Source organism: Herbaspirillum frisingense GSF30 (assembly GCF_000300975.2).
Lineage (GTDB): Bacteria > Pseudomonadota > Gammaproteobacteria > Burkholderiales > Burkholderiaceae_D > Herbaspirillum > Herbaspirillum frisingense.
Genome location: NZ_AEEC02000010.1, coordinates 1 through 57032, shown reverse-complemented (window position 1 = coordinate 57032; position 57032 = coordinate 1). Strand labels below are relative to the sequence as shown.

Annotated in this window: 51 protein-coding genes, 2 tRNA genes and 1 pseudogene (1 of these 54 running past the window's edge); 33 read left to right on the top strand and 21 right to left on the bottom strand. The window is 64.4% G+C overall.

The window, feature by feature from the left end; genetic code table 11:
• The 8 genes in view from HFRIS_RS09160 to HFRIS_RS09125 are tightly spaced (at most 44 nt apart) and all read right to left on the bottom strand, a layout consistent with a single transcriptional unit that may run on beyond the window.
• Window positions 1-495: the 5' portion of an MSMEG_0569 family flavin-dependent oxidoreductase gene (locus HFRIS_RS09160; RefSeq protein ID WP_006463023.1), read on the bottom strand. 807 nt of this gene lie to the left of the window's left edge; only the first 495 of its 1302 coding nucleotides appear in the window; its start codon is at window positions 493-495; its stop codon lies off the left edge, out of view.
• Window positions 496-534: 39 nt separating this feature from the next.
• Window positions 535-822, bottom strand: a complete 288-nt coding sequence (locus HFRIS_RS09155) for an MSMEG_0570 family nitrogen starvation response protein (RefSeq protein ID WP_006463022.1) — start codon at window positions 820-822, stop codon at window positions 535-537.
• On the bottom strand, window positions 815-1990 hold the full coding sequence (locus HFRIS_RS09150; protein WP_244436280.1) for an MSMEG_0565 family glycosyltransferase: 1176 nt from the start codon (window positions 1988-1990) through the stop codon (window positions 815-817). Before HFRIS_RS09150 ends, HFRIS_RS09155 begins: the two co-directional genes overlap by 8 nt.
• A 44-nt stretch (window positions 1991-2034) precedes the next feature.
• Window positions 2035-3048 carry a sll0787 family AIR synthase-like protein gene (locus HFRIS_RS09145; RefSeq protein ID WP_006463020.1) on the bottom strand — a complete coding sequence of 338 codons (1014 nt, stop codon included), beginning with the start codon at window positions 3046-3048 and terminating at the stop codon, window positions 2035-2037.
• Window positions 3045-3617, bottom strand: coding sequence for an MSMEG_0567/Sll0786 family nitrogen starvation N-acetyltransferase (locus tag HFRIS_RS09140; protein WP_006463019.1), 573 nt, complete (start codon window positions 3615-3617; stop codon window positions 3045-3047). The genes HFRIS_RS09145 and HFRIS_RS09140 overlap by 4 nt, the downstream gene beginning before the upstream one ends.
• Before the next feature lie 2 nt (window positions 3618-3619).
• The gene (locus tag HFRIS_RS09135) at window positions 3620-4702 is read right to left on the bottom strand and encodes an MSMEG_0568 family radical SAM protein (RefSeq protein ID WP_006463018.1); all 1083 of its coding nucleotides are present in this window, start codon (window positions 4700-4702) and stop codon (window positions 3620-3622) included.
• On the bottom strand, window positions 4659-5741 hold the full coding sequence (locus tag HFRIS_RS09130) for a Nit6803 family nitrilase (protein ID WP_006463017.1): 1083 nt from the start codon (window positions 5739-5741) through the stop codon (window positions 4659-4661). Before HFRIS_RS09130 ends, HFRIS_RS09135 begins: the two co-directional genes overlap by 44 nt.
• 15 nt (window positions 5742-5756) lie before the next feature.
• Window positions 5757-6239, bottom strand: coding sequence for an MSMEG_0572/Sll0783 family nitrogen starvation response protein (locus HFRIS_RS09125; protein WP_006463016.1), 483 nt, complete (start codon window positions 6237-6239; stop codon window positions 5757-5759).
• 476 nt (window positions 6240-6715) lie between these two features.
• Here HFRIS_RS09125 and HFRIS_RS09120 point away from each other — a divergent pair, with 476 nt between their 5' ends.
• Window positions 6716-8110 carry an aminotransferase-like domain-containing protein gene (locus tag HFRIS_RS09120; RefSeq protein WP_006463015.1) on the top strand — a complete coding sequence of 465 codons (1395 nt, stop codon included), beginning with the start codon at window positions 6716-6718 and terminating at the stop codon, window positions 8108-8110.
• Here HFRIS_RS09120 and HFRIS_RS09115 read toward each other — a convergent pair.
• Window positions 8073-10850: an AAA domain-containing protein gene (locus HFRIS_RS09115; protein WP_006463014.1), complete on the bottom strand. Its 2778-nt coding sequence runs from the start codon at window positions 10848-10850 to the stop codon at window positions 8073-8075. The genes HFRIS_RS09120 and HFRIS_RS09115 overlap by 38 nt on opposite strands.
• A 333-nt stretch (window positions 10851-11183) precedes the next feature.
• Here HFRIS_RS09115 and HFRIS_RS09110 point away from each other — a divergent pair, with 333 nt between their 5' ends.
• Complete coding sequence (locus HFRIS_RS09110; protein ID WP_039875100.1) at window positions 11184-11924, top strand: SDR family NAD(P)-dependent oxidoreductase; 741 nt, start codon at window positions 11184-11186, stop codon at window positions 11922-11924.
• 96 nt (window positions 11925-12020) lie between these two features.
• A complete protein-coding gene (locus HFRIS_RS09105) occupies window positions 12021-12521 on the top strand; it encodes a cupin domain-containing protein (RefSeq protein WP_006463012.1) in 501 nt (166 codons plus the stop codon).
• Between the two features lie 51 nt (window positions 12522-12572).
• Here HFRIS_RS09105 and HFRIS_RS24750 read toward each other — a convergent pair whose 3' ends face one another.
• Complete coding sequence (locus HFRIS_RS24750) at window positions 12573-13133, bottom strand: RBBP9/YdeN family alpha/beta hydrolase (protein WP_152486675.1); 561 nt, start codon at window positions 13131-13133, stop codon at window positions 12573-12575.
• A 108-nt stretch (window positions 13134-13241) separates the two neighbouring features.
• Here HFRIS_RS24750 and HFRIS_RS09100 point away from each other — a divergent pair, with 108 nt between their 5' ends.
• The 3 genes from HFRIS_RS09100 (at window position 13242) to HFRIS_RS09090 (ending at window position 14768) form a co-directional block, all read left to right on the top strand.
• Complete coding sequence (locus HFRIS_RS09100; RefSeq protein WP_006463010.1) at window positions 13242-13712, top strand: Lrp/AsnC family transcriptional regulator; 471 nt, start codon at window positions 13242-13244, stop codon at window positions 13710-13712.
• A 155-nt stretch (window positions 13713-13867) separates the two neighbouring features.
• Window positions 13868-14374 carry a glyoxalase superfamily protein gene (locus HFRIS_RS09095; protein WP_338033731.1) on the top strand — a complete coding sequence of 169 codons (507 nt, stop codon included), beginning with the start codon at window positions 13868-13870 and terminating at the stop codon, window positions 14372-14374.
• Between the two features lie 46 nt (window positions 14375-14420).
• Window positions 14421-14768, top strand: coding sequence for a hypothetical protein (locus HFRIS_RS09090; protein WP_152486671.1), 348 nt, complete (start codon window positions 14421-14423; stop codon window positions 14766-14768).
• 308 nt (window positions 14769-15076) lie between these two features.
• Here the strand turns inward: HFRIS_RS09090 and HFRIS_RS24530 are convergent, their stop codons facing one another.
• Window positions 15077-16516, bottom strand: coding sequence for a sensor domain-containing diguanylate cyclase (locus HFRIS_RS24530; protein WP_006463007.1), 1440 nt, complete (start codon window positions 16514-16516; stop codon window positions 15077-15079).
• 363 nt (window positions 16517-16879) lie between these two features.
• Between HFRIS_RS24530 and HFRIS_RS09080 the strand changes: the two genes are divergently transcribed.
• The 4 genes from HFRIS_RS09080 (at window position 16880) to HFRIS_RS09065 (ending at window position 19383) form a co-directional block, all read left to right on the top strand.
• Window positions 16880-17116 carry a hypothetical protein gene (locus HFRIS_RS09080; protein ID WP_152486670.1) on the top strand — a complete coding sequence of 79 codons (237 nt, stop codon included), beginning with the start codon at window positions 16880-16882 and terminating at the stop codon, window positions 17114-17116.
• Between the two features lie 245 nt (window positions 17117-17361).
• Window positions 17362-17985, top strand: coding sequence for a DUF5666 domain-containing protein (locus HFRIS_RS09075; protein WP_006463005.1), 624 nt, complete (start codon window positions 17362-17364; stop codon window positions 17983-17985).
• A 10-nt stretch (window positions 17986-17995) separates the two neighbouring features.
• Window positions 17996-18610, top strand: a complete 615-nt coding sequence (locus tag HFRIS_RS09070; protein WP_039875096.1) for a cytochrome b/b6 domain-containing protein — start codon at window positions 17996-17998, stop codon at window positions 18608-18610.
• Complete coding sequence (locus HFRIS_RS09065) at window positions 18607-19383, top strand: molybdopterin-dependent oxidoreductase (protein ID WP_006463003.1); 777 nt, start codon at window positions 18607-18609, stop codon at window positions 19381-19383. Before HFRIS_RS09070 ends, HFRIS_RS09065 begins: the two co-directional genes overlap by 4 nt.
• A gap of 120 nt (window positions 19384-19503) precedes the next feature.
• Here the strand turns inward: HFRIS_RS09065 and HFRIS_RS09060 are convergent, their stop codons facing one another.
• From HFRIS_RS09060 to HFRIS_RS09045, 4 genes and pseudogenes are all read right to left on the bottom strand, one after another.
• Window positions 19504-21081: a TolC family protein gene (locus HFRIS_RS09060; RefSeq protein WP_244436279.1), complete on the bottom strand. Its 1578-nt coding sequence runs from the start codon at window positions 21079-21081 to the stop codon at window positions 19504-19506.
• A 37-nt stretch (window positions 21082-21118) separates the two neighbouring features.
• Window positions 21119-22461: pseudogene (locus HFRIS_RS09055) on the bottom strand (HlyD family type I secretion periplasmic adaptor subunit).
• A complete protein-coding gene (locus HFRIS_RS09050) occupies window positions 22458-24659 on the bottom strand; it encodes a type I secretion system permease/ATPase (protein WP_006462999.1) in 2202 nt (733 codons plus the stop codon). The pseudogene HFRIS_RS09055 and the gene HFRIS_RS09050 overlap by 4 nt, the downstream one beginning before the upstream one ends.
• Before the next feature lie 150 nt (window positions 24660-24809).
• Window positions 24810-27722: a calcium-binding protein gene (locus tag HFRIS_RS09045; RefSeq protein ID WP_006462998.1), complete on the bottom strand. Its 2913-nt coding sequence runs from the start codon at window positions 27720-27722 to the stop codon at window positions 24810-24812.
• A 56-nt stretch (window positions 27723-27778) separates the two neighbouring features.
• Between HFRIS_RS09045 and HFRIS_RS09040 the strand changes: the two genes are divergently transcribed.
• Entirely contained in the window at window positions 27779-28309 is a 531-nt protein-coding gene (locus tag HFRIS_RS09040; protein WP_039875094.1) for a hypothetical protein, read from the top strand.
• Between the two features lie 674 nt (window positions 28310-28983).
• Here HFRIS_RS09040 and HFRIS_RS09035 read toward each other — a convergent pair.
• Window positions 28984-30105 (bottom strand): porin, encoded by a 1122-nt coding sequence (locus HFRIS_RS09035; RefSeq protein ID WP_006462996.1) that lies wholly within the window; start codon window positions 30103-30105, stop codon window positions 28984-28986.
• 283 nt (window positions 30106-30388) lie between these two features.
• Here HFRIS_RS09035 and HFRIS_RS09030 point away from each other — a divergent pair, with 283 nt between their 5' ends.
• The 5 genes from HFRIS_RS09030 (at window position 30389) to HFRIS_RS09010 (ending at window position 34917) form a co-directional block, all read left to right on the top strand.
• Complete coding sequence (locus HFRIS_RS09030; protein WP_006462995.1) at window positions 30389-31522, top strand: MlaE family ABC transporter permease; 1134 nt, start codon at window positions 30389-30391, stop codon at window positions 31520-31522.
• Window positions 31516-32352, top strand: coding sequence for an ABC transporter ATP-binding protein (locus HFRIS_RS09025; RefSeq protein ID WP_006462994.1), 837 nt, complete (start codon window positions 31516-31518; stop codon window positions 32350-32352). Before HFRIS_RS09030 ends, HFRIS_RS09025 begins: the two co-directional genes overlap by 7 nt.
• A complete protein-coding gene (locus HFRIS_RS09020; protein WP_006462993.1) occupies window positions 32352-33269 on the top strand; it encodes an MlaD family protein in 918 nt (305 codons plus the stop codon). Before HFRIS_RS09025 ends, HFRIS_RS09020 begins: the two co-directional genes overlap by 1 nt.
• The gene (locus HFRIS_RS09015) at window positions 33266-33877 is read left to right on the top strand and encodes an ABC-type transport auxiliary lipoprotein family protein (protein WP_006462992.1); all 612 of its coding nucleotides are present in this window, start codon (window positions 33266-33268) and stop codon (window positions 33875-33877) included. Before HFRIS_RS09020 ends, HFRIS_RS09015 begins: the two co-directional genes overlap by 4 nt.
• Before the next feature lie 122 nt (window positions 33878-33999).
• A complete protein-coding gene (locus HFRIS_RS09010; RefSeq protein WP_039875092.1) occupies window positions 34000-34917 on the top strand; it encodes a LysR family transcriptional regulator in 918 nt (305 codons plus the stop codon).
• 51 nt (window positions 34918-34968) lie between these two features.
• Here HFRIS_RS09010 and HFRIS_RS09005 read toward each other — a convergent pair whose 3' ends face one another.
• From HFRIS_RS09005 to HFRIS_RS08995, 3 genes are all read right to left on the bottom strand, one after another.
• Window positions 34969-35709, bottom strand: a complete 741-nt coding sequence (locus tag HFRIS_RS09005) for an LrgB family protein (RefSeq protein ID WP_006462990.1) — start codon at window positions 35707-35709, stop codon at window positions 34969-34971.
• Window positions 35709-36116, bottom strand: coding sequence for a CidA/LrgA family protein (locus HFRIS_RS09000; protein WP_006462989.1), 408 nt, complete (start codon window positions 36114-36116; stop codon window positions 35709-35711). The genes HFRIS_RS09005 and HFRIS_RS09000 overlap by 1 nt, the downstream gene beginning before the upstream one ends.
• 156 nt (window positions 36117-36272) lie before the next feature.
• Window positions 36273-37052 (bottom strand): sulfite exporter TauE/SafE family protein, encoded by a 780-nt coding sequence (locus HFRIS_RS08995; protein WP_006462988.1) that lies wholly within the window; start codon window positions 37050-37052, stop codon window positions 36273-36275.
• A gap of 439 nt (window positions 37053-37491) precedes the next feature.
• Between HFRIS_RS08995 and tauA the strand changes: the two genes are divergently transcribed.
• From tauA to pdxR, 4 genes are all read left to right on the top strand, one after another.
• Entirely contained in the window at window positions 37492-38532 is a 1041-nt protein-coding gene (tauA, locus tag HFRIS_RS08990; RefSeq protein ID WP_006462987.1) for a taurine ABC transporter substrate-binding protein, read from the top strand.
• Window positions 38533-38580: 48 nt separating this feature from the next.
• Window positions 38581-39366: a taurine ABC transporter ATP-binding protein gene (locus tag HFRIS_RS08985; protein ID WP_006462986.1), complete on the top strand. Its 786-nt coding sequence runs from the start codon at window positions 38581-38583 to the stop codon at window positions 39364-39366.
• Window positions 39366-40277, top strand: coding sequence for an ABC transporter permease subunit (locus HFRIS_RS08980; RefSeq protein ID WP_006462985.1), 912 nt, complete (start codon window positions 39366-39368; stop codon window positions 40275-40277). The genes HFRIS_RS08985 and HFRIS_RS08980 overlap by 1 nt, the downstream gene beginning before the upstream one ends.
• Window positions 40278-40345: 68 nt before the next feature.
• Window positions 40346-41857 (top strand): MocR-like pyridoxine biosynthesis transcription factor PdxR, encoded by a 1512-nt coding sequence (gene pdxR / locus HFRIS_RS08975; protein ID WP_006462984.1) that lies wholly within the window; start codon window positions 40346-40348, stop codon window positions 41855-41857.
• Window positions 41858-41936: 79 nt separating this feature from the next.
• Here the strand turns inward: pdxR and HFRIS_RS08970 are convergent, their stop codons facing one another.
• Together HFRIS_RS08970 and HFRIS_RS08965 are read right to left on the bottom strand one after the other, a co-directional pair.
• Window positions 41937-43367: an NAD(P)/FAD-dependent oxidoreductase gene (locus HFRIS_RS08970; RefSeq protein WP_006462983.1), complete on the bottom strand. Its 1431-nt coding sequence runs from the start codon at window positions 43365-43367 to the stop codon at window positions 41937-41939.
• 49 nt (window positions 43368-43416) lie between these two features.
• The gene (locus tag HFRIS_RS08965) at window positions 43417-43830 is read right to left on the bottom strand and encodes a nuclear transport factor 2 family protein (RefSeq protein WP_006462982.1); all 414 of its coding nucleotides are present in this window, start codon (window positions 43828-43830) and stop codon (window positions 43417-43419) included.
• A 235-nt stretch (window positions 43831-44065) separates the two neighbouring features.
• Here HFRIS_RS08965 and HFRIS_RS08960 point away from each other — a divergent pair, with 235 nt between their 5' ends.
• From HFRIS_RS08960 to HFRIS_RS08900, 13 genes are all read left to right on the top strand, one after another.
• Window positions 44066-44632, top strand: coding sequence for a kinase inhibitor (locus HFRIS_RS08960; RefSeq protein WP_006462981.1), 567 nt, complete (start codon window positions 44066-44068; stop codon window positions 44630-44632).
• 32 nt (window positions 44633-44664) lie between these two features.
• On the top strand, window positions 44665-45486 hold the full coding sequence (locus HFRIS_RS08955; protein WP_006462980.1) for a helix-turn-helix transcriptional regulator: 822 nt from the start codon (window positions 44665-44667) through the stop codon (window positions 45484-45486).
• Between the two features lie 136 nt (window positions 45487-45622).
• Window positions 45623-45955, top strand: coding sequence for a hypothetical protein (locus HFRIS_RS08950; RefSeq protein WP_006462979.1), 333 nt, complete (start codon window positions 45623-45625; stop codon window positions 45953-45955).
• A gap of 216 nt (window positions 45956-46171) precedes the next feature.
• Entirely contained in the window at window positions 46172-46552 is a 381-nt protein-coding gene (locus tag HFRIS_RS08945; RefSeq protein WP_006462978.1) for a hypothetical protein, read from the top strand.
• Between the two features lie 259 nt (window positions 46553-46811).
• Window positions 46812-47303 carry an MgtC/SapB family protein gene (locus HFRIS_RS08940; protein ID WP_006462977.1) on the top strand — a complete coding sequence of 164 codons (492 nt, stop codon included), beginning with the start codon at window positions 46812-46814 and terminating at the stop codon, window positions 47301-47303.
• Window positions 47304-47315: 12 nt separating this feature from the next.
• Window positions 47316-47633: a YnfA family protein gene (locus HFRIS_RS08935; RefSeq protein ID WP_006462976.1), complete on the top strand. Its 318-nt coding sequence runs from the start codon at window positions 47316-47318 to the stop codon at window positions 47631-47633.
• A 375-nt stretch (window positions 47634-48008) separates the two neighbouring features.
• Window positions 48009-49316: an MFS transporter gene (locus HFRIS_RS08930; RefSeq protein ID WP_006462975.1), complete on the top strand. Its 1308-nt coding sequence runs from the start codon at window positions 48009-48011 to the stop codon at window positions 49314-49316.
• 11 nt (window positions 49317-49327) lie between these two features.
• On the top strand, window positions 49328-51901 hold the full coding sequence (nirB, locus tag HFRIS_RS08925; protein WP_006462974.1) for a nitrite reductase large subunit NirB: 2574 nt from the start codon (window positions 49328-49330) through the stop codon (window positions 51899-51901).
• Window positions 51902-52110: 209 nt separating this feature from the next.
• A complete protein-coding gene (gene nirD / locus HFRIS_RS08920) occupies window positions 52111-52473 on the top strand; it encodes a nitrite reductase small subunit NirD (RefSeq protein WP_006462973.1) in 363 nt (120 codons plus the stop codon).
• A 1-nt stretch (window position 52474) separates the two neighbouring features.
• On the top strand, window positions 52475-53716 hold the full coding sequence (locus HFRIS_RS08915) for an NAD(P)/FAD-dependent oxidoreductase (RefSeq protein ID WP_006462972.1): 1242 nt from the start codon (window positions 52475-52477) through the stop codon (window positions 53714-53716).
• 16 nt (window positions 53717-53732) lie between these two features.
• Window positions 53733-56513, top strand: a complete 2781-nt coding sequence (locus tag HFRIS_RS08910; protein WP_006462971.1) for a nitrate reductase — start codon at window positions 53733-53735, stop codon at window positions 56511-56513.
• 67 nt (window positions 56514-56580) lie between these two features.
• A tRNA-Pro gene (locus tag HFRIS_RS08905) sits at window positions 56581-56657 on the top strand.
• Window positions 56658-56770: 113 nt separating this feature from the next.
• Window positions 56771-56847 (top strand) — tRNA-Arg (locus tag HFRIS_RS08900).
• Window positions 56848-57032: the final 185 nt, after the last annotated feature.

Below are 57032 nucleotides of genomic sequence, written 5' to 3'. Positions count from 1 at the left end.
ATTGAGATACTGGCTGGAGTGGATCTGCACGATATCGGCCGGCAGGCGCTCGGCCGCACGCGGCACCACCGGGATGTGATAGCCACCCACCGCCACCACCACCTGATCGGCCGAATAGGCGCCATCGCTGGCGGTGATGCGCCACAGCCCGTCCTCGCGCCACAGCTTGTTCACGCTCACGCCTTCACGCACCGGCGGCTGGAAGCTGGCGACGAAGCCATCCAGGTACTCGACGATCTCATCCTTCTTCATGAAGCCGAAGGGATCGTTGCCGCGATACGGATAGCCCGGCAGGTTGCATTGCCAGTTGGGCGTGACCAGGCAGAAGGTATCCCAGCGCTCGTTGCGCCAGGCGTGGCCGACCTGGTGCTTTTCCAGCACCAGATGATCGACTCCGGCCTGCTTGAGGTACCAGCTGATGGACAGCCCGGCCTGGCCGCCGCCGATGATGATGACACTGTGATGGCGCACTGCGCCTTGGCTTGCAATGGACATGATGTTCCTCGTGGGATGTTGTCGGGTTGGATGAGCAGATCAGGGCAGGAAGGCTTCGACCACCACCTCGGCGTCGGCCTGGCCCTCGAAACGGGCGGCGGTCTCTTCGATGCGGCGCAGCTGGTCCATGGCCGATGAGCAGGCGAAGCCGTATTTCTCGCGCACGCGCTCGCTGCCGATGTTGAGGGCAGTGGCGCTACGCTCGACGAAATCGGCCAGCCGATAACGGCTACCGGCTTGCAGGTGTTCCTTGACCACCAGCGAGGGCGAATAGCAGTCGCTGACGGTGTCGTCCGGCCAGCGGACGCGAAAGTGCATTTCAGGCATGGTGTTCCTCTTGGGGTGTTGCAGATGGGGCGCGCTGGCCCAGGTAATCGTGGTAAAGCTCAAGATGGCGTCGCGCCGAGCGCGACCAGGAAAATCCCGCACAGATCGCCTGGCCGGCGGCCACCATCGCGGCGCGGCCGGCCGGGTCGAGCGCATGCGCAATGCCGGCGGCAATCGAGGCAGGGTCATGGGGATCGACCCAGGCGCAGCAACCACCGTCCAGATATTCGGTAAAAGGGGCGATGCGCGAGACCACTGCCGGCACGCCGCTGGCCATGGCTTCCAGCACCACCAGGCCGAAGCCTTCCTTGAGGGAGGGAAACACCAGTGCATCGGCACAGCGAAACAGGGCCGGCATGTCGGCGTCCGGCACCTGGCCGAGGATGCGCAGCGCGCCCGGCGGCAGATCGGCAGCCTGCAGTTCATCCTGGAAACTGCGCTGGTAGTCGGCGTGGTCCAGCACGCTGGCGCCACCGGCAATCACCAGTTGCGCCTGCGGATAGACGCGCCGCAGCCGCAGGAAGGCACGCAGGATGCCCAAGGTATTCTTGCGTGGTTCCACCCCGCCCACCGCCAGCAGCACCGGTGCGCCATCCAGCCCCAGTTCCTGGCGCAGCAGTGGGTCGCGCTGGGCTGCCTGCACCGCAGGTGTTGCGGTGTAGCGCTGCAGGTCGACGCCATTGGAGACCAGCTCGGCCCGCACGCCGTGCTCGCGGGCCAGGATGTCCTGCCAGGTGCGGCTCACGCACAGCAGACGGTCAGCGGCGCGATAGCCGCGTTCCTGCCAGGCGTGCAGCCGCAGGTCGTCGAACTGGTCCAGGTGATGCACGGTGCGCACATAGCCCGGGATCACGCCACGGGCGACCAGCGTGGCCAGGGCGTTGGCACTGATCGAATCCTGGGCGTGGTAGAGATCGAAGCGGTCCATGCCGGGCTGTTCGAAGCAGCGCAGATAGTCGTCGATACGCTGGCGCACCATGTCCACCACGTCGGCGCAGTGCACCGACCCCGGCACGGGATGAAAACCACAGGCAGCTTCGCGGAACAGACCGCGTCCACGGGCATCGGGCGCGAACAGCGTGGTCTCCTGTCCCAGGGCCTGCAGGCTCTCGGCCAGTTGCAGGGCATGCACCACGCCGCCCCGGGGGTTGACCGAGTGGGTCAGCATGGCGATCCGCAGAGGCCGCATCAGGGCCGAGACTGGTCGCGTCATCACATACCACCCTGCCCGGCACGCACCGGGCCGCAGCCGATCAGGGCTTCTTCGGCCAGGTCCCAGAAGGTCTCGGTCTGGCCCTGCATGGACAGACGTAGTTTGCGGCTGTCATCGATGCGGCCGATGGACGCGGCCGACAGGCCACGGGCGGCGAAGCGGCCCAGTACCTGTTCCAGGTCCGGCGCCGACACGCTGAGCAAGAAACCATAACTGGGGAAGGCCGTCAGCCAGCGCTGGAAATCCACACCCGGTGGGCAGGGAATGGCGTCCAGATCGATCAGCGCGCCCTTGCCGGAGCACTCCAGCAGCATCAGCGCGGTACCGATCACACCGGCCATGCTGATGTCCTTGGCGGCACTGGCCAGCCCGTCCTCGGCGATGGCCGGCAGCAATTCCAGATCGGCGCGCAGGCGTTCGGCAGGCGCGCCGGAACTGGCGTTCCAGTAGGCATAGGGTTCCTGGAAGCGGCCGCGCAGATCGATCACGGCCACCAGATGATCACCGCTGCGGGCATCAAAGCTGGTCAGCAGGCGCCGGGCGCGACCGATGATGGACACCGACAACTGCTCGCGGTCATTGCGCCGGTTGCTATGCCCGCCCACCAGTGGCACGCCATACACGCGCGCACCCTCGGCCAGTCCTTCCAGCACCGGCCGCGCGGCATCGCCGTCGCGGCTCCACAGGGCATCGACCACCGCCACCGGGCGGCCGCCCATGGCATAGATGTCGCTGACGTTGACCATCACGCCGCAATAGCCGGCAAACCACGGTTGCTGTTCAACGAATTCGTTGATGAAACCTTCGATGGCGAACAGCAGATAGCCATCGCCATCGGGAATGGCAGCACAGTCGTCACCCACGGCCAGGGTGTGGCCCTGATGCCGCACCGCTGGCGCCGGGTCCAGCACCTGGACCACCGCATCGATATCGCGCTTGTGCGCGATGCCACGGGCGGTGCGCAGGGTCGTCACGATCTGCGCCAGCGTGGGCGCGCTGTCTCGCGCATTCATGCTGCGCGCTCCTCGCGCTGGCCGGTCAGGAAACCCCGCTCGCCGTCGCTGATGGGCGGATAGAAGGCCAGGTCAGCCTGCATCTGGTGATGCGGCAGGCCGTGTACCTCGATCTCGGCCAGGGTCTGCCAGTGCAGGCGTCGGAACAGCGGCGCGTTCTGGCTCTGCACCTGGGCCAGGAAGGTATGGCAGCCATGGGCATGGGCGGTGCAGACGGCCAGCCGGATCAGGCCGCTGCCAACCGACCCGATGCGCCGCGCATGCTGCGCCACCGCCAGGCGCGAGCCGTGCCACACGCCGGGCGCGGATTCATGGATGCGCACGGTACCGACCACGCTGCGACTGCCATCGGGCGCCTCCATCACAGCCACGATAGGCATGGCGATGGCGTCGATGGCGTCGGTATCGTCGTCATGGAACACACCCTGCTCGACGCAGAACACTTCGCGTCGCAGCTGGCGCGCCTGCTCGCGCTCCCATTTGTCCAACGCCAGCTTGATGCGCACTACCGGGGCTGACGGCGCCAGCGCAGTGACGGGGGCAACAGCTTTCTCGACCACATCGCTCATGATCACTTCCTTTCGAACGAAGACAGGGAGGAGCAGGCGCCGCACTTGCCGCAGCCGGCCTTGGCGTCGCCGGAGCGCATGCCGGCCGCTTCCAGCATGCCGGCCAGCGGGCTCAACAGGCGCCGCATGGCAGCGGCGTCGGGCGAGGGATGATCTTCCAATGGCGTGCCGGAGATCGGCACGAAGGGCACCACGAAGGGATAGACACCCAGCGCGATCAGGCGCTCGCTCATGCCGAGGATGGCCTCGTCGCTGTCGCCCAGCCCGGCCAGGATGTAGGTGCTGACCTGGCCGCGACCGAAGACCTCGACCGCAGCCGCGAAGGCGTCCATGTAGCGCTCCACCGGCACACTGGCCTTGCCCGGCATGATGCGCTTGCGCACTTCGGGGGTAACCGCTTCCAGATGCATGCCCAGGGTATCGATGCCGGCGTCGTGCATGCGGCGGAACCAGGCATCGTCATCGGGCGGCTCGCACTGGCCCTGGATCGGCAGGTTCACCGCCGACTTCACGCCGAAGGCGCTCTCGCAAAGGATCTGCGCGCCACGGTCGGTGGCGTTGGGCGTACCGGTGGTCATCACCATGTGCTTGACGCCATCCAGCAGTACCGCGGCCCGCGCCACCTCGCCCAGTTGCTCGGGGGTCTTGCGCAGGATGGTGCGGCCGGCCGCCAGCGACTGGCCGATGGCGCAGAACTGGCAGGATTTGCGCCGGCTTTCGTAGCGGATGCAGCTCTGCAGGATGGTGGTGGCCAGCACGTCGGCGCCGTGCAGCGTGGCGATCTTGCCGTAGGGGATGCCATCGAAGGTCTGCATCTTGTAGAAGCGCGGCTGGCGCGGGAAGGACACCACCCCCACCTCGACGCCGTCGCGCAGGATGCGCGAGGCGCCATCCGCGCCCGGTTGCGTGGCCACATAGGGCGACGACCAGGAGCCGGCCGTATGCACCGGGATCATCACGGTATGACCGTCGACCGTCACCGCCTTGTGGTCGGACGGCCCTGCCCCGCCGCGCCGGCTTTGCGCGCCGGCAGTGGGATCGTCAAGACGCAGCCCTAAGGATTGCAGCTCCGAGATCAGCTCCATGGGCGCCTTGCGGCTCGAACGCTGGGGATGCAACTGGATGACGGCTGTCTGCATGATGGGGCCTCGCGGAAGATGGGATGACAGGAGAAGACTGTTCCGCCGGGAACAGGGAAGACATGGGGGAAGTACGGCGATCATCGATCACCAGGTGCAGCAGTTCCGGGCGCGCGTAGTGGCCCACCGAATCCATCATGCGCTTGCGCTTGGTGACCAGTTCCATATCGAGATCGGCCACCAGGATGCCTTCGCCGCTGCGCAGTGGCTCGGCCAGCAGCTTGCCCTCCGGCGAGACGATGGCGGTACAGCAGCCGCCGCGCAGCGCCTTCTGCGCCTTGGGATCGGGTTCGATGGCGGCGATCTGCTCATCAGTCAGCCAGCCCGTGGCATTGATGACGAAACAGCCCGCTTCCAGGGCGTGATGGCGGATGGTGACTTCCATCTGGTCGGCAAAGATCTGGCCGACCATGGAGCCGGGGAATTGCGCGCAGTGGATTTCCTCGTGCTGCGCCATCAGGCTGTAGCGTGCCAGCGGGTTGTAGTGTTCCCAGCAGGCCAGCGCACCCAGGCGCCCCACGGCAGTAGGTACCACCTTCAGACCGCTGGCGTCACCCTGGCCCCAGATCATGCGCTCGTGATAGGTCGGCGTGATCTTGCGGCGCTTCAGCACCAGCTCGCCATCGGCATCGAACACCAGTTGCGTGTTGTAGAGCGTGCCGTGGTCGCGTTCATTGACACCCAGCACGACCACCGTGCCATGCTGGCGTGCCGCAGCCGACACGGCCTGGGTGACCGGACCCGGCACCTCGACGGCGCGCTCGTAGAGCAGCAGGTGCTCAGGCCCGGACGCAAAGGGCGGCCGCACGAACGAAAAGTACGGATAGTAGGGAACGAAGGTTTCCGGAAACACCACCAGCTGCGCTCCTTGCGCAGCGGCGTCGGCGATGGCCTGGCAGACCTTGGCCACGGTGCCGTCGGCACTATCGAGGTCGGGCGCGATCTGCACCGCCGCCGCCCGTACCGTTCTCTTGTTGATGCTCATGGGCCGCCCTTCCGCTTACAGGGTCCAGGTGTCGAGGATGAAGGCGTTGTCGCGACGATGCAGCAACACCAGGTCCAGCACATCCAGCGGGTTGATCGGACGGATGCCCGGGATCAGCGAGGGCTCGCCGTGGCCGTACAGGGCCTGCAGGGCGAAGCGGCAGGCATAGACCTTGCCGCCCTCTTCCATGAACTTGACGATCTGCTTGTTGAAGTTCTGGTGGCCGGGGAAGGCTTCATCGCCCAGGGTGGGGAAGCCACGCTGCACGCCCAGCGTCACACCCGGACCGTACAGCAGGATGGAGGTTTCGAAACCCTTGCGCTTCAGACGCGTGGCCTGCAACAGGTTGACGAAACCGATCGAACCTTCGAAGGCCACGGTATGGAAGGTCACCAGCGCTTTTTCACCCGGCTGGGCTTTGACGTCTTCGAATACCTTCTCTTCATAATCCACCAGGAAATCGCCGGGGGCGTGGGCTGCTTTGGTGACTGCGGGCATGGTGAGACTCCTCTTGATTGCTGTGGGTGGTCACTTGTGGAAGTGGTCCGGCGACGTTGCCGCGACGCTGGCATTGAATGCATCACGCGTGCCAACAATGCCCCGTCAATGCGTGAATTGACTGCATGAAAATCCCGTCAATCGCTGATCACCGATCCGGCTTCCAGCACGCTCGCGGCTTCCGGGGGAGACCTTCTCGACGGGCTTTTCAGCACCCATGCAGCAATCCATTCAATCGCTCCATACAATCGCGCAAACCCGCATGCACTCTGGAGTAGCGGCGTGTTTTACCTTGGTGCAGGCACGCCATCTCCGATGACACAAGGCGGTGCAGCGAGAGCCGCCTGGGTGCTGCATTGGATGGAATACAAATTGCATTCAATGACGCATGCCGATGCAGTCAATATTGAATCCGGGCAAGCTCAAGAGATCGGGAAGGATCAGGAGCCGCCAGGAACGCCGACCAAGGAATCGTCATGCCGAAGAACAGCACCATGTGGGTCCCCAAACTGAAAAAGGGCAGCGGCCCGCTCTACCTGGCCATCGCCAATGCCATTGCCGAGGATGTCGCCACCGGGCAGCTGCAGGCCGAGCAGCGCCTGCCGCCGCAGCGCAAGCTGGCTGAAGCACTGGACCTGGACTTCACCACGGTGGCCCGGGCGTATACAGAAGCACACCGGCGCGGGCTGGTCGATTCGGTGGTGGGACGCGGCACCTTCGTCTGCGGCAAGCGGCGCCCGCGCATCCCCCGCGTAACCGAGGGACGGCCCAACGTGGACATGTCCATGAACATGCCGCCCGAGCCGGAGTCGCCGGAACTGGTGGAACTGATGCAGGCAGGATGGAGCAAGGTCAACGGCAGGCTGCGCGACCTGATGCGCTACCAGGACTTCGGCGGCTCGCCCGAAGACCGCGAGGCCGGCGCCCTGTGGCTGCGCCGGCGCGGGATGGTGGTGGAACCGGAACGGGTGCTGGTCACCCCAGGCGCGCAATGCGCGTTGCTGGCGATCCTGACCATGCTGGTCGGCCCCGGTGGCGTGCTGTGCTGTGAAGACGTGACCTACCCCGGCCTGCGTGCCATGGCCGGGCAACTGGGCATCAAGCTGGTAGGCTTGCCGATGGACAACGAAGGCATCGACGCCGTCGCCTTTGCCGGCGCCTGCGCGCAATACGCGCCCAAGGCCCTGTACTGCAACCCGACGCTGTTGAACCCCACCACCTGCACCACCTCGCTGTCACGGCGCCAGGCGCTGGTGGATATCGCCCGCCACTACGAAGTCGCCATCATCGAGGACGACGCCTATGGCTTCCTGCCGCGCTCGACCCCGCCGGCCATTGCCAGCCTGGGCAGCGAGCTGACCTTCTACGTCACCGGCCTGGCCAAGAGCGTGGGCGCCGGTTTGCGCATCGCCTACATGGTGGCGCCGGACACCCACTCGGCGGCACGCCTCACGGCCTCGCTACGGGCCACCACGGTGATGGCCTCGCCCATCACCTCGACCCTGGCCACGCACTGGATACGCGATGGCGTGGCCGACCTGGCACTGGCCAACATCCGCAAGGAATCCATGGCCCGCCAGAAGATCGCGGCCCGTATCCTGCCGCCACACAGCTACGCCTCCGAAGCCGAGGCCTTCCATCTCTGGATCAAGTTGCGCGGCGGCTGGCAGGCCGCCAGCTTCGCCGCCCAGATGCGCTCCTCCGGCATCGGCGTGGTGGCCAGCGACGCCTTCGCCGTGGGCGCCGCGCCGGAGCAGGCAGTACGGGTCTGTATCGGCGGCGTGGCCAACCGCCACGATATCCAGCATGCGCTGGAGGTCATCCGCGATGCGCTCAATGAAGCGCCGCTGGCGCGGCCGGCGGTGGTGTAGTTTCGCCGGTAACCGCCTCGGCGGCGGCACCATCGGCATCCACCCACTGCGCGAGGAACCTGCCCAAGCTGGCCTCGATATCAGTATCGATGGTCTGCAGGCGCAGCAGATCGATACCGCTCTTGCGCAGGATGCTGTTCTTGAGCGCATCACGTTCGCCCTGTTGCTGGCCATGGTGCAAGCCCCCGTCCACTTCGATCACGCCCAGTGGTTGCTTGCCGACCTTGAAATAGATTACGAAGTCACAACTGGCCTGTTGTGCCATGAATTCAAGCTCGCGCGGTGTCATGGCGGGATTGCGGGCAGACGCCAGCTGCTTCAGGCGGACCTGGCAATGGAAGCGCAAGCCGGCAAAGCGCGTGCTTGCCAGCAGTTCTCGCAACAGCTGCGTCACGATCTGCTCCGACCGGAAGTGCGAATCGCTGCTGCGCAAGCTGGCGGCCAGCCTGGCCAGTGAGCGGTCGTATTCCTGGTACAGCAGGTCGAAGGCCGACACCACCGGCGCGCGCCGCACTTGCGCCTGGTCTGCGTAGTATTCGATATAGCGGATCAGTGCGGCCACCGGCCCATTGCGCTGGGCGAAGACCTCATCGCCGGTCACCAGAGTGAATCTCCGCTTGGCCCGTGACACGGCGACATTGACCATCTGCGCCGCGTCGACGAAGCCGGACATCGACTGGCTGCTGCGCTTCTTGTCCAGCACGGTCGAGAAGACCATTTCCTCGCATTCCCTGCCCTGGAATTTGTGCACGGTATCGCTGACGAAATCCGACGGCAGTTGCGCGCCGGCCAGCTTCACCTGTGCCCGGAAAGGCGCGATGAAGCCACGGCCCTGGGCATCCACACCGCTGCGCTCACCGGCCTCATCCAGAACCGCCAGCAGGGATTCGATTTCCCTCAGATTGGTCGTCGTACGCATGTGATTGCCCTTGGCCATAACGATCAGGCGCAGCGGCTCGCTGCCGTCGTCGGACGTCATCGGGATCAGGGCATTTTCATAGAACTGCTGGTTGCAGAACTGGATGATGCGCGGATGGCAGCGGTAATGCTCCTTGAGCAAGGTACGCGGCAGCGCATCCCCGAAGACCGCCATCACCGAATCGAGCAGGCTCAGCCGCTCGCAGTCATAAGCCGGCGACGGCGCCAGCTTGCCCAGCTCCACCGGAATATGCGGCAACTGGCGGCGGTCACCGACGACGATCAGGTTGCGTGCGCAGCCCAAGCCCAGGATGCCGGGCAGGATGTCCTGCTGGGAGGCCTCGTCGATGATGACATAGTCCAGCATGACACCTTCGGCCAGCGAATTGATGATGGAATGGGTACTGCTGGCAATGATCGGATAGCGTGCCAGAAAATCGCCGAAGTCTGCCTGATAGGTATCGATCCCGAAGGCTTGTGAAGCGGGGGCGCTGCTGTGCAGATGTTGCTTCAGGCAGAGCATGGAATCCTGGCGCACCTGCTCCAGCGAGGCATCGAAGCTCCCCTCTTTCAGGGGCGCCTGGCAGGCCGCCAGCTCGCTTTCCTTCTCTTGCAGCTGGCGCTGGTAGAAGTGGGCCTGCAGGGCATGGAAGCTGCGTGCGCGCTGGGCGCCGGCAGCGAAGGGACCGACGCGGACGATGCCGAAGCGCAACAGCAGGCTGAACCGTTCGCGCAGTCCGATCGACTTCTGCCCCAGATGCGACAGGTAGGCCATGAGATCGGCCGCGCGGGCGGGCGTCAATCGGTATCGTTCCAGCGCCGGCCCCGCTGGCACGTCGTTTTCATCATGCCACTGCTGCAGATAGCGCTGCTCGACCTGCAACTCCTGGATCTCGGCCTTGAGCTGAGCTGCGCGGTTGTGGGCGTGCAGGTACTGCTTGAGGCGGATGACGGCGGCGTCAATTTCTTCCAGCGCGGGAGCGGGCAATGGGGGTTCCGACGGCACCGCAGGCGGGGATTCAAAGAATACGGAACGCTTTGCCTTGCTGCCGAGTTTGGCCACCAGATAATCCAGGTCATATTTCTGCAGCTTCTCAACCACGTTATCCACGGCCGAATTGTTGTTGGATAGGATGGCGACCGTTTCGTCCCGCAACAGGATATTGGCAACGATATTGAGGATGGTCTGGGTCTTGCCGGTACCGGGAGGACCTTCGATCACGCTGATCTGCGCACGGAAGGCTTGCTCCACCGCCTCGATCTGGCTGGCATTGACGCCGAAGGGGAAGATCAATGGACGGGAGAGTTCACGGCTGCGGTTCGCGCCACTGCAATAGGCCTGCAAGGCGCTGTCCGGATGGGCTGGCAGCTTGTTGAGCTGGCGCAATACGTTATCGGCGATGCGGTCCTGATCCGGCGAGGCCTCACCGCCCTGCCCGCCCCGGGCCTGCGCAACGGCCAGGAAATAGCGGAAGACCGGCGTTTGCTTGAGGTCGGTCTCGGCCACCACGCTGACGTCATCCAGGCGATGCAGATAGCCCTTGCGGTTACCGGCATAGTTGACGATCACATACTTGTTTCCATAGAGCGTAGCCTGCTCCACCCGCTTGGCCGCCCCACCCTTGCCCTTGTTGAGCAAGGCGCCGCCCAGCTCGCGGGTCGGAGAGATGCGGCATTCGGCCAGCGGCAGGCTGAAGGATTTGGTGCTGTGGAAGTAACAGGTCAGGAACCAGGCCTGATGCTTGTCGCTCCAGTAAATCTTCCAGTCATGGATTTGTGCAGTCCGGTCTTCGCCCCGAAGATGGATGGTTACCGCTGACATCGCCGCCCCCTGCGCTTGCCCGCTGCCACCAACGCCATCGGAGGACAATGTCGGGCAGCAGGTCATTGATATGTTTGCCTTGCGGCAAATTAGAGGCGTTATCATGCCACCAGCATGCCGGCTTGTCAGCCAGGCCTGCGGCTGCAGGATGATCGGCGCTAAGCCCAAGGAGGCGCCGCTGCCGTCACCGCTGGTGTTGCAGCGGGCGGCAGAGGGGCAGCGGAGGGCTGAAGCGGCCATTCATGAGGACCGCAATCGCCAGAAGCAGGCCTTCGTCAAAGTGAGACGAACGTTTATCAACTTGTCATGTACCCAACCGTATAGGCTTCCACGATGTCACAGGCTCCCGTCGCACTTATCACAGGCTCAACTTCTGGCATCGGTGTGGCAATTGCCCGCCGGCTCGCAAGCGAAGGCTATTCAATCGTATTGCACTCGCGCAATTCGGTAGAGGCCGGGCGACGACTAGCGCTCGAACTCGGATCGGCCATCTATGTGCAAGCTGATCTGGCTAATGATGACGACAGAGTGCGACTGATCCGCGAAGCGATAGCGTCATGGGGACGGCTGGATGTTCTGGTTAATAACGCAGGAATCAGCCGTGTTATTTCGCACCAGGATTTGGCGGCCGCAACGCCCGATGTATGGCATGAGCTCTATGAAGTGAACGTGGTTGCTCCTTTTCGTTTGATCGCTGAGGCTGAATCGGCCTTGCGTGATTCGAAACGCTTCGGTCGACCCGGCTGCATAGTCAACATCAGCTCCCATGCTGGCGTCCGCCCGAAGGGTGCATCGATTCCATATTCAGCGACCAAGGCGGCCTTGAATCATATGACCCGGCTACTCGCTGTTTCACTTGCGCCCGACATCCGAGTAAATGCTGTCGCCCCTGGATTGGTCGATACGCCACTGACCGCAGACTGGACCCAGGCGCAGCAAATATGGAAGGAGCGCTCGCCGATGCGCCGATCTGCCCGTCCGGAGGACATCGCCCAAGCCGTTGCGATGTTGGTTGCATCGGACTATCTCACCGGTGAAATCCTGCTATCGGATGGCGGATTGAATCTAACCTAGGCCCTGTTCACACCAGATCTGCGAGTGCGAGAGCGCGTCAAGAACTGGAAGCATCAGGGCGCATACCCCCCCTCCACCTTTCCATCACACTGAAAAATGTCTCGACACCGCTTCGAAGAATTGATTTCCCATCTGGACCTTCAACCGCATCCGGAGGGGGGCTTCTATCGCGAGACCCATCGCAGTCAGGAGCGTGTGGAACGCTCGGCGGGCGGTTCGCCGCGCTCGGCGGCGACCGCGATCTATTACCTTCTCGGTGGCGAGGATAGGTCAACCTGGCATCGGATCGATTCAGAAGAGATGTGGCACTTCTATGAAGGTGATCCTCTGCACGTCCACGTCCTGCAGCCGCACGGGGCGCTTCAGACTTTCCGCCTGGGTAATCCGCTGGAGCATGACGGTGCCGATTTCCAGGCGCTGGTCCCGGCAGGCGCCTGGTTTGCGGCGGAGTGTACGGTTCAAGACGGTCACAGTCTGATGGGCTGCACGGTGGCTCCAGGCTTCGAATTTGATGCGTTTGAAATCGCCCAGGCAGAGTTGCTGCTGGAAGATTGGCCGCTGCACCAGGAACTGATCAATCGTCTAGCACGGAAGTGACGGTCGCTTGGCAAGGCGATTGGAGTTTTCTTTCCACGATGCGCATATTGACTATAGGGTCTCTAGGCCGCGATCGGTGGACATGGACATTCTTGCGAGCAAATCCAGCCCTTCCGGCCAGGCACCTAGCTTGCTTTCCGCATTGACGTGCCCCTTCGCTCCAACCTCGACGAACTCGCTGCCCCAGGCATTGGCGCATTCTCGGCCGTGGTCCACGCTGCCGTAGGGATCGTCCGTGCTACAGACGACGACTGACGGAAACCTTAACGGCACCAGAGGTATAGGTGCGAATCCATGCGCCGCGCCACGCGGAAATGAAGGTGCTGCTGGATCGGGAACTGCGACCAGCAAGGCGCCACCGATCTTCTTTTCCGAATGTGCAGCCCAATGTGCCACCGCTAGGCATCCAAGGCTATGTGCTACCAGCAGGGTGTTTGCAGGAGCATTGACAAGTTGTCGCTCCAGGGCAGATACCCAGTCGTCGCGTTCTACTTTGTCCCAATTCTCGACGATGAGGCGCCGCCAATTCGGATACGAAGACTGCCATAGGCTCTGCCAGTGAGAAGGGCCAGAGTTGCCGATGCCGGGAACCACAAGGACGGAATGATGCATTTGCGAAATCTCCATTGATGAAACAGTGCTCATTGTATTGAGACCCGAACTAAGGCAACATCGGCATTCGAATGTATTGACGGCACTGAACCGATGAATTGACGGAAGATGATGGACTCGACAAATGAAATTAAAGCGGAGGCATTAGACCGCCTGGACTGGCGCATCTTGGAGGCCCTTCAACACAATGCGCGCATGAGCAATACAGAGCTGGGAAAGCAGATTGGTCTATCTCAACCAGCCATCACCGCCCGCATCAGGAAATTGGAAGACCGAGGTGTAATTGAAGGCTACACGGCAAGAATAAATCCCGGCTTGGTGGGCCACAATATCTCCGCAATGGTACGGATTCGTACCACTCACGCGGAGATCAAGCGCTGCTTGTCGGCCTTCGAAGCGATGCCGGAGATTATTGAAGCACACCGCATAACTGGGGAAGATTGCTTCATTGTGCGTGTCGTTGTTGAAGAGATGGCGCAGCTGGAAGCTGCTATCGATGCGCTGGCGCGGTTTGGGCCAGTTACCACGTCAGTAATTCTGGCAAGTTACCCGTCGAAAGCTATCGTTCCAAGGGCTTGAATCACCTTTACGATGAAGGTCTGTGGTGACTACGGTCCTGGTCACCAGTCGATCGTCGCCCACGCTCTCGACCGAAAGAGTATTCAAACAAAGCGGTTGCAAACCGGCAGCTTAGAGGTACGCGTCAGGCTGCTGTCGGAAAGTTTTGGACGGTCGTGACCGTTCTTGACTTTTCAGCGCGGCAGCCTGCTCTGCTGAGCCCAACGGCCGAATTCGGCCAGTTGCGGGCAGAGTGGGAATCCCGTTGTCTGTGTAACCAATTAAGCTCTCAATCCATTGAAGATATGACAAACAGAATTCATTCACCGATACCAATACTCAGGATTTTCGACGAGGCGAAGGCACTGTCCTTTTACGTTGAGTGGCTAAATTTCAAAATTGATTGGCAACATCGGTTTGACCAGCATCTGCCCCTATATCTGCAGATTTCCCGGGAGAGCTGCATTTTGCATCTATCGGAGCATCATGGGGATGCCTGCCCGGGATCTGCGTTGCGCATCCCGGTAGGGAACGTGGACGAGCTCTACCTCGAACTGAAAGGCCGTCCATACATGGGATATTTCCCGGAGGTGGAGGCAACTCCCTGGGGCAGCCGAGATATGTCGATTCTGGACCCATTTGGTAATCGAATCGTCTTCACTACTGACGCAGAGAGCAACTGACGGCAGCTGTCGGCCAGAAGCGGACGACATCGGCTACGATTAAGCCATGAGCTCACCTACCATTACCCAATATCCCCCGCATGCTGCGCTCGAACAGGCGATGATAAGAACGTTTGAAGCGATGAAGAAAAAAGCGCTTCTCCTCAACGACTTCCAGATTATCAAGGGCGATGCTTGGGTCGCTATCTGGATATTTTTTGTCAATGATGCGAATGTCCCAAAGCATTCCGATGTTGGGATTCTCGACGAGCTGGAGATGGATTTTCGTGAAAGGCTAATGGCCTCAAAGGAGCATTTTTCATTTCAAGAACTGCCTCTAATCAACTTTGAGTATGACTCAAAGGAGAACATCGATAAGAACTATCAAGGCAGCTACTACCTGCGTATGCGCTAACCTAAAAGCAAGAGGCCCTAACTTCCATGTCTGGGATTTCCGCTATCGGCCAGAGGCGGTCTTCAATGGGCAAAAGCTTCGCTGCGATTAAAACTTAAGTGCGTATCACCCGCTTGGCAATCAGGCAGGTGACTGGAGTGCTCGACATGGCATCACTAGAAATCATCTGGCGCGGGCACCTGCGTGACCAGATATCGCCAAGGGAGATCGCCAGGCGGCTTGGCTTCTGCAAGAACACCGTTAGCCGCCAACTACGCTGTGAACTGTAGAACCAGTCTATCGTTACCTTGCGCCCTCGATCCCGTTTTCTACAGCGCCCCGTGGTCATAAAACCGGATCGCATTGCGACCGGCCGCCTTGGCCTGATACATGGCAGCATCAGCCCATTTGAAAATATCTTCCGGTGTGACCAAGGTCCCCAAGTAGAGCGCCACGCCGATGCTGGCAGAGCACCGATGCTTCACCGTCTCAGGTTCCTGGGTGGCGTGCTCCACGCTAAGCACATAGGGAGCTGACAGGCTGACGCCAATTTTTTCGGCAACCGTCCTTGCCTGCACTGTCGCTTTTGCCAGGTTCGCATCAAGGTCGCTTAGTAACACCACAAACTCATCACCGCCAAAGCGACCTACCGTGTCGACTTCGCGGACGATACCCTTCAAGCGAAGTGCGGCTTCGATCAACAACAGATCACCCACCAAATGGCCGTGCACATCATTTAGCGGCTTGAAATTATCCAGATCAAGCACCAGCAAGGCGTAGTGGCAATTGTTGCGCTGGCTGGCCGCGATGGATTGATTCAGGCGATCGCTCAGCAGGCGGCGGTTTGGCAGGTGAGTCAGCGGGTCATAAAACGCCAGTTGACGCACCTGCTCTTCGAGTTGCCTACGTTCGGTGGTTTCGCGGGTGATACCGTGGTAACCAATGATGGTACCGTCGGCGTCGCGCACAGGTCTGGAATGCAGCTCGCCCCATAGCAGTCGCCCGTCCTTGCAGCGATGCTGTACCTCGAAGGCGAGGGATTCATCCTCCTTGCCCTCCAGCTCAGCCTGTCGCCGTTTGCCGAGCATATCCCGAATGACCGCCATACCTTCATCGGTCAACATTTCAGACACGTGACACCCCAATACCTCGCTGGCGTGGTATCCCCGAACGCGTTCGTCAACCGGACTGATATAGGTAATGTGCAAATTGCTATCAGCTTTCCAGACGACATCGGCGATGTCTTCGGTCAACAGTTTGAAATGCTCTTCCAGCTCACTTAATTTTTCAGCAACCTGATTGCGCTCAACTGAAAGGCTTTCGAGTTGCGCAAGCAGCGTCTGCAATTGCGCATTCGACTGATGGTGGTCGGCTTCACGTCGTTTTTCGTCCGAAATATCGCGAAACGTACCTGCCAGGCCGAACAAACCCGGTGCCAGCTCGACCTGGTCGCCGCGAAACGCAAGGCAAATGGGCCTGCCCTCTCCGGCGAACACCTCAAGTTCTAGCTGCAAAGCCACATGATTGGCCATGGCCTGATCGAAAGCTGCATGGAGACGTTCAAGACCGCCATTTGCGAAGGCCTGCATGGACGGGGCCGGAGCATTGCCGGGACTCCCGGTAATACTGGCTAGCAGCCCCTGCGAAGCCTCGGGCAGAAAGAGCGATTTCTTGGCCGGATCGTATTCCCAGTAACCGATACAGCCGATTCGCTGAACAATATCTAGTCGCTTGCCTTCCAGGGTTGCGGAGAAGCTATTCGATTTCACGTGTCTACCTCAGGTCGTTTTTTTTCATACAAGCACTCTTTCTCTGGAGTGTTGATTTGATATCGTTTTGCGGCAATCAGACATACTATTGCCAAAACCAGTGCGACGATCAGGTCCCATCGAACGATAAAACAGGCAGCAGCTGTAGCCTCCTTCTCCACGTCGATAAGTGCGTGATTTCCTTGTAGAGCAAGTCGCGTGGGAGATGGTTTTTTTAGTTTTTCGTCTAGACGAACGATTCTACTGAAATCCTTTTATCGACTCCAGCGGCTCGTCGAGATTCGTTATGCCACCATTGTTGGCTGCCATCGATCAGAAGCAAATCCATTCTCAACTACTGCGCATTTTTTAACCGGAGATCCCGTGGAAAAGGAAGAACCGATGAGCAACCCGTATACCACCACCGCCGCCATGCAATACATCATGACGATGCTGCTTCAACGATTGGACGCGACCGGCGCCATCAAGCTTGACGGGATGATCGCGGGAGTACAAAGCGATCTTCAGGCGTGCGTCGATCTGACTCCTGCCGTGCAGGAGACCTTCAAGGAAACACTGAACATCCTTCGGTTTGCCAGGAACTGTGGTACCGGCCAGTGAAATGCCAACCTGGGCATTGTCGATCCAGCAGGAACAGGAAGTTTTCGATAAGGCGAAGACCGTCGGGTGGGTATCGAGAAGGTCTCAGACCTGGCGCAATCTCAAGGGCGGATGAGTGCGTCCCAGACTGCGGCTATTCGGGTCGCTCCAAAGCTGACATTTTTGTCATTCAAATGTCATGCAAATGACTCCTTTGCGTGACTAGCATGAGTCTTTTCCCAACCCACTCAACTGGTCAGGATCTCATGAGCGCATCCCTTCGCAACCTCGTCCATGGCATCGCTGTATCCGCCATCTTCGCCACCTCCGCCTCCTTTGCACAAGCGCCCGCACCCGCCGCCATGGCCGGTATCCGCGGCGCCATCGTTTCCGTTGCGGCCGACAAGCTGGTCGTCAAGAGCAACCGTGGCGGCGAGCAGACCATAGCCCTCGATAAGGACACCCGTGTCGCTGCCATCTCGCTGGCCAACATCAACGACATCAAGCCGGGCAGCTACATCGGCGCGGCCGGCATCCCGCAGCCGGACGGCTCGCAGAAGGCGCTGGAAGTGCACGTGTTCCCGCCGGCCATGGCCGGCACCGGCGATGGCCATCGTCCGTTCGACCTGGCGCCCAACAGCACCATGACCAACGGCACCGTGGGTGACGTGGTGGCCAGCAACGGCCGCACGCTGACCTTGAAGTACAAGGATGGCGAAAAGAAGATCGTGGTGCCGGACGACGTGCCCATCGTCAACATCGAAGCCGGTGAACGCTCCATGCTGGTGGCCGGTGCCAAGGTGGTGGTGCGCGCCCGCAAGAACCCCGACGGCAGCCTGACCGCCGCTTCGGTCAGCGTCGGCCGCAACGGCATCACGCCGCCGATGTAAGAGGCGCGCAATGTCCGGCAGGCTTGCTCTTCATCCGATGGCGGTGCGCATCGCCCACTGGCTCAACGCCTTCGCCATCGGCTGCATGCTGACCAGCGGCTGGGGCATCTACAACGCTTCACCGATCTTCGGCTTCCGGTTTCCGGCCTGGATGACCCTGGGTGGTTGGCTGGGCGGTTCGATCGCCTGGCATTTCGCCGCGATGTGGCTGCTGGTGGTCAATGGCCTGTTCTATCTGGGCTATGGTGCGGCCAGCGGTCATTTCCGCCGGCGCCTGCTGCCGCTGCGCGCGCGCGATGTGGTGGCCGATGCCGCCAGCGCCTTGCGTTTTCGCCTGCCGCATCATCCGGGCGCCTATAACGCTGTACAGAAATTGCTGTACTGGGGAGTCATCCTGTTGGGCGTCGTCGTGGTCTTGTCCGGGCTCGCCATCTGGAAGCCGGTGCAACTGGAGCCGCTGTGCAATTTCTTCGGCGGCTTCGACTTCGCACGCAAGGTCCATTTCGCCGCGATGGCGGGTATCGCCGCGTTCGTGGTCGTGCATCTGGCCTTGGTCGCCATCGTACCCAAGACCCTCTTGCCCATGCTGGTCGGGCGCGGGCATACGGAAGGAAACGTGCAATGAGCCGGCCGGACGAAAAACCTCCCCGCCAACCCGAGAAGATCCGACTGGCCGACCACCGCACGTCGCTGGTCAAGGTGGAACGTCGTCTGTTACTGCGCTCGGCGCTGTCGCTGGGCGCACTGTCGATGCTGGCCGGTTGCGACCTGCAGGACAACGATAGTGTCGACAAGGCGCTGTGGGCCATGTCGCGCTGGAACGACCGGGTCCAGGCGCTGCTGTTCCGCGGCGACAAGCTGGCGCCAACCTATGCGGCGAGCCAGATCACCAACCCCTTCCCTTTCAACGCCTTCTACGACCAGGCCAGCGCGCCCGACATCGATCCTGCCGACTGGCGTCTGGAAGTAAGCGGCATGGTCAGCGACAAACGGCCATGGACGCTGGAGCGCCTGCGCGCCTTGCCGCAAGCCGCGCAGATCACGCGCCATATCTGCATCGAAGGCTGGAGCGCCATCGGCCAGTGGTCGGGCGTGCCACTCAAGCTCTTCCTGCAGGCCATCGGTGCCGACCTGTCGGCCCGATACGTGGGCTTCAAGTGCGCCGATCGTTACTACACCAGCCTTGACATGCCCACCGCCTTGCATCCGCAGACCATCCTTGCGCTGGACTTCGGCAAGGAGCCGCTGCCGACCGAGTTCGGCTTCCCGCTCAAGGTGCGGGTGCCGACCAAGCTCGGTTTCAAGAACCCCAAGCACGTGGCCGCGATCTTCGTGACCAACCAGAACCCTGGCGGCTATTGGGAAGATCAGGGCTACAACTGGTTCAGCGGCATCTGATCCTGATTGATCAGCGCCTGGCTGATGATCTGTCGCGGTCATGGAAGATGGCAGGTTCAGGGCGGCGCGTGAGCTGCACTTGCCGCCCTGTCCATGCTCTTCTTGTTGACCTGGGTTGACTCAAGGTTTGGCGTCGGTGGCCAGCACGCTGCGCGACATCCGCCCCGCATTGGCCAGCAGGCGCAGGCGCGCCGAGCGCCAGTCCGACAGTGTGCGGATGCGTTCCTGGCTGGCGTCCGATAGCGCGGCCTGGGCGTTGAGCATTTCCACGATGTCGGCGATGCCGCTGTCGTATTTACGACTGATCGCATCGACCGAGGATTGCGCGGCATCCAGCAGCCGGCGCGAGGAAGCCAGGTTGCGCAAGGCGGCACTGGCCTCGACATAGGCGGTGGAGATATCGCCCTGTAACTGGGCCTGGACATCACGCAACTCGGCCTGCCTGAGCTCGACCTGGCCCTGCGCGCCCCTGACCTTGTAGGTGCGCGAGAAGCCGTCGAAGAGCGGGATGTTGAGGCTCACGCCGACCGTGGTGTCACGCTCGCCACGGGCGCTGGGGGACTGGTTGGGCCGGCCGTTGATGTATTGCCCGGCGCTCAGGTCCACGCTCGGCAGGCCCTCGGCACGGGTGGCCTGGACTTTTTCACGGGAGGCGTCCAGTTGGGCCTGCGCGGCCAGGATGGCCGGATGCTGCTCGCGTGCGCTCTGCAGCCATTCGCGTAGATCCAGCTCCAGCGCCGGCAGGTCATCGTCCGTGTGAGGCGCCAGCGACAGGGTCTGCGCCTCTTCACCGGCCACCGGCGCGCCCATGGCCAGGTTCAGGGCCACCAGCGCCTTCTGGTGCTGGCCGCGGGCGCGGGCAAGCTCCAGCTCGGCCTTGGCGACGAAGGTGCGGGCCTGCAGGGTCTCGGGGCGCGAGCCGACGCCGCGCTGTTCGCGCTTGAGCGCGGTCTCCAGTACCTGGCGCGCCAGCGCTTCGCTCTGGGCGCGGGCCTGCTCACTGGCCTGGCTGCTCTGGGCGTCGAAGTACAGTCCGATCACATTGGCCATGGCCTTTTGCAGGGTCGCGTCATGTCCGGCGGCGGCGGCTTCCAGCAGGGCATCGGCGGCGCGCCGGTTGGCCGCTCGCGCACCCGCGTCCAGCAGGCGCCAGGTCAGCGCCGCGTAGTAGCTCTGGGCGGACCGCACGCCCTCGCCTGCGGCCGGGCTGCTCTTGCTGCGCACCTGGCTGGCGCCGGCATTGACGCTGGGCAGGTAGGCGGCGCGTGCCTCGCCCAGTTGGGCGGCCTGGATCTTGATGCCGGCCCAGGCGGCCTGGACCTGCGGATGCTGGCACAGCGCCAGGTCGATGGCGTCGGCCAGCGACAGCGGCTCGCGCAGCACGGTCGGGCCGGGGCTGCAGATCAGGCCTTCCTGATCGCCCGGCAGGGGCTTGCCATGCACCAGCACCGGAGGCTGCGCCAGCAGCGGGTCGGCCAGCGGCGTGGTCAGCTCGTCCAGCATGGCGGCGTGGCTCGTGGGCGGCAACATGGTGCCGGCGATGGCCAGGCTGAAGAGGACGGCGGTGATTTCCTTGAGCTGTTTCAGGTGCGACTCCGGTTTTATTGGCATAGGGTGCTTCATCGGTTTGCTGCGGTTCATCTGTTTCATGGTCGGGGTGATGGGTGAGGCATAAGGCATGGGCGCGGGAGGCTTCATGGGACGCTCTGGCAAGGACCAGCGGTGCCCTGCTCCATCAACGTTCATGCAAGGCCTCCTTCTGGTGGCGCACCAGCGGCGAGAGCAGGTATTCGATGACGCGCCGGCTACCGGTCCTGATTTCCACATTGCTGGCCAGGCCCGACGAAAGCGCCACGCGCTGGCCGTCGATGACGATGCTCTTGTCTTCCAGCACGACGCGTACCGAATAGAGCAAGCCGCGCTTCTCGTCCGGGATGGCGTCACGCGAGACATGCCGGACCTTGGCGCGCAGGGTGCCGTACTTGGTGTAGTCATAGGCGTCCAGCTTGACCTCGGCCTGCTGGCCGACCTGGACGAAGCCCACATCCTTGTTCTCCAGGAAGGCTTCGATTTCCAGTTCCTTGTCTTCCGGCACGATCTGCATCAGCGGCTGCGCCGCCGGCACCACGCCGCCCACGGTATGCACGCTCACCTGCTGCACCGTCCCGGTCACCGGCGCGGTGAGCCTGAGCAGACGACTGTGTTCCTCGGCGCGAAGCTGGTCCTGCTGCGCGGCCTCGATGATCTTTTCGGCTTCCACGCGGCTGTCGTGCGCTTCCTTCCGGGTCTGGGCGATCAGCGCGGCGCGCTGGTTGCGGGCGTCGGACAGCTGGCCCTGCAGGTCGATGCGGGCCTGCTCGCGCTCCAGCCAGGCATGCTGGGAGACAGTGCGATCGGCCATCAGTGCCTGGTAGTCGCGGGCGCGCTGGGTGGCCAGGCGCAGGGCCGAGCCATAGCGCCAGATTTCGTCATCCAGCCGTGCCAGGCGAGCGCGCACCTCCTGGTACTGGCCCTGCAGCTGGCTGCGTACCGAGGCCCACTGGGCGGGGGATACGCCTTCCACCTTGCCCAGTTCGGGCGGCTGCTGGTTCTGTACAGCGTCCATCAGGGCGGCGGCGCGCGCAGCCTGCAGCCTGGCCTGGGCCACCGCATCGGCGGCCTTGGCGCGTTCGGCATCGCTGTTGCTGGAGTCCAGTGCGATCAACAGATCACCCGCCTCCACACGCTGGCCTTCGGTAACGAACAGGCCCTTCACGCTGGCCAGGTCGACCGAGGCAATGGTTTTTACGCGGACCGTCGGAATGAGCTTGCCATTGGCGCTGACGATGATGTCGATCTGCCCACTACCGACCAGACCAGGGCGAAGACCACCATGACCACCATCAGGCGGGCGGTCCACAGCAGACTGGGTGAACCGGGCGACTCCTGCAGGGCCAGGGCGGCGGGCAGGAATTCGGCTTCCTGGCGATTGTAGAAATCGCTGGGCAGCGCGTGGCGGGCCTTCCAGTGATGCTGAAACACCCGGACGTAACGGTTGCCCAGCTCGCTCCAGGCCTGACGACGGTGTTGCATCCTCATGCCGCGCCTCCCTCGGGCAGCGCCGCGCCGGCCACTGCGGGGCTGGCCTGCTGACTCTGCAGTCCGTAGAGATGGGCGTAGATGCCGTCGGGCCGTGCCAGCAGTTCGGCGTGGGGGCCGCTTTCGGCGATGCGTCCCTGATCCATGACGACGATGCGGTCGGCGTCGCGCACTGCCGAGAGCCGGTGCGCGATGATGAGCACGGTACGACCGGCGCAGATCTGGCGCATGTTGTCCTGGATGATCTTTTCGGACTCATAGTCCAGGGCGCTGGTGGCCTCGTCGAAGATGAGGATGCCGGGGTTGGTGATGAGCGCGCGGGCAATCGCGATGCGCTGGCGCTGACCGCCGGAGAGGCCACTGCCCTGCTCGCCGACCACGGTGTCGTAGCCTTCGGGCAGCTCGCAGATGAAATCATGGGCGCCGGCCAGGCGGGCGGCGGCGATGATGTCTTCGATCGGCAGGGCCGGATCGGCCAGGGCGATGTTGTCGCGGATGGAGCGGGAGAACAGCGTGCTCTCCTGCAGTACCACGCCGATCTGCCGGCGCAGCGAGGCAGTGTCGATGACGGCGATATCCTGACCGTCCACGCTGATGCGACCGCTGTCGCAGATGTAGAGGCGCTGTACCAGCCGCGCCAGCGTGCTCTTGCCGGAGCCGGAACGGCCGACCACGCCGATGACCTCGCCCGGCGCGATCTCCAGCGAAACCGAATGGATCACCGGCGGGCTTTCGGGGCGGTAGCGGAAGGACACCTGGTCGAAGCTGATGGCCCCGCTCACCTGCGGCAGCCGGGTGCGGTTGCCGCCCACTTCGGCGCGGGCGTCCAGCACATCGGCCAGCCGGCTCATGGAGATGCCGACCTGCTGGAAATCGTTCCACAACTGCGCCATGCGCAGGATAGGCGAAGCCACCTGCCCGGCCAGCATGTTGAAGGCGACCAGCTCGCCCACGGTCAATTCGTTCTTGACCACCAGCAGCGCGCCCAGCCACATGATGCCCACGGTCACCAGCTTGCTCACCAGGGTGACGCCGCCACTGGCCAGCAGCCCGATGTTGGTGCTGCCCAGGCTGGCGGCGACATAGGCGGCCAGTTGCTTGTCCCAGCGCTGTTGCCAGCGCGGTTCCACCGCCATGGACTTGACGGTGTCCATGCCGGTCAGGGTCTCCACCAGAAAGGACTGGTTCTCGGCGTTCTTGTTGAACTTGTCGTTCAGGCGCGCCCGCAGCATGGGCGTAAATACCAACGACAGCGCCAGGTACAGCGGGATCGAGGCCAGCACGATCAGACTCAGGGTGACGCTATAGCACAGCATCACACCCAGGAAGATGAAGGAAAAAACGATATCCAGTACCAGTGTCAGGGCGTTGCTGGTGAGGAAGGAGCGGATGTTTTCCAGCTCGCGGATGCGCGCAATCGAGTCACCGGCGCGCCGCACCTGGAAGTAGCCGATCGGCAGGCTCAGCAGATGGGCGAACAGGCGCGAGCCCAGCTCGACATCGATCTTGCTGCTGGTATGGGCGAACACGGCGGTACGAATGCCGGTCAGGGCGGCCTCGAACAGGGTAGCGGCCACCAGCGCCACAGCCACCACGTTGAGCGTCATCATGGCGTGATTGACCAACACCTTGTCCATCACCACCTGGAAGAACAGGGGCGTGACCAGCCCCAGGATCTGCAGCACCAGCGAGATCACCAGGACCTCCACCAACACCTTGCGGTACTTGATCACGGCCGGGATGAACCACGAAAAATCGAAACGCGCCGATTCGCCGGCGTAGCTCGCCTTGCTGGTCACCAGAATCACCCGGCCCGACCACAGCGACTCGAAATCGCGCCGTGACAGCACCTGTGGCGGCTGTCCGGGCCGCTGGATGAGGATGCGCAGGCTGCCCCAGTCCTTGGCCTGTCCCTGCTCCAGCTTGGCCAGGATGAAATAACGACCCTGGCGGTCCACGCCGATGGCCGGCAGCGGCGTGCGTTCCAGGCGCTTGCGGTCCTGGGTGATGCAGCGCGCACTCATGCCCAGGGCGCGCGCGCCCAGCAAGAGTTTGTCCAGGGTGAAGGGCTCGCGCCCGAACTGGTGCTGCAACTGCGCGGGATCGGCGGCGATGCCATGCAGGCGCGCCATCATCATCAGGCATTGCAGGGCACTGTCTTGCCCCGCCTGATCGGGATCCTTGTCGGACTGGTTCATAGATTTCCGGATTCTTGAATAGATACTTCGCGTGGATGGCCATGGCCATCGGCACGCCCTACCCCGCCCTGCCTGCTCGCAGAGGACGCATGGCGTCGCCGCCGGGCGCAAGGCCCGGCGTCGGGTACTACACTTGCTTGGGGTTCAGGCTCAGTGGGTGACGGTCATGAGCACCTTGTCCTGGCTGGTCTGCCCGTTGACCCAGGAGGTCTGGGTGGCGGCGGGCGGGGCGAAGCTGGCCATGGCCTGCACCAGCTTGTCGACATCGCTGTCGTAGAGAGTGTTGCCGTCGGCGGTCTTGATGCGCTCGATGCGGTTGTCGCTACCGCTGACACCGCCCACGTACCAGTCCTTCACGGTCACGCGGTCGCTGCTGCCCATGATGTCGATGTACAGGTCGTTGCCGGACCTCCTGAACCAGAGGTTGTTCTGGTTGATGTCGGTCAGCTGCAGCACGTCCAGGTTACCCCGGGTCTTGTCGTTGTCGACGATGACATCGCGACCATCGCCCCGGCTGAAGACATAGGTGTCGTTGCCAGCTTCGCCGATCAGGGTGTCGTTGCCCTTGCCGCCCTTCATGAGGTTGTTACCGCGATTGCCGGTGAGCACGTTGTCCAGCGCGTTGCCGATGGCGTCCATGTTCTGGTCGCGCATCTTGATCGGTTCCAGCGTGGTGATCATGCCGGCCCCGATCACATCGGCGGCATTGCGCACCTCCTCCAGGGTGAGATAGCGGCAGCCGTCGCTGGTCCGGCCCCGTCCGGAATCGGCGATGTAGAAACCGGCCACCTCGCCGGTCTCGGCGTCGCAGACCACGCCGGTGACGGTGATCTTGTGGTTGACCCAGCCGCCCTCGACGTACTCCGGCACGCCCCACAGCTTGCCGGCGTTGACCGACAGCATCACGCCGCGCCCATCGCGGACCAGCTCGGCCATGCGCTTGATGTTGTAGCCGTCGACGATTTCGGCACGCAGGCCATAGCTGTTGAGCATGGCCACCTGCGAGAACGGGTTGCTGGAGCCACGGGTGCTTTCGTCGGCCGCCGAGGTGTTGCACCAGCCGTTGGCGATGGCCTTCTTGACCACGTCCCCTTCGCTCACCGACAGGCCTGCCATGACGCAGACGTTGGCCACGCTGGTCTCGCTGCAGGTGCCCTTGTAACCCGGCACCTCATCGCCCTGCTTGTAATCGAGCAGGTAGAAGCGCGGCGAGCCATAGGTCAGCATCTTCTTGCCGTTGATGATCTCGCTTTCCGGCTTGCTGGCGTCCATCAGGGTCAGGTTTTCCAGGTTGTCACCCAGGGTGTAGCTGATGCGGGAGACCACGGTGTCGATGCCCTCGCCGGCGTTTTCGACGATCTTGTCGCCGAGGTTGTCGACCATGTAGGTGTCGTTGCCGCGACCGCCGATCATGGTGTCGATACCCTTGCCGCCATCCAGGACGTTGTCGCCGCTGTTGCCGGTGAGCAGGTTGTCGCGGGCGTTACCGATGGCATCGAAGTCGCCGCCTTCGGTCAGGCGCAGGTCCTCCACCTCACCGGACAGCGTATAGCTGCAGGAGGCGATGACGGTGTCGTGACCCTCGTTGGCGTTTTCGACGACCTTGTCGTTGACGTTGTCGACCACGTAGATGTCGTCGCCCTTGCCGCCTTCCAGGTAGTCTTCGCCGCTGCCGCCGTCGAGCAGGTCGTCGCCCACCCCGCCATACAGGCTGTCCTTGCCGGCGCCGCCATAGAGCAGGTCGTTGCCGCCGACGTCGTTGTCCGGCGAGGCATAGGCGCGCCGGAAATCGCCGTAGAGTTCGTCGTCGCCATCACCGCCCATGAGGACATCGTTGCCGTCTTCGCCGAAGAGGATGTCGTTGCCCTCGTCGCCGTAGAGCTTGTCGTCGCCACTGCCACCGCGCAGACGGTCATCACCGGTGCCGCCCCACATCTGGTCGTTGCCGAAGCCGCCGTTCATGGTGTCGTTGCCGGCGCCGCCATCCATCACGTCGTCGTCGGTCTGCCCCGGGAGCAAGGCGGGCTGCAGGTTGCCGAAGAGCTGGTAGCCATACATCAGGTCATCGCCATCGCCGCCGAACAGGGTGTCGTTGCCCAGGCCGCCGGCCAGGTCATCCCTGCCGGCACCGCCGACCAGCAGGTCGTTGCCGTTGTCGCCGTCGAGGCGATCGTCGCCCTCTTCGCCATAGAGCGTATCGTCGCCATCGCGGCCCAGCATGATGTCGTTGCCGGTACCGCCCCACATGGTGTCGGCCTTGGCGCCACCGATGATCACGTCATCGCCACCGCCGCCGACAAAGCGGGTGAAGCGCGGCCGGTTGCGGCGAATGGCCTCGTCCAGACCGGTACCCCAGTCATCAAGGCGGTCGTTGCCGTCGGTGCCGATCAACAGGTCAGGTTCGCCGGCCTTGGTCTTGATATCGCCCGGCTTGAAATTGACGGTGCGCCCACCCTCCAGCTTGAGGGTGTTGTCGTTGTCGCGCAGGCTGCGGAACTGGCTGTCGGGCAGGACCGGCGACTTGGGTGCGGCCACTGCCATGGCAGCAGGCAGCGCCACGGCGGCACCCAGCGCCACGACTGGCAGGGTCTGCGCCGCGCTGCCGCTGGTACTGTCGGTGACACCCGCCCCCTTGGCTTGGCCGGCCACGGCGGGCTGGGAGGATGTTGCCGGCGTGCTGGCCGGTACCGGTACCGATACCGACACCGGTACCGGCACCGACTTCGGCGTCGCCACCGGTGTCGTGACCAGAACCGGCTTCTCACCAGGCGCGACCACCGGCGCATCGGCGGTCTTCAGCACCGGCTTGACCACCGGGGTCAGCACGGGCGTGAGCACCGGTTCAGGCAGCGGTTTCAATGTCGGCACCAGCTTGGGACCGGCCGATGGGACCAGGCTGGAGATGGGCACCGGCGTGCAGTCCAGGAACTCGATGACGACCCCGGGCGGGAACGCCTGCGACAGCGGCACCACTTCCTTGGTGACGATCCATGGCTTGGCTGGATCGGCCTTGAGTGTGGGCACCACGCCCTGGATCGCCGGGCAGATGCTGACCGGCGTCAAGGGGCAGGGACGGACAGCTGATCATCGACAGCGGTCCGCACCCGCCCGGCGTCGCGGTGCCGCCCGCCGTGGTGCCGGACGATCGGTTGATCACGATCGGCGAGCCGAAGCTGGCGCTGAGGGGGGCGCTGCACGACCACGCGCCGGACAGCGCGTCGGCCATGTTCTTGACCGTGCTGGCTACGTTCAGGCGGATGGGGCCGCTGTTCCAGCTGGCGACGGCGTTGCGCTCGGGGCTGGCGGCGGGCCAGATGAAATCGCTGTCGGCCTGGGTCGGCTGGGTCGGCTGTATGGGCTTGCCAGCCGACAGTGACGGGATGGCAGCCGCCCGGCTGCCGATCGTCACGGGGCGGTGTACGGCAAAGGCACTGGTGGGCAGGATGCTGTCCAGGGCCCGTGCGCCCGCGCTCTGGAAGCTGGAGGTGCTGGTCACGGAGACGGACGTGCTCTTGCGACTGCGGGCAGTCGATGAGGATGTGGGCGTAGGCGTAGACGGCAATGAAGCCGCGGCCTGGCCACTCATGCGATTGCTGGTGATGGTGATAGACATATTGTTTTTCCTGAGCTGTCTGACATGGAGGAAATGACACGGACGAGCATTTCTCGCGGCCCTTTCGCGTGGGACCCCCATGACCCGCAAAGACGACCGGAACCGGCGGCAGCCTGTCCTTTATCTTCACGTTTCATGCGTTGATCTTGCAGATCTGTTCATTGCCTGCTCATGTCGATCGCGCTCATCCCGAATTTTCTGGTTTCAAAATTCTTCATATTTCGTCCCGTGCCCATTCAATCGAAGCTTGCTAACGGCGACAATCGCACCATGGTGAAGCTTGTTCATTCAGGAGAATTTGTTTATGAAGGACGACTTGTCGGCTAAATGAAGAATCATTCACACCATGGTTTTTTGGCGCCTTGACTAACCTGGAGCACGGACAACTTCGCCATCTCTTCATGGCTTTACAAGTGAATGTTTGCGCACCATCGGAACCAGCAAACAACTTCACATCTTCAGCAATTGAAAAGACTGTTTGCGCAGAAACGGCGCGATGGGCAAGGTGAATTTCTTGTCACTTCTGATGCCATTGTTGGCGGCGCGAAGGACGGCCCGAGCGTCGTCAGGCGAAGACGATGCGGAAATCAGGCAGAGATCAGGCGGAGAAATGAAAAACGGCCCCGGATTCACAGGGGCCGTCTTGAGCGAAGTGCTCAGGTGAGGGGGTGATGACCGTGCTGATGGCTGCCATCCATTGGTTTCGATGGCTCAGAACTTGTGCCGCAGTCCGATGCGGAGCACGTTCTGGCTGCTGTCGTCGGACGGAGCCGAGGAATAGGCGGCGCTGATCACGCCGGGGTTGATCACGTCGCTGGCTGACTGGCGGCTGGCCATCGCGTACACATCGGTGCGCTTGGAGAGGAAGTAATCCACGCCCAGGTTGAGCTGGGTGGTGTGCCCACGGGTGGCACCAGCCCCCGCGCGTGCCAGGTCGGCGCGGTCATGGATGACGCTCGCCAGCAGGTGCAGCTTGGCGTTGAGCGCATAGTTCACGCCGACGTCGAATACATTGGCACGGGTGGCGCTGGTGATGGCCACCAGGCCGGTACTGCCCAGGGCCTGCTGGGTCGGGCGACGCACCTGCGACCAGGCTGCGAACAGCTTGGCCGGGCCGGCCTGGTAGCTGGCGCCCAGGGTGAAGGTCTTGAGGTCGGTATCACCGGCACTGGCCGGTATGGCGTCGGCCGCCAGGCGGCTCTGGTAATAGGCCGCGCCGATGCCGGCATTGCCGTTGCGGTAGTTGGCGCCAACCCCGAAGGCCTGCCCGGCCGAGGTCTTGCCGGCGACTTCGCCAAAGCCATAGAAGAGGCTGCCGCTGAAGCCACCGAACTCGGCACTGTCGAAGCGTACCGAGTTGTTGGTACGGGCGCCGGTCAGGCGGTCGAGGCTGTTGAAGTGGCCGGCCCGCACGCCGCCCCCGCCAAAGATCTGGAAGGAGCTGTATTGCTGGCCGATCTCTTCGAGGTAGTCGGTCTGGCGACCCACGGTCAGGGTGCCGTAGCGACCGGCGAGGCCGACCACCGACTTGCGGTCGAACAGGCTGCCGGGCGTGGCCATGGCGCCGTCGTCAGCGCTGAAGCCGGTTTCCAGTTGGAAGATGGCCGACAGGCCGCCGCCCAGGTCTTCCTTGCCGCGAAAGCCGATGCGCGAGGCCATGGCATCGCCCGAATCGAGACTGACGCGGCTGTTGTTGCCCGGGCCGACCTTGCTGGTATAGACCATGCTCATGTCGATGACGCCGTAGACGGTGACGCTGGAGGCTTCTGCGTGAGCCGCGAGACTGGTCTGGGCCAGGGCGCAGGCGGTGAAAGTGAGGACGAGTTTTTTCATGAGGAGAAGGCGGCACAGGCCGCATGGTGCAGAAAACGTCAGGGTGGCCGCGACGCTTTCCATGGATGGACAGGCGCGCATTGCATCGCCCTGACAGGAAGTGCGCATGGTAGAAGCGCCACCGGCACGGGACAATTACCTCTTGGGATAGTCCTGCCGGCACGCTGGCGCAAAGCACCGGGCTCATGCAATACTTGGCGCCGTGCCATGAGCGATTTGGCACGCACGCGCTAAATGTAGGTAAACTGCCGCATCCCCATCCATACACCCACCCGCGTCCGACTTGAATACCGCTGCCACCTTCCGCCTGGAACCGACCAGCCCGCCCGTGCTGCATGTGGAGGGCGACTGGACACTGCAAAACTATCCCGCGCTGTCGCGCCGGATCGCGCAGGAACGGCCGGCCATGGGGGACGATCTGGTGCTGACGTTTTCTGCACTGACCGCCTTCGATACCGTGGGCGCCAAGATGCTGGTGGATCTGCTGGGCGTGCCGGCGGCACTGCGCCAGACCGGTGACGACAGCGACCTGGCGCCGGCCTGGCGTGGCCTGCTGGCCGCCGTGGCCGACGCCAAGGCGATCGCCATTCCCAAGCCGGCGCCGCCGCCCCAGGCCTGGATCACCGATGTACTGGAGCGTGCCGGCATCGCCACCCTCAGCCTGCGTGCCTGCGCGCGCGGCCTGCTGGGCTTTTCAGGGCTGTGCCTGCAGACGCTGGTGGCGTCCTTCTGGCGCCCTTCGCGCTGGCGCTTCACCGCCGTGGTGGCACAGGTCGAACAGACCGGGCTGGATGCGGTGCCCATCGTTTCGCTGCTGACCTTCATGGTGGGCGCGGTGGTGGCCTTCCTGGGCGCCACGGTGCTGGCCGATTTCGGCGCCAGCATCTATACGGTGGACCTGGTGGCGTTTTCCTTCCTGCGCGAATTCGCGGTGCTGTTGACGGCCATCCTGATGGCCGGGCGCACCGCCAGCTCCTTTACCGCGCAGATCGGTTCCATGAAGGCCAACGAGGAAATCGACGCCATCCGCGCCCTCGGGATGGACCCGGTCAACCTGCTGGTCCTGCCGCGCATCATCGCGCTGCTGGTGTCCATGCCCATCCTGACCTTCATTGCCATGATGTCGGGCCTGCTCGGTGGCGCCATGGTGTGCGCCCTGTCGCTGGACATCAGCCCCACCATGTTCCTGTCGCTGCTGCAGCAGGATGTGGGCATCCGCCATTTCGTGCTGGGCATGGTCAAGGCGCCGCTGTTTGCCTTCGTCATCGCCATCATCGGCTGCAATGAAGGTTTCAAGGTCAGCGGCAGTGCGCAGTCGGTGGGGCAGCACACCACCTCCAGCGTGGTGCAGTCGATCTTCGTGGTGATCCTGCTGGATGCGCTGGCGGCCCTGTTCTTCATGGAGATGGGATGGTGAACGCACCCCACGACCCCGCTCACACCGGCACCGAAAACATCATCGACGTGCGCGGCCTGCGCAACCAGTTCGGTACCCAGGTGGTGCACGAGCAGCTGGACCTGCAGGTGCGGCGCGGCGAAATCCTCGGCGTGGTGGGCGGCTCGGGCACCGGCAAGTCGGTACTCCTGCGCAGCATCGTCGGCCTGCAACGTCCGGCCGCCGGGCAGGTGAAGGTGTTCGGACAGGACCTGTCGGCGCTCTCCACCCAGGCGCGCTCGCGCTACGAGCGCCGCTTTGGCGTGCTGTTCCAGCAGGGTGCGCTGTTCTCCTCGCTGACGGTGCTGGAAAACATCGCCCTGCCCTTGACCGAATACGGTGGCCTCGATGCCGACCAGGCGCGGGGCGTGTCGGCCATGAAGCTGGCCCTGGCCGGCCTGCCCATTGCCGCCGGCGACAAGTTCCCGGCCGAGCTCTCGGGCGGCATGATCAAGCGCGCCGCGCTGGCGCGGGCCCTGGCGCTGGACCCGGACATCCTGTTCCTGGACGAACCCACCGCCGGCCTGGACCCGATCAGCGCCGCCGCCTTCGACCGCCTGATCCTGACCCTGCGCGACGCCCTCGGGCTGACCGTATTCCTGGTCACCCACGATCTCGACACCCTCTATGCCATCTGCGACCGCGTGGCCGTGCTGTCGGCGCGACGGGTGCTGGTGGCCGACCGCATCGAAGCGGTGGCAGCCTTCGACGATCCGTGGATACGCCAATATTTCCAGGGCCCGCGTGGACGGGCCGCCAGTGTGGCTGCGCTGCGATCGGCCGCCACCGCAACCCAGCAAGGACATCCCTGATGGAAACCCGCGCACATCACGTCCTCATCGGACTCTTCACCATCCTGGTCGCGCTGGCGGCGCTGCTGTTCTGCCTGTGGCTGACCAAGGTCGGCCAGGACCGCGACGTGGATTACTACACGGTGATCTTCAACGAAGCCGTCAGCGGTCTGTCCCGGGGCAGCCCGGTGCAGTACAGCGGCATCAAGGTGGGCGACGTGGTCGGCCTGAGCCTGGACCCGGCCGATCCGCGCAAGGTGCGCGCGCGCATCCGCGTGACCGGCAAGGCACCGATCAAGGAAGACACCGGTGCCAAGCTGGCCCTGGCCGGCATCACCGGCACCGCCCTGATCCAGTTGACCAACGGCTCGCCGCAAAGCCCGCGCCTGGAGTCCAAAGACGGCAACGATCCGGTCATCATCGCCTCCCCTTCGCCGCTGACCTCGCTGCTGGCCAATGGCGAAGACCTGCTCTCCAACGTCAATGAAGTGCTGATCAATGCCAAGCAGTTCCTGGCACCGGAAAATGCGCAGCGCCTGAACCAGACCCTGGCCCACCTGGAACAGCTGACCGGCAGCCTGGCCGCGCAGCGGGGCAACGTCGGCCGGGCCATGCAGGATCTGGCCGAGGCGGCGCGCCAGGCCAATATCGCCATGCAGTCGGCCAACCAGTTGCTGTCCACCCGGGGCAACGACGCCATGGGCAACCTGCAGAAGGCCATGAGTTCGCTGGCCGCCAGCAGCCAGCAGATCGAAACCCTGATCCAGCAGAACCAGGCGGCGCTGAACAACGGCGCCCAGGGCGTGGCCGAGATCGGCCCGGCCATCACCGAACTGCGCGGCACACTGGCCTCGGTCCGGGCCATCAGCCGCAAGCTGGAAAACAATCCCGGCGCCTATCTGCTGGGCCAAGACAATCTCCAGGAATTCCAACCATGAAGACCCTGCTCCTGCGCACCGCCCTCGTGGCCGGCAGCCTGGCATTGACGGCCTGCTCCATCCTGCCCAAGGCCGACCCGCTGGCGGTGTACCGCCTGCCGGCCCCGACCTTGGCTACGCCTGCCAGCACAGGCAACAGCGCCAGCCCCTACCGGGCGCTGCGCATCGTCACGCCCAGCGCCAATCGCAGCGTCGACAGCGAACGCATCCTGGTGCTGCCCGAGGGCGACATGATCAAGTCCTATGCCGGCGTACGCTGGAGCGATCCGGCCCCGCAACTGCTGCGTGACCGCCTGCTGGATGCCTTCCAGGCCGATGGCCGCTTCCCGCGATTGTCCGGCGACAATGCCAATATCGCGGCCGAGGTCGAACTCAACGGCGTGCTGGCTGCCTTCCAGACCGAATATCGCAACGGTGTACCGCAGGTGGTGATCGTCTATGACGCCCGCCTGGTCGATACCACCACGCGCCAGCAACTGGCGGCGCGCCGCTTTGCCGTGGTGCAACCGGTGGCTGGCAGCAAGGTGCCGGAAGTGGTCACCGCCTTCGGCGCGGCCAGCGAGCGGCTGGCGGCCGAGGTGGTGAGCTGGGCGGCCGGGGTGCGCTAGCGCGCCAGCGCCAGGTGCCGAGCATGGTTGGGGCCATGCTGACCATTATCCAAACGTAGCATGTTCATGCCCGCGCGCCTGTGGCACGCTGGACGGTATTTTTCTTGCAGATCGGAGACAGCTTGGACAAGTTGCAAGCCATGGAAACCTTCGTCGCCGTGGTCGAGAGCGGCAGCTTCGTCAGCGCGGTGGATGTCACCGGCCTTTCCAAGCCGGCCGTCTCGCGCCAGGTGTCGGAGCTGGAGCAATTCCTGGGCATCCGCCTGCTCCACCGCACCACGCGGCGGCTGTCGCTGACCGATGAAGGGCGCGTCTATTTCGCCCGCTGCAAGGAATTGCTGGAATCGATACAGGACGTGGAAAGCGAGGTCGGGCTCAATTCCGACCAGGCCTGCGGCCGCCTGCGCATCGGCGCGCCCCAGGATTTCGGGGTGGAGCAGCTGGCGCCGCTATGGGGCCGATTCGCCGAAGACAATCCGCTGATCACGCTCAACATCACCCTCTCGGACCGCACCATCGACCTGATCGAAGAAGGTTTCGACATGGTCATCCGCATCAGCACCCTGGGTGACAGCCGCATGGTGGCGCGCCCACTGGCGCCGGTGCGCATGATTGCCTGCGCCTCGCCGGAATTCCTGCGCCGCCACGGCACGCCGGAGACGCCGGCCGAGCTGCGTGAATACCCCTTCATTTCCTACAGCTACCGCGCCAATGGCGACGAATGGAGCTTCAGGCATGTGCATGGCGACACCTGCCATGTGCGCGTGCGTTCCACCGTCTATGTCAACAATGGCGTAACCTGCCGCGAGATGGCCATCGCCGGTCAGGGCATCGCGATCCAGCCGGACTTCATCGTCAATGCCGCCATCGCCTCGGGGCAACTGGTGGAACTGTTCGAGGGCTGGAGCACCGGTGAGCAACTGGTGGTGCATACGCTCTACCCGACCCGCACCCACCTGCCACCCAAGGTCCAGCGCATGCGCGACTTTCTGGTGGAACAGTTCAAGGTACCGCCCTGGTGCCCCAAGCCGGCCAGGTAAGCCGGCAAAATAAGCCAGCAAAGTAAGCCGGCAAGGCAATCGGCGCCGGCCTCAGGCGCCGATCCAGCGCAGGAACACCGGCATCGCCAGCGGCACCACGATCGCCGTGAAGACCCCATTGAGCCCCATGCCCAGGCCAGCGAAAGCGCCCATCTCGGCGCTCACCTGCAGCGCCCGCGCCGTACCGATGCCGTGCGAGGCCACGCCCAGCGCGAAGCCGCGTACCGGATGGCTGTCGATGCGCAGGAAGTTCAGCACATAGCGCGCCAGCACCGCCCCCAGGATACCGGTGCAGATCACCAGCACGGCGGTCAGCGAAGGCAGGCCGCCGAAGCGTTCCGAAATCGCCATGGCTATCGGCGTGGTGGCTGACTTGGGCGCCAGCGATGCCATGATCTGCGGCGAAGCGCCCATGGCATAGGCAATGCCCACCGCCGACACCACCGCCGTGATGGACCCCGCTGCCAGGCCCAGCAGCAGCGGCACGGCGGCGTGACGCAGCTTGTTCCATTGCTTGTACAGCGGCATGGCCAGCGCCACCGTGGCCGGGCCGAGCATGAAGTGCACGAACTGCGCGCCTTCGAAGTAGGTCTTGTAGGGGGTGCCGGTCACGGTCAGGATGCTCACCACGATAGCGATGGCGATCAGCACCGGATTGGCCAGCGGATTGAAACCAAGCCGGCGATACACCCATAGCGCCACCAGATAGGCCACCAGCGTGGTGGTCAGCCCCAGCAGCGGCGAGGCGGCGAGATAGACCCAGATGTCGGTCAGACGTGCCAGGCCGTGCATCAGTGCGACTCCTGGCCGGCGTCGGGCGTTGTCGGCTGATCTGACGGGGCAGGCGGACCGGACTTGCCAAGCCACTTCATGGCCGCCTGCGTCACCAGCGCACCCACGGCGATGGCCAGTACCGTGCTGGCCACCAGCGCCACCACGATGGCCGGCAGGTCGGCCTTGAGCTGGCCGGCGGCGGCGATCACGCCCACCCCGGCCGGCACGAACAGCAATGACAGGTGCTGCAGGATGCCCCAGGAAGTGGGCTCCATCAGCTCAGCCAGGCGCGGTGATGACAGGAAGGCCAGCAGCAACAGCAGCATGCCGATCACCGGGCCGGGGATAGGCAGGCCCAGCAGCTGGGCGACGCCTTCTCCCAGGCACTGGAAGACGAGAAGGAGTGCGAGCGAAGTCAGGTTCATGGCGGGCTCTTGGGCAGGGACGTGGCCTGCGCGATCAGGAAAGGGCGACATCAGGGGCAAGCCGTGATTGTGCCATCAGGCGGGCCATTTGATGCAAGCCCGTCTGCTGTACCTGCTGCCTGCTGCCTGCTGCTTGCTATCAGCGCAGCATCCCGCTCATCCCGCCAGCGCCACCAGCCCCGCACAGAACAGCAGCGCCGACACGATGCGCTGGAACCATGACGGTGACAGCAGGCCATAGAGCCGTTCCCCCACCAGCACACCGGCCGCGAAGGCCGGCACCAGCCAGGCCGTCAGCGCCAGTTGCGGCAGACCCACCTGTCCGTCCCAGGCCAGGATCATGGCCGCGCCGAAGAACAGCACCATGAAGTAAGCCAGCAGGTTGGCGCGCAGGTGTGCGGCCTGCTCATGTGCCTGCCCGTGATCGGCCGCTTGCGGTATCGCTCCTGCCTCAGCGCGCCGGATGCCATTGAAGTAGTACACCGCCGCCACCCCGCCGATCCCGCACAGCGCTGTCATCAGTCCCGATACCGCACCGGCCGCCAGCGTCGGCGTGGCGCCGCCCCCATGGCGCCAGCGCCAGCCCAGCACGTGCAGGGCGGTCACCGCCAGCACGCACAGGCCGATCAGGCGATGCATGTCGGGCAGGCTGCCGCTGGCGATCAGCCGCACCCCCACCGCCGTACAGGCCAGTGCGATGGCCGCCAGCGGCAACACCGTAGGCCAGTGGGCCTGCCGGATCCAGCCGCGCCAGCCCTGCAGCGACGCCGCGCAATTGACCAGCACGATCAGGGCCGCCGCCTCTGACGACGGCAGCGCCAGGCCGAACAGCGGCGCCATGACCAGCGCCCCGCCAAAGCCGGTCACGCCCTTGGTGAGACCGGCCAGCAGGCTGACCGCCATGAGGCCGGCGACCAGCGACAGGGAGGCGCTCATGCGACCACCTCGGGATGGCACACGCGGCAAGAAGAAGGGATAAGTCGGGACATGGTGCAATCATTGCATCGGCACCGGCTGGACCATAAGACCAGCGAGACCTTTCCATGGAGCCAGCCACGACAGCACCGCAGGTGGGCAAGGCGCACAACAATGGTACGAAGACAGCACGAAAGCAGTGCCGCGCCCTGCCCGCTGTACAGCATCCACGCCGGGAAGCCGGCGGAGGCGCGGAGCGCAGCGATATCGGCATTGCCAGAACGCGGCGGACCAGGCATGGCTGCGCTGGTCCAATCGAAAGGCCGCTGTGGCTCCATCGGCTGGCGCAGTTTCTGCGTCAGAGTAGGCGTGTTGCCAACACCGAAACGGGCAACCGCGTGCCAGCCACGGGCCGCGTTCCTTGCTCACATCGCCACATCACGATAACGAGGGGTTCTCCATGAAAGCATTCGCACTTCGTCCTACCCTGACCGGCCTGCTGGCCGGCGTCTGCCTGCTCTCCGCCGTCAGCGTCAGTTCCCTGGCCCTGGCCGCCGACAAGGAAGTCACCATCGCCTACCAGGACATGATGGTCCCCTGGCGCTATGCCCAGCAGCTTGACGAAGCCGCCAAGGAAACCGGCTACAAGGTCAACTACCGCAAGTTCGGCGGTGGCGGCGACGTCATCCGCGCCATGGCCTCGGGCAACGTGCAGATCGGTGAAGCCGGTTCCAGCCCGGTGGCGGCCGGCCTGTCGCAGGGCCTGCCGATCCAGCTGTTCTGGATCCTGGACAACATCAACGACGCCGAGGCCATGGTGGCCCGCAACGGGTCCGGCATCAGCTCGGTGGCGCAGCTCAAGGGCAAGCGCCTGGGCGTGCCCTTCGTCTCCACCAGCCACTTCCATGCGCTCATGGCGATCAAGCAGGCCGGCCTGTCGGCGGCCGACGTGAAGGTGCTCAACATGCGCCCGCCCGAGATCGCCGCGGCCTGGGAGCGCGGCGACATCGATGCCGCCTTCGTCTGGAACCCGGTGCTGGCCAAGATCAGCGCCAGTGGCACGGTGGTGACCAGCTCCGGCAAGATCGCCGCCCAGACCGGCATCGCCACTTTCGACGGCTTCGTGGTCAACCGCGACTGGGCCAAGGAGCATGAGAAGTTCATGATCAGCTTCACCCGCATGCTGGCCAAGTACGACGCCATGTATCGCGCCAACCCGGGTCAATGGACCGGCGACACCGCGCAGGGCAAGGCGGTGGCGGCCATCTCCGGTGGCGAGCCGGGCGAGGTGGCGGCAGCACTGAAGCTCTACCAGTTCCCGACGCCGGCCGAACAGGCTTCCACCAAGTGGCTCTCGGGCGGCAAGGAGGCCGGTGCCGTCAAGTCGCTGCAGGCCACGGCCGAGTTCCTGAAAGAACAGAAGACCCTGCAGGCCATCCTGCCGGACTACTCGGTGGGCGTGACCGACCAGTACGTCAAGGCCATCGCGGCCGGCAAGTAAGGTCGTCGTCCCATCCCTTTTTCACCCATTCATCCTTGGAGCGCGAGCATGCTTGAAATCGACCAGGTCTCGATCGAATACCCGGCCCGCAAGGGGCCGCCCAGCCTGGCGCTGGACCAGGTCTCGCTGTCCATCCCGGCTGGCGAGTTCGTGGTGGCGCTGGGGGCCTCCGGCTGCGGCAAGACCACCCTGCTCAACACCATTGCCGGCTTCATCCCGCCCACGCGGGGCGAAATCCGGCTGGCCGGCGAGGCGGTGGACGGTCCCGGTTCGGACCGGGGCGTGGTGTTCCAGAAGCACGCGCTGATGCCCTGGATGAATGTGGTGGAAAACGTCGAATTCGGCCTCAAGCTGCGCAAGATGCCGTTGCACGAGCGGCGCCGCATCGCCCTCGAATGTCTCAACAAGGTGGGCCTGCTGTCCTCGGCCCACAAGCAGGTCTATGAACTGTCGGGCGGCATGCAGCAGCGCGTGGGGGTGGCGCGCGCCATCGCCTCCTCGCCCTCGGTGATGTTGCTGGACGAACCGCTGGGCGCGCTCGACGCCTTCACCCGCGAAGCCATCCAGGAACTGCTGCTGGACCTCTGGAACGAGTCCCAGGGGGTGTTCTTCTTCATCACCCACGATGTGGAGGAAGCCCTGTTCCTGGCCACCCGCCTGATCGTGATGGCGCCCAGCCCAGGCCGCGTGGTGCATGACCTGAGCATGCCCTTCGCCCGCCGCTACCTGGCCACCCGCGATGCCCGCGGTACCAAGGCCGATCCTGAATTCATCGCCGCCCGCGAACGCGTGCTGGCGCTGGTCCACCAAACCTCGTCGACCGGGATGCACTGATGAACAGCACCACCGCCACCGCCGTCACCAAGCCGGCGCAGGAGACCACCATGCCCCCCACTACCCGCCCTGCGGCCACCGCATCCGCCCAGGCCACTGCCCCGCGCCGTCGCCGGCGCCCGCGCAACTATGGCGCCCCGGGCCAGGGCAGCACCTGGCTGATCAGCACCATCACCCTGGTGGCCTTGCTGCTGCTGTGGTGGATCGCCACCGGCCTGCACTGGATCAAGCCGCTGTTCCTGCCCACCCCGCAGGCCACCCTGGATGCACTGATTGGCGCCCTGCACGGCCAGACCCAGGGCGACACGCCGTTGGCGCAACACGTGCTCATCAGCCTGAGCCGGGTGATGGCGGCCTTCCTGCTGGCTGTGGTCACGGCCGTGCCGGTGGGCCTGGCCATGGGCACCTCGCGCCTGGTGCGCGGCATCGCCGACCCGATCATCGAGTTCTATCGACCGCTGCCGCCGCTGGCCTACCTGCCGCTGATCGTGATCTGGCTGGGTATCGATGAAAGCGCCAAGGTCACGCTGATCTACCTGGCCTGCTTCGCCCCGCTGGCGATGGCTTCCAAGGCCGGCGTGCGCTCGGTGGCGATCGAACAGATCAATGCAGCGCGCTCGCTGGGTGCGAGCAACTGGCAGGTGATCCGCATGGTGGTGTTTCCGGCGGCACTGCCGGAAATCCTGACCGGCATGCGCATCGCCGTGGGCTTCGGCTGGACCACCCTGGTGGCGGCCGAGATGGTGGCGGCCACCGCCGGCATCGGGCAGATGGTGCTCAATGCCTCCAACTTCCTGCGTACCGACATCGTGATCATGGGCATCATCGTCATCGGCGTGCTGGCCTACCTGATCGACCTGCTCATGCGCAAGATGGAAGAAAAGCTGATTCCGTGGAAGGGCAAGATGTGAAACCCGCACAGCCGGCTGCTGGCACGCTTCCTGCGACAACGCAGGCTTTGGGACAGCGGAGCAAAGGCGTGCGTGACCACCAGGCCCATCAGGTGATGTGGCGACAGATCTTTCCCGAGCCGGAGCGCCAGGGCAGTACCCTGCAGAGCCAGTTGCGGGTGTGCTTCGTCGATGCCGTGCTGGACGGGCGACTGGCGCCCGGCATGCGCCTGCCCTCCAGCCGCGAGCTGGCCGACATGCTGGCCATTTCACGCAATACCGTGGTGCTGGTCTATGAAAAGCTGGCCGAGGACGGCTACCTGGAAAACCGTCCGCGCAACGGCTACTACGTCAGCGAGCGTTACCTGCACCACCACCGGCCGGCGCAGACCGCGCCCGACCATCCCCGTCGCGAGGCACCGCAGGGGGTGGACTGGCAGGCGCGCATGCAGGCTGAGCCTGCCGGCATCAAATGGCTGGACAAGCCGGAAGACTGGCAGCGCCATCGCTATCCCTTCCTGTATGGCCAGTTCGATCCCAGCCTGTTCCCCATCGCCGACTGGCGTGAGTGCAGCCGCCAGGCGCTGGACGTGAGCTCGATCCGGGGCTGGGCGCCGGATGCCATCGACCACGACAATGCCTCCCTGGTGGACCAGTTGATCAAGCGCGTGCTGCCCCGGCGCGGGATCGCGGCGCGCCGGGACGAGGTACTGCTGACAGTGGGGGCGCAACAGGCCCTGTACCTGGTGAGCGAACTGCTGACGCCGCCTGGCTCCACCGTGGCGGTGGAAGATCCGGGCTACATGGATGCCCGCAACATCTTCCTGCGCCGGGGCGCGCAACTGGTGGGGCTGGAGGTGGACCGCGATGGCGTGCTGCCCGATCCGGCGGTGCTGGCCCAGGCCAGCATGCTGTATTGCACGCCCAGCCACCAGTGCCCGACCGGTATCACGCTCTCCACCGAGCGGCGGCTGGCCTTGCTGGAATGGGCGCGCACCCATGATGGTGTGATCATCGAAGACGACTACGACGCCGAGATGCAATACGTCGGCAAGCCCTCCCCGGCCCTGAAGGCCATCGACCATGAGCGCCGGGTGATCTACATCGGCAGCCTGTCCAAGACGCTTTCGCCGGGCCTGCGCATCGGCTATATCGTGGCACCGGCGGAGGTGGTGGTGCGGCTGCGCGCCTTGCGGCGGCTGATGATCCGCCATCCGGCCACCAACAACCAGCTGGCGGCGGCGCTGTTCATCTCGCACGGCCATTACGACCGCTTCCTGCACCTGATGCGCGATGAACTGGCGCGCCGGGCGGGTCTCCTGATCGACGCAGTGCGCACGCATCTGCCGATGATGGATTTCACGCCACCGGATGGCGGCTCTGCCTTGTGGGGACGCTTTGCGCCGGAGATCGATACCCGGCTGCTGCGGCAGGCGGCCTTCGAGCAAGGCATCCTGGTGGAATCAGGCGAGGCCTTCTGGCTGGCCGAACCGGGCAAGGTCAATGGACTGCGGCTGGGGTTTTCATCCATCCAGGCCGAACGCATCGAACCCGGGATTGCGGCGCTGGCGGCCCTGGTGCCGCGCTGTCGCCTGCGCTGAGGAGACACTCTCCTTCAGCGTCTTGCAGCCGTGCAGGGCGCACGCCCCGCACGGCCCTTGTCTCTTCCCTTATCCCTGCCTACAGGATTTCGTCACGCAGCCAGTACCAGCGATAGAGCATGCTCTGCCCCAGGCGGCGGAAGGGTGCGGCCCACTCGCCCTGGCGCGGGAAGGGCAAGGCGCTGTCGTAGATGGGCAGCTCGATTTCCGGCCCACGCAGGCCGGCCACGCGCTCGGCCATGCGACGCCCGGCATGGGCCGAGAAGGAGACGCCGTTGCCGCCATAGCCCAGGGCGTAGTAGATGCTCTGCGCCGGATCAGGCTGCACCACGCGCGGCATCATGTCGTGGCTGACATCGACCCAGCCCCACCAGGAGTGATCGATGCGGATGCCCTTGAGGGCGGGAAACTTGCGGGCCAGCCCGTCGACCAGCAGGCGGTAGTGATGCTCCTGATGGGCGGCGGCGCCACTGATGGCGCTGCGGCTGCCGATCTGCACCCGGCGGTCCGGCAGCAGGCGGTAGTAGAAGCGCAGCGTGCGGGTATCGGTGATGGCCTGATGGGTCAGGAAGTTGGTGGCCTGCAGTTCTTCGTCGGTGAGCGGGCGCGTGACGATGGAATTGGACAATACCGGGAACACGCGATTCTTCAGCAGAGGCGTCAAGCCCTGCAGGCCGTAGGCCCCGGTGGCCACCGCCACCGCGCGCGCCCGCACCACCCCGCCGGGGGTACGCAGGTGATGCACGCCATTGCGCGTTTCCCAGCCCGTCACCGGGCTGGAGGGATGCACCCGGGCGCCCAGTGCGCGGGCCATCTTCATGTAGCCGAAGGCCAGTTTCAGCGGATGCACGCAGATGCCCACCGGTTCGTGCATGGCGCCGGCAGCCTCGCGGTCGCCGCACCAGTCACGCCGCACTTCCTCGCCGGTGAGGATACGGGTGTCGTAACCGAAGCGGCTGCGCATGACCTCGGCTTCGTTGCGCAGGAAGTCCATCTTCTTGGGCCGATGGGCGATGTAGAGATGGCCGCCAGGCTGGGGATCGCAATCGATTTCCTCGGTGAGCTGGCGGAAGGTCTCGAAGCCGTTGCGGATTTCCTCGTCCAGCTTCAGCGCGGTCGGCAAACCCCAGCGGGCAATCCACTGCGAGCGGTACAGGCGACCGCTGGCGTTCTGCCCCTGGCCGCCATTGCGGCTGGTGCAGCCCCAGGCGACCTGGTTGGCTTCCAGCACGGTGGCGCGGATACCGTGCTCGCGTGCCAGGAACAAGGCCGTGGCCAGGCCGGTGAAACCGGAGCCGATGATGACCACGTCGGCATCGGTGTCACCCGTGATAGGGCCATCGTCCGGCGGCGGATCACCCGCGCTGGCGATCCAGTAGGTCGGCGCGTACTGCATGTTATGGCCGGGCGAGCGCGAGACCAGCGGATCGAAGGCCGGATCGTAGGGCGTGGCAGGGGCGCGGGAATCGGTGAAGGCAGCGCCGACTTCGGCGCGGGACAGGCTGTTCATGGCAGTGGCCTTGGAAGCGGTGAGCGGGCGGCGCGGTGTTTGCTGCGGATCAGGCCGGCCTGACCGTGCGGTTCTTGCGGAAGACGTTCTTCTGCAGGATCTTGCCATCGCGGAAGATGAACAGATCGACACCGTCGGCCTCGATGGGCGAGCCATCGGCGGCGGTGCCGGTAAAGGTCCATTCGGACACGCCACGCTCGCCGGACACCCAATGGCGACCATTGCGCCACTGCGCATCGGGCACGGCGACCCAGGCCGAGGCAAAGGCCTTGGCGACCGCCTCCTGGCCGGCATGGCGGGTGCCGTGGGCATCGTGCCCGGCGGCAGTGAGGAATTCACAGTCGGGGTGCATGTAGCTCATGAGGGCAGCGATGTCGTGGCGGTTCCAGGCATCGGAGAAGGCCTGCAGGGTTTCCACCGTCACGGCCGGTGCGGTGCTGAGCGAATGGGATGGCGAGGACATGCGAACTCCATGGGATACCTGATACAGGCGAATACGGCACAGCCTACTGGAGCCTGGCCTGAAGGCCATAGAGCCAGCGGAGGCTTTTGATCAGGCCAGGGCGGCCGGCGATGGAGCCAGTCGATGTGCGGCGGGCAGGATGACGCCTTCTGCACCGCGCCTGACGTTTTCTGCACCATGGGCGGCAGGCGTGGCCTCTACGATGAGCGCTCTTCAACCCCTGTGGAGCACATGCATGAACCATCCCAAACACCTGGCCGCTACCCTGGCCACCAGCGCAGCCCTGACGCTTTCCGCACTGTCGGCCCAGGCGGCCGACTTCAGCGTGACCAGCAAGGACATCCAGGAAGGCCAGACCCTGAGCAACGCCCAGGTCTTCCAAGGCTTCGGCTGCAACGGCCTGAACCGTTCGCCGCAATTGTCCTGGTCGGGCGCGCCAGCCGGCACCAAGAGCTTTGCCGTCACGGTCTACGATCCCGATGCACCAACGGGCAGTGGCTGGTGGCACTGGACGGTATTCAACATCCCTGCCTCGGTGACCAGCCTGCCGGGCGGGATCACCGCCGAGGGCAAGGGCTTGCCGGCCGGCGCCATCCAGGGCCGCACCGACTTCGGCAGCAGCAGCTTCGGCGGCGCCTGCCCGCCGGAAGGCGACAAGCCGCACCGTTATCAATTCGTGGTCTGGGCCTTGAAAACCGACAAGTTGCCACTGGACGCACAAGCCAGCGGTGCTATGCTCGGCTTCATGCTCAATGCCTCGGTGCTCGGCCAGGCCCGACTGACCGCCCACTACGGACGCTGACTCCGACGCTGATTTCCCCCCCCCATCCCCGCATGCAAAACGATCTCGCCATCCTGCCCTTCGCGCATGGTCCCGCACCGACCCTGACCCGCATCCGTGCCCGCCAGGAGCAGAAGCTGCGTCAGGTCTTCATCGGACTGGCCAGCATCTGCCACGTGCGGCAGGGGCGCAAGCGGGTCGAATGGGGCAGCCGTCAGCTGCAATGCGGTCAGGATGTATTGCTGCTGATCGCCCCCGGCATGCAGATGAACGTGGCCAACCTTCCCCGGGCTGGGGAATACGCGGCCGACATGGTCTCGCTGCCGTCGTCGCTGCTGGAGCGCTTCCGCCTGCATTATCCCGGCCAGGGCGTGCGCAGCAGCGAAGCCACGGCCTTGGTCAGCGTGCAGCAGGATGCGGACATCCTGCGCGCCTGGCGCTACCTGCTCGACTGCATCCGCGATGACGCGGCCGCTGACCTGCAGTGCCAGGCCGCCGAAGGCCTGTTGCTGGCGCTCAGTCTGCGCGGGGTGGTGGGTGGTCTCTTGCGTGAACGGGGCGACGCGATCAGCCAGCGCATCGAACAGCATCTGCTGATGCTGGCCCCAGAGCAGCGCAGCCTGGAACGGGTGGCCGATGCCTTCCACTGCAGCGTGTCGACCCTGCGGCGCCGCCTGGCACGCGAGCAGACCGGTTTTCGCGAACTGCTGGACAAGGTGCAGCTGGGCCAGGCGCTGGAACAACTGCAGGCCTCATCCCTGCCGATTGCCGACATCGCCGCCTCCTGCGGCTACGATTCGGCTTCGCGTTTTGCGATCCGCTTTCGCCAGCATTACGGGCTGAGCCCCAGTGAATTGCGGCAGACCCTGCCTTGACAATGTGGGGCAGCCCGCTGCGGGATTACGCTGACGCCCAAATCGCTGCTGCGCCGACTGCCGATGGCCCCTGGCGCTCCTATGATCGAAGAGCCTATGTACGACCTCTCGATTCACTTCACCAGGAGCACATGCCATGATTACCCTCCCCTCCCACCGTTCCCTCGCCTGCCTCAGTACCGCCGCGCTGGCCCTGATCCTGCAGACCGTGCCGGCCCTGGCGCAAACCCAGGCATCCCGACCCTTCGAACAACCGGGACCGACCGGAGATAACCGCGCTGCCACCGGCCACCCCGCCACTCAGGTGCCACCGGCCGGCCACGCCCGCGACGAGGCAATGAAGCGCCCGGCGCGCGCCGTCCCCCGCGCCGACGGTCAGCATCGCGCCGGCACGGATGAGCGCAATGCGCCGCAATACCTGACGCCGGGTGCACCGGCCGAAGACGATGTGGGCCAGCGCAAGAACTGATCGCTGCCAGCACGACACAGCGCGGCAGTAGAGGCAGGAGGAGCTGCGTACAGGTAGTGCAGACCTGACCAACTCAACAACAGTCACCGTCATCCCGGTACGAAAGCACCGACAAGCGTATGAAGTGACGTCCGACTGTAGGAAACGGGAGCGAAGCCTAGTATGGCTTCAACGGCTCGCGACAGCGGGACGCCCCCAAAACTCAAGGAGATACGCATGTCATCCAAACCGACTCTGAAATTCCTCGGCACTGCCCTGATCGTTGCAGCCTTCAGCACGGGCGCCATGGCGCAGGCTTCGGGCGGCGCTGCCGGCTCTGGTTCGGCCGGCTCCGGTGCCACCGGTGCCACCGGCGCGCAGACCACCCCGGGTAGCGGCAACAGCGGCGCCTCCGATGCGGGCAGTTCCTCCAGCAAGAGCAAGACCATGCGCAACCACAACAAGTCCGACAAGAGCAGCACCAAGTCCCGTTCGGGTAACAACCCGAATGCCACCGAGATGAAGGATGGTCCCATGGGCACCTCCCCCGGCGGTAATGGCGGCACGGGCGGCGGCTCCGGTGCCGGTGGTGCGGGCGCTGGCGGCTCCGGTTCCTGATCTTTCGCAACAGTCTTTCCTGACATGAGCCGACCTATGAAGGTCGCTCAGCAGGGCTTGACCAGCTTGCATGTTTGAGCGCGGCATGGCGTAGCCTCCGTTCCTTCCCGCCATGCCTGATTTGCCCCGTCGATTCTGACGGGGCTTTTTTATGCACGTTCGCCCGGCTCTGAGTGCAGGAACCAGCAAGGCGCAAGGGTACAATGGCGGGCTGTAACCACCCGTATTGCAACCTTCTCTCGCCGCCCCGACCGCGCCCATGACCGACCATTTCGAAGTCTTCTACCGTCTCTGCTTTGCCATGCTGATCGGCTGCATCATCGGCATCGACCGCAACCTGCGTGGCAAGCCCACCGGCATGAAGACGCTGGGTCTGGTGGCCCTGGGCTCGGCGCTGGTGACGATGGCGGCGATGGATTTCTCCTTCAGTGCCGACGACCATTATCGTGACGCCGTCAGCCGCGCCATCCAGGGCGTGATCACCGGCATCGGCTTCCTGGGCGCCGGCGTCATCATCCATGAACAGCGGACCGAGAAAGTCCGGGGACTGACCACGGCGGCCTCGATCTGGGTGACGGCGGCGGTGGGCATCGTCTGCGGCGGTGGCTGGTGGCGCGTGGCCCTGATGGCGACGGCGCTGATCCTGCTGCTGTTCGTGGTGGGCCGGCCGCTGGAGCAGTTCATGCACCGCCAATGGCTGCGCAAGAGCGACGACGAACGGGCCGACATCACCGCCCGTGAAGAAGACTGAGCCCGGCCGGCCATGAAGACCCTGCTGCTCTACCTCTGCACCGCCGTGGCCGAAATCGTCGGCTGCTACCTCCCCTATCTCTGGCTCAAGCAGGACCGTTCAGCCTGGCTGCTGCTGCCGGCCGCGCTGAGCCTGGCGCTGTTCGCCTGGCTGCTGACCCTGCACGACGCCGCCTCGGGGCGGGTGTATGCGGCCTATGGCGGGGTCTACATCGCCGTGGCCATGGCCTGGCTGTGGGCGGTGGACGGCATCCGGCCCTCTGCCTGGGATTGCGCGGGCGTGGCGGTAGCGCTGGCCGGCATGGGCATCATCGCCTTCCAGCCGCGCTGAACACCGGCCGTGTCCGGGCGGCAAGCTCCCCGCGCACCGCCTTGATGCCCTGCACCCTCACGATGCACTGCACCACGAACGCGCAGCTTGCACTGCAATACATCACACGATGATATATATCGGGGCCACCCGTCAGCTCTGCAGTGGCGCCCTGCTCTCCCTCTTCCCGCCGCAAACCCGCACCGCACGGGCGCCCCGCCCGATTCCCACGGCCTGGCACGACCTTTGCTCATAAGAGCCCAGGATCAAGGACGATCCCCCAATTCGATGCCGATCTAACGATGGATCTGCAAGACACACGGACAATGGCGTCCGCTAGAACCGAGCCCTGCGCTTGGTTCCAGCGGGCGCCTTTTTGTTTTTACAGGACCCGAGATGAGCAAATCCAATCGTATCGAGCTGTTCTCCCTGCGCACGCCGCAGATGCGCGCCTTCCACCTGACCTGGATGGCTTTCTTCGTCTGCTTCTTCGCCTGGTTCGCCTGCGCGCCGCTGATGCCGGTGATCAAGGGTGAATTCCATCTCACGCCCGGCCAGATCGCCAACATCAATATCGCCGCCGTGGCCGTGACCATCCTGGTGCGCCTGGTCATCGGCCCCATGTGTGACCGTTTCGGCCCGCGCAAGACCTATACCGGCCTGCTGCTGGCCGGTGCCGTGCCGGTCATCGGCGTGGCCTTTGCGCAGAGCTACGAGAGCTTCCTGTTCTTCCGCCTGCTGATCGGTGCGGTCGGTGCCAGCTTCGTGATCACCCAATACCACACCTCGGTGATGTTCGCCCCCAATGTGGTCGGTACCGCCAACGCGGCCACGGCCGGCTGGGGCAATGCCGGCGGTGGCGTGGCGCAGGGTGTGATGCCGCTGCTGATGGCGGCCGTGCTGATGCTGGGCGTCTCCCAGGCCTGGGGCTGGCGCGTGGCGCTGCTGGTGCCGGGCGTGCTGATGCTGATCATGGCAGCGCTCTACTGGCGCTTTACGCAGGACTGCCCGGAAGGCAACTATGATGACCTGCGCGCCGCCGGCGTGACCATCGAAAGCGGCAAGCGCGGTGGCTGGGCGAGCTTCCGCGCCGCCGCCGCCAACTACCGCGTGTGGATGCTCTTCATCACCTACGGCGCCTGCTTCGGCGTGGAAATCTTCATCCACAACATCGCCGCCATCTACTACGTGGAGCACTTCCAGCTGTCGCTGGAGTCGGCCGGCATCGCCGCTGCCAGCTTCGGCCTGCTGGCGCTGTTCGCCCGCGCCCTGGGTGGTTTCATCTCGGACAAGGTAGCCCTCGCGGGCGGCCTGAACCGCCGCGCCACCCTGCTGTTCGTGATGATGCTGGGCGAAGGCCTGGGCCTGCTGTGGTTTGCCCATGCCGGTAGCGTCGCAGCGGCCATCTTCGCCATGCTGTGCTTCGGCCTGTTCACCCACATGGCCTGCGGCGCCACCTACGCGCTGGTGCCCTTCATCGACCGCAAGGCCCTGGGCGGCGTGGCCGGCATCATCGGCGCCGGCGGCAACGTGGGCGCGGTGCTGGCGGGCTTCCTGATGAAGGGTCTGGGCAATACCCAGCAGACCCTGTCGGCGCTGGGCGTGCTGGTGACCGTCTCGGCACTGTGCGCTGTGGCCATCCGTTTCACTGCCTCGGACAAGAACGGCGAAGCCGTCCTGGCCGACAGCAAAGTTGCAGCCTGAGGAGATAAGCCATGAAGATCATCGTCATCGGCCACGGCATGGTCGGCCACAAGTTCCTGGAAAGCCTGGCCGAAAGCGGCGCCGGGGAACTGCAGGTCACCATCCTGTGTGAAGAACCGCGCCCGGCCTACGACCGCGTGCACCTCTCCGAATTCTTCGCCGGCAAGAGCGCAGAGGACCTGTCGCTGGTGGCGCCAGGCTTCTTCGATGCCGGCCGTAGCGCGGTGCAGTTCGACCTCAAGCTCAACGCCAAGGCCCAGCAGATCGACCTGGAACGCAAGCAGGTGCTGGTCAACGTGGCCGGCGTGGAAGAAACCCTGTCCTATGACAAGCTGGTGCTGGCCACCGGCTCCTATCCCTTTGTGCCGACGGTGGCCGGCAACCAGCGCAAGGACTGCTTCGTCTACCGCACCATTGAAGATCTGGAAGCGATGCTGGAATGCGGCAGCCGTTCCAAGTCGGGCGTGGTCATCGGCGGCGGCCTGCTGGGCCTGGAATGTGCCAAGGCCCTGCGCGACCTCAAGCTGGAGACCCATGTGGTCGAGTTCGCCCCGCGCCTGATGGCGGTGCAGGTGGACGAAAGCGGCGGCCGCGTGCTGCGCCAGAAGATCGAGGAACTGGGCGTGACCGCCCATACGCAAAAGAACACGGTCGAGATCGTCGATGGCAAGCAGCACACCCATCGCATGAACTTCGAGGATGGCTCGCACCTGGAAACCGACATGATCGTCTTCTCCGCCGGCATCCGCCCGCGTGACGAACTGGCGCGCCAGGCCGGACTGAAGGTAGGCGACCGTGGCGGCATCGTCATCGACAACTGCTGCCTGACCTCGGACCCGGCGGTCTATGCCATTGGCGAATGTGCGCTGTGGAACGGCAAGATCTTCGGCCTGGTCGCGCCGGGCTACGACATGGCGCGCACCGCCGCCAAGCATCTGCTGTCGCACCGCGATGACGCCATCGAAGTGCCGCAATTCAACGGCGCCGACATGAGCACCAAGCTCAAGCTCATGGGCGTGGACGTGGCCAGCATCGGCGACGCCCATGGCAAGGAAGCCGGCAGCCGCTCCTACCAGTTCACCGATGAGCGCCGCCAGATCTACAAGAAGATCGTGGTCTCCGAATCCGGCAAGCACCTGCTGGGTGCGGTGATGGTGGGCGACGCTGCCGAATACGGCACGCTCCTGCAGATGATGCTGAACAAGATCGAACTGCCGGAGGCCCCGGAATTCCTGATCCTGCCGCAGTCCGACGGCAAGGCCAAGCCCGGCCTGGGCGTGGATGCGCTGCCGGATTCGGCGCAGATCTGCTCCTGCAACAATGTCTCCAAGGGCCAACTGTGCGCCGCTGTCGCTTCTGGCGTGACCAATATCGGTGATCTGAAGGCTTGCACCAAGGCAGGCACGGCCTGCGGCGGTTGCGTGCCATTGGTGACCCAGGTCATGAAGGCGGAAATGAAGAAACAGGGGATGGCGGTCAATAACCACGTCTGCGAGCACTTCCCCTATTCGCGCCAGGAAATCCACCATCTGGTGCGCGTGGGCCAGATCAGGAGCTTCGACGAACTGCTGGCCAAGCACGGTCGCGGTCTGGGCTGCGACGTCTGCAAGCCGATGGTGGCCAATGTGCTGGCCTCGCTGTGGAACGACTTCGTGCTCAAGAAGGAGCATGCCAGCCTGCAGGATTCCAACGACTACTTCCTGGGCAACATCCAGAAGGATGGCACCTACTCGGTGGTGCCGCGCATGGCCGGTGGCGAAGTCACTCCCGACGGCCTGATCGCCGTCGGCCAGATCGCCAAGAAATACGGTCTCTACACCAAGATCACCGGCGGCCAGCGGGTAGACCTGTTCGGCGCCCGCGTGGACCAGTTGCCCGATATCTGGGAAGAACTGATCGCCGCCGGCTTCGAGACCGGCCACGCCTACGGCAAGTCGCTGCGCACCGTCAAATCCTGCGTGGGCTCGACCTGGTGCCGCTATGGCGTGGGCGATAGCGTGGGCTTCGCGGTGCGCCTGGAAAACCGCTACAAGGGCCTGCGCTCGCCGCACAAGATCAAGTTCGGCGTCTCCGGCTGCACCCGCGAATGCGCCGAGGCGCAGGGCAAGGACGTGGGCATCATCGCCACCGACAAGGGCTGGAACCTCTACGTCTGCGGCAATGGCGGCATGAAGCCGCGCCATGCCGAGCTGATCGCCTCGGACCTCGACGAAGCGACCCTGGTCCGTTATGTGGACCGCTTCCTGATGTTCTACGTGCGCACCGCCGACCGCCTGCAACGCACCAGCACCTGGCGCGAAAACCTGGAAGGCGGCCTGGACTACCTCAAGAGCGTGGTCATCGACGACAAGCTGGGCATCGCCGCGGAGCTGGAAAGCGAGATGCAGCACGTGGTCGACACCTACGAATGCGAATGGAAGAAGGCCGTCACCGATCCGGAAACCCGCAAGCGCTTCCGCCACTTCGTCAACAGCAAGGCCGCCGATGGCAATATCAGGTTTGTCGAGGAACGCGGACAGATCCGGCCGGCCACCGTGGCGGAAAAGAAGTTGCTCGACATCCCCGTTGTCGTCGAGACCGTGTGATATCCGGCCTTAGTCGCGCCTTCGATACGTCGCTGCGCGACTACTCAGTCCGAACGGGCGTCACCGGACAAAGAACCGTTCGTTCTGGTGACTACTCAGTCCGAGCGAGCGTCGCCGGACAAAGAACCGTTCGTTCTGAGTAGCGGCAACGCCGCGTATCGAAGACGCACCCGAAGACGCACCCGCCGTACAACCATCAGGAGCACCGCATGCACAGCGACCAACAAATCCAGCACTGGACCCCGATCTGCGACCTGGGCGAGATCGTCCCCAACACCGGCGTGGCCGCCCTGGTCGGCGACCAGCAAGTGGCGATCTTCCACGTCATCGACCATAGCGCGGGCCAGGCGCAGGCACGCGTCTTCGCCATCGGCAACTACGATCCCAACGCCGACGCCGCCGTGCTCTCGCGTGGCCTGGTGGGCAACCTGGGCGAACGCATCGTGGTGGCCTCGCCGATCTACAAGCATCACTTCGACCTGACCACCGGCGAATGCCTGGAAGAACCCGCCCACTCGGTACCGGCCTGGCCGGCGCGCATCGAGCAGGGCAAGGTCTGGATCGGGGCCTGAGATGGAAACCGGGGCCGACAAGCGCGCCGCCAAACCATCGCTGGTGGTGATCGGCAATGGCATGGCCGGCATGCGCACCGTGGAAGAACTGCTCAAGCTGGCGCCGGACCTGTACGACATTACCGTCTTCGGCGCCGAGCCGCACGGCAACTACAACCGCATCATGCTCTCGCCGGTCCTGGCCGGAGACAAGAGCATCGATGACATCATGCTCAACCCCCGTGCCTGGTACGACGACAACGGCATCACCCTGCACGCGGGCGACCCGGTGATCCACATCGACCGCCGCCAACGCACCGTGCATGCGCGCTCCGGCCTGGCAGTGAAGTACGACCGCCTGCTGCTGGCCACCGGCTCCACGCCCTTCATCATCCCGGTGCCGGGCCACCAATTGCCGGGCGTGATCGCCTTCCGCGACATCCAGGACGTCGATACCATGCTGGAAGCCGCCCGTACCCACCGGCATGCTGTCGTCATCGGCGGTGGCCTGTTGGGGCTGGAAGCGGCCAATGGCCTGATGCGCCAGGGCATGGAGGTGACCGTGGTGCACGTCACCGACGCCCTGATGAACCAGCAACTGGACAAGCCCGCCGCCGCCCTGCTCAAGAAGGCGCTGGAAGACCGTGGCCTGCGCTTTCTGCTCAATGCCCATACCGAGGAAATCGTCGGGCCGGACCGCGTGACCGCCCTGCGCTTCAAGGATGGCAGCACCATCCCCGCCGACCTGGTGGTGATGACCGCCGGCGTGCGCCCCAATATCGCCCTGGCCAAGGCCGCCGGCCTGCACTGCGAACGTGCCATCATCGTCGACGATACCCTGCAGACCTACGACCCGCGCGTCTATGCCGTGGGCGAATGCGTGCAGCACCGCAAGGCCACCTTCGGCCTGGTGGCGCCGATCTGGGACCAGGCCCGCGTCTGCGGTGCGCACCTGGCCGGCGCCGGCCATCGCCGCTACGTGCAGCAGGCCACTGCCACCAAGCTCAAGGTGACCGGGGTGGACCTGTATTCGGCCGGTGACTTCATCGGCGGCGAGGATACCGAAGACCTGGTGGTGCGCGACCCGCGTCGCGGCATCTACAAGCGGCTGGTGCTGCGCGGTTCGCGCCTGGTAGGCGCGGTGCTGTATGGCGACGTCAAGGACGGACCGTGGTACTTCGACCTGATCCAGAGCGGCCGCGACATCAGCGCCTTCCGCCGCGAACTGCCCTTCGGCCAGGCCATGTGCCAGCAAGCCGCCTAGCTCCAAAGGAAACTTCATGAATCTCTCCCAGACCCCGCTCGCCCTGGCCGTGACGACCACCCGCACCACCTGCCCCTATTGCGGCGTGGGCTGCGGCGTGACGGCATCGCTGAAAGAGGACGGCAGCCTGGGCATCAAGGGCGACGAGCAGCACCCCGCCAACCTGGGCCGCCTGTGCGTGAAGGGCTCGGCCCTGGGCGAGACCGTCGATCTCGACGGCCGCCTGCTGCATCCGCAGCGCCGCAACGCCCAGGGTGAATTGGAGCAGGTCTCCTGGGACGATGCCCTGAACGAAGTCGCCAGCAAGTTCGCCGCCATCATCGCCCAACACGGGCCGGATGCGGTGGCCCTGTATGTCTCCGGGCAGTTGCTGACCGAGGACTACTACATCGCCAACAAGCTCATGAAGGGCTATATCGGCAGCGCCAACATCGACACCAATTCGCGCCTGTGCATGTCGTCGGCCGTGGCCGGCCACAAGCGCGCCTTCGGCGAAGACCTGGTGCCGATCTGCTACGAAGACCTGGAACTGGCCGACCTGGTGGTGCTGGTAGGATCGAACGCCGCCTGGTGCCATCCCATCCTGTTCCAGCGCATCGCCCGCCTGAAAGAAACCCGCCCCGCAATGCGCCTGATCGTCATCGATCCACGCCGCACCGCCACCTGCGAACTGGCCGACCTGCACCTGCCGATCAAGGCCGGCACCGATGTCTGGCTGTTCAACGGCCTGATGAGTTACCTGGCCCATCGCGGCCTGCGCGACAACGCCTTCATCAGCGCCCACACCAACGGCTTCGACGACGCCCTGGCGGTGGCCGACGCCGACTGCGCCGACCCCGCCACGGTGGCGCGCATCTGCAAAGTGGACCTGCAGGATCTGCTGGCCTTCTACCAGGCCTTTGCCGACACTGAAAAAGTGGTCACCGGTTTCTCGATGGGCGTGAACCAGTCCTCCGCCGGTACCGACAAGGTCAACAGCATCATCAACTGCCATCTCGCCACCGGCCGCATCGGCAAGCCTGGCATGGGACCGTTTTCCATCACCGGCCAGCCCAACGCCATGGGCGGCCGCGAAGTCGGCGGCCTGGCCAACATGCTGGCGGCCCACATGGATCTGGAGCAGCCGCTGCACCGCGAGATCGTGCAAGACTTCTGGCAATCCCCGCGCATCGCCGACAAACCCGGCCTGAAAGCGGTGGACATGTTCCGCGCCATCGAGGACGGCCGCATCAAGGCGGTGTGGATCATGGCCACCAACCCCATGGTCAGCCTGCCCGACGCCGACCTGGTGCAACGCGCCCTGCAAAAATGCGAACTGGTGGTGGCCTCGGACGTGGTCACCCAGACCGATACCAATGCCTACGCCCACCTGCTACTGCCGGCCCTGGCCTGGGGCGAGAAGGATGGCACAGTCACCAATTCCGAACGCCGCATCTCGCGCCAGCGCGCTTTCCTGAGCGCCCCCGGCGAAGCACGCGGCGACTGGCGCACCCTGTGCGACGTGGCGCAGCGCATGGGCTTCGAGGGTTTCGACTTCGACGGCCCGCACGCCATCTTCGACGAACATGCCCGCCTGTCGGCCTATCGCAATGGCGAGGCCCATGCTGAGACCGAACCAGGCAAAGTGCGCCGCGTCTTCAACCTGGCCGGCCTGACCGGCCTGGACCGCAGCGGCTACGACACCCTGGCGCCGATCCAGTGGCCGGTGCAGCGCCTGTCCGATGGCAGTGTGGTCGGCACGGCGCGGGTGCTGCAGGACTACCGTTTCAGCACCGCCGACGGCCGTGCGCGTTTTGTGCCGACCGCGCCGCGCAGCCCGCTGCATGCCGCCTGCGAAGACTACCCGCTGATCCTCAACACCGGCCGCGTGCGCGACCACTGGCACACCATGACGCGTACCGGCAAATCAGCCACCCTGGGCAGCCACATCGCTGAATCCTTCATCGACATCCATCCCCAGGACGCCCTGCTCTACGGTCTGCGCGAAGGCGGTCTGGCGCGCATCAGCAGCCGCTGGGGCGCCATGGTGGCGCGGGTTCAGCACGGCGGCGGCATCCCGCGTGGCGCGGTCTTCGTGCCTATCCACTGGAACAGCCAGTCGGCCTCGGACGCCCGCGTGGGCGCGGTGGTCAACCCGGTGGTCGACCCGGTCTCGGGCGAGCCCGAGTTCAAGCACACGCCGGTGGCCATCGAAGAATTCCGCGTCGGCTGGCACGGCTTCATCCTCACCCGCCATCCGCTGGCACTGGACGACATCACCCACTGGACCCGCGTGCAGGGCCGCGACTTCCTGCGCTATGAACTGGCCGGCCGCAACCAGATCAACGACCACACCGCCTGGGCGCGCGCCCTGCTGGGCGTACGCGACGACGACGCCGACTGGCTGGAATATGAAGACCTGAGCGACGGCAGCTATCGTGCCGTGCATGTGGTGGATGACCGCATCGACATGTGCCTGTTCATGTCCGCCCGCCCCGACCTGCCCTCACGCTCCTGGCTGGCCGGCCTGTTCGCCAAGGACAAGCTGGAAGAAGCCGACCGCGTCGGCCTGCTGGTGGGCCAGCCCATCGAAAAAGGCGCCGACACCGGACCGACTGTCTGCTCCTGCTTTGGCGTGGGCCGCAACACGATCTGCGACGCCATCAGGAAGCGGGATCTGGAAGAGGTCAGCCAGGTCACGGCCTGCCTGAAGGCGGGCGGCAACTGCGGCTCCTGCGTACCGGAGATCAAGAAACTGCTGGTGGAAATCAGGCTGCAGAAAGTGGCCGAATCCCGCGAGGGAGAGGCGGTTTCCTGATTGTTTTTAAGCTTGCTTGCAATCGTTGTTGACCGTTCGCGAAAGATGCTGCTATTATCTCGCTTCTCGGAGTGTAGCGCAGCCCGGTAGCGCACCTGGTTTGGGACCAGGGGGTCCAAGGTTCGAATCCTTGTACTCCGACCACACTTGAAAAACGGGCTGTTTTTACAGCCCGTTTTCCTTTTCTGGCTCGCTGGTGGAATTGCGGTGACGCACTGATGCAGTCGCACCCCGCCCTTCCCGCCAGCCACGCCGAACTGCCCTTAGCTCAACTGGATAGAGCAATGGCCTTCTAAGCCATAGGTCGGGGGTTCGAGTCCCTCAGGGCAGGCCATATCTCTGGCATATTTCCATTCCATATCAAGCACGCGATATCTCATCAGGCAGAACGCATTCGCCGCGCTGATGCCCCCCCTGCTTTTACCAAGCTGCCACACCAAAACCGGGCCATCAGGAACTGCACTGCCGCAGGACAATGGTGTAGAGGCAGGTGCTCATCGACGATTACGAAAAAAAAGG

Excerpts from the sequence above, each read along its gene's own strand:
- nirB (WP_006462974.1), top strand. The coding sequence starts at position 49,328 with ATGAAGATCATCGTCATCGGCCACGGCATGGTCGGCCACAAGTTCCTG.
- HFRIS_RS08935 (WP_006462976.1), top strand. The coding sequence starts at position 47,316 with ATGAAGACCCTGCTGCTCTACCTCTGCACCGCCGTGGCCGAAATCGTC.
- HFRIS_RS09090 (WP_152486671.1), top strand. The coding sequence starts at position 14,421 with ATGAGCTCACCTACCATTACCCAATATCCCCCGCATGCTGCGCTCGAA.
- nirD (WP_006462973.1), top strand. The coding sequence starts at position 52,111 with ATGCACAGCGACCAACAAATCCAGCACTGGACCCCGATCTGCGACCTG.
- HFRIS_RS09105 (WP_006463012.1), top strand. The coding sequence starts at position 12,021 with ATGTCTCGACACCGCTTCGAAGAATTGATTTCCCATCTGGACCTTCAA.
- HFRIS_RS09050 (WP_006462999.1), bottom strand. The coding sequence starts at position 24,659 with ATGAACCAGTCCGACAAGGATCCCGATCAGGCGGGGCAAGACAGTGCC.
- HFRIS_RS09130 (WP_006463017.1), bottom strand. The coding sequence starts at position 5,741 with ATGAGCATCAACAAGAGAACGGTACGGGCGGCGGCGGTGCAGATCGCG.
- HFRIS_RS08930 (WP_006462975.1), top strand. The coding sequence starts at position 48,009 with ATGAGCAAATCCAATCGTATCGAGCTGTTCTCCCTGCGCACGCCGCAG.
- HFRIS_RS09000 (WP_006462989.1), bottom strand. The coding sequence starts at position 36,116 with ATGAACCTGACTTCGCTCGCACTCCTTCTCGTCTTCCAGTGCCTGGGA.
- HFRIS_RS09110 (WP_039875100.1), top strand. The coding sequence starts at position 11,184 with ATGTCACAGGCTCCCGTCGCACTTATCACAGGCTCAACTTCTGGCATC.
- HFRIS_RS09060 (WP_244436279.1), bottom strand. The coding sequence starts at position 21,081 with ATGAAGCCTCCCGCGCCCATGCCTTATGCCTCACCCATCACCCCGACC.
- HFRIS_RS08945 (WP_006462978.1), top strand. The coding sequence starts at position 46,172 with ATGTCATCCAAACCGACTCTGAAATTCCTCGGCACTGCCCTGATCGTT.
- HFRIS_RS09075 (WP_006463005.1), top strand. The coding sequence starts at position 17,362 with ATGAGCGCATCCCTTCGCAACCTCGTCCATGGCATCGCTGTATCCGCC.
- HFRIS_RS09065 (WP_006463003.1), top strand. The coding sequence starts at position 18,607 with ATGAGCCGGCCGGACGAAAAACCTCCCCGCCAACCCGAGAAGATCCGA.
- HFRIS_RS09150 (WP_244436280.1), bottom strand. The coding sequence starts at position 1,990 with ATGCTGACCCACTCGGTCAACCCCCGGGGCGGCGTGGTGCATGCCCTG.
- HFRIS_RS08985 (WP_006462986.1), top strand. The coding sequence starts at position 38,581 with ATGCTTGAAATCGACCAGGTCTCGATCGAATACCCGGCCCGCAAGGGG.
- HFRIS_RS09025 (WP_006462994.1), top strand. The coding sequence starts at position 31,516 with ATGGTGAACGCACCCCACGACCCCGCTCACACCGGCACCGAAAACATC.
- HFRIS_RS09140 (WP_006463019.1), bottom strand. The coding sequence starts at position 3,617 with ATGAGCGATGTGGTCGAGAAAGCTGTTGCCCCCGTCACTGCGCTGGCG.
- HFRIS_RS08970 (WP_006462983.1), bottom strand. The coding sequence starts at position 43,367 with ATGAACAGCCTGTCCCGCGCCGAAGTCGGCGCTGCCTTCACCGATTCC.
- tauA (WP_006462987.1), top strand. The coding sequence starts at position 37,492 with ATGAAAGCATTCGCACTTCGTCCTACCCTGACCGGCCTGCTGGCCGGC.
- HFRIS_RS08980 (WP_006462985.1), top strand. The coding sequence starts at position 39,366 with ATGAACAGCACCACCGCCACCGCCGTCACCAAGCCGGCGCAGGAGACC.
- HFRIS_RS09020 (WP_006462993.1), top strand. The coding sequence starts at position 32,352 with ATGGAAACCCGCGCACATCACGTCCTCATCGGACTCTTCACCATCCTG.
- HFRIS_RS08955 (WP_006462980.1), top strand. The coding sequence starts at position 44,665 with ATGCAAAACGATCTCGCCATCCTGCCCTTCGCGCATGGTCCCGCACCG.
- HFRIS_RS09120 (WP_006463015.1), top strand. The coding sequence starts at position 6,716 with ATGCCGAAGAACAGCACCATGTGGGTCCCCAAACTGAAAAAGGGCAGC.
- HFRIS_RS09015 (WP_006462992.1), top strand. The coding sequence starts at position 33,266 with ATGAAGACCCTGCTCCTGCGCACCGCCCTCGTGGCCGGCAGCCTGGCA.
- HFRIS_RS08995 (WP_006462988.1), bottom strand. The coding sequence starts at position 37,052 with ATGAGCGCCTCCCTGTCGCTGGTCGCCGGCCTCATGGCGGTCAGCCTG.
- HFRIS_RS09115 (WP_006463014.1), bottom strand. The coding sequence starts at position 10,850 with ATGTCAGCGGTAACCATCCATCTTCGGGGCGAAGACCGGACTGCACAA.
- HFRIS_RS09155 (WP_006463022.1), bottom strand. The coding sequence starts at position 822 with ATGCCTGAAATGCACTTTCGCGTCCGCTGGCCGGACGACACCGTCAGC.
- HFRIS_RS08950 (WP_006462979.1), top strand. The coding sequence starts at position 45,623 with ATGATTACCCTCCCCTCCCACCGTTCCCTCGCCTGCCTCAGTACCGCC.
- HFRIS_RS09035 (WP_006462996.1), bottom strand. The coding sequence starts at position 30,105 with ATGAAAAAACTCGTCCTCACTTTCACCGCCTGCGCCCTGGCCCAGACC.
- HFRIS_RS08915 (WP_006462972.1), top strand. The coding sequence starts at position 52,475 with ATGGAAACCGGGGCCGACAAGCGCGCCGCCAAACCATCGCTGGTGGTG.
- HFRIS_RS08965 (WP_006462982.1), bottom strand. The coding sequence starts at position 43,830 with ATGTCCTCGCCATCCCATTCGCTCAGCACCGCACCGGCCGTGACGGTG.
- HFRIS_RS09005 (WP_006462990.1), bottom strand. The coding sequence starts at position 35,709 with ATGCACGGCCTGGCACGTCTGACCGACATCTGGGTCTATCTCGCCGCC.
- HFRIS_RS09135 (WP_006463018.1), bottom strand. The coding sequence starts at position 4,702 with ATGGAGCTGATCTCGGAGCTGCAATCCTTAGGGCTGCGTCTTGACGAT.
- HFRIS_RS08960 (WP_006462981.1), top strand. The coding sequence starts at position 44,066 with ATGAACCATCCCAAACACCTGGCCGCTACCCTGGCCACCAGCGCAGCC.
- HFRIS_RS24750 (WP_152486675.1), bottom strand. The coding sequence starts at position 13,133 with ATGCATCATTCCGTCCTTGTGGTTCCCGGCATCGGCAACTCTGGCCCT.
- HFRIS_RS09145 (WP_006463020.1), bottom strand. The coding sequence starts at position 3,048 with ATGAATGCGCGAGACAGCGCGCCCACGCTGGCGCAGATCGTGACGACC.
- HFRIS_RS09070 (WP_039875096.1), top strand. The coding sequence starts at position 17,996 with ATGTCCGGCAGGCTTGCTCTTCATCCGATGGCGGTGCGCATCGCCCAC.
- HFRIS_RS09125 (WP_006463016.1), bottom strand. The coding sequence starts at position 6,239 with ATGCCCGCAGTCACCAAAGCAGCCCACGCCCCCGGCGATTTCCTGGTG.
- HFRIS_RS08910 (WP_006462971.1), top strand. The coding sequence starts at position 53,733 with ATGAATCTCTCCCAGACCCCGCTCGCCCTGGCCGTGACGACCACCCGC.
- HFRIS_RS09100 (WP_006463010.1), top strand. The coding sequence starts at position 13,242 with ATGATGGACTCGACAAATGAAATTAAAGCGGAGGCATTAGACCGCCTG.
- HFRIS_RS08940 (WP_006462977.1), top strand. The coding sequence starts at position 46,812 with ATGACCGACCATTTCGAAGTCTTCTACCGTCTCTGCTTTGCCATGCTG.